Genomic DNA, 57,671 nt, shown 5'->3' with positions numbered 1-57,671 from the left:
TTTTACAATGCGTGGATCCTCAATACCATAAGCTTCATACTTTTTAAACGGTTGCTCCTTTGATGGTATCATAAAGGGATGCTTATCAACTATAAAGTTAAAGCCGTCATAACTCACTGCTTTACCCAATATGCTACGCCCATTAAATTTATGGGATCTGAAAATCATGATGTACTTATCCTCATGTTTGATCATGCCTGCATTATGCACTGTTGCAACAGGATAGGGCACATCATCTTTTTGTAGAATCGGATTACCGGAATATCTTTTTATTAACATTTCTAATGATTTAAAGGTAAGTAGGTGCATTTCGTCGTAATTGACATCACTTAAGGCTGTAAAAATCTTCATGTGCTTTTAACACCGTTAAGTGTGAGATAAGGTACGCCAGGGTGCTTTCTGCACCTTGGTTCCGATTGATTCCGTCGCGCTCTAAGCCATCGCAACATCCATGGGTTTCAAAATCATACAGTCGCATTCGCAAATCATTCTCACCTAAAAACCACATAAAAGAGGTGAATAATTTGCTCAGGTATTCTTTGTTTTTAGTAAGGTTATAAGCCTGATGAAACATCAGAATCATGGCCATGGCATCAACCGGTTGCTGGCTAAACATCGCTTTGCGACCGTTTTTGTTAAACCATCCATCATTACCTATTAAAGACAGGTAACCATCACTCAGAGTGTGTTGAATCAATAAGTCCATAGATGCGATACCAACATCCTTGATATGCTCATCATTAAGTACCTTAGCAACATGCAATAGCGCAAGAGGTAGCATGGCATTATCGTAGGTCAATACCTCTTCGAACCAATTCCAGTTTGCGGAGCTATTGTTATCATAATGATCAATCAGCTTTTTGGCTAATTTTCTTAATACAGCCACCATACTGTTGTTATCGGGCGAGTTATTTAAATAATGGCTTATTCCTATTATTGTATTGGCAATGCTGCGAATAGATTTCAGTTCTTCAAAAATGGGTGCTGCTTTAAAGAATATGGAATGACTAGCCTGATAATAAGAATCATTAGGTGCATTATCCATCAAATAGCCTAATGACCAAATGGTTCGGCCAAAGGAGTCTTCTGAACCCACATTGTCTATATAGTTCCTATTGAAACTTAAGAGATTTCTAAATGAGCCGTCCTCGTTTTGCATGTAATGGATATAACTCAGATATACATGACATAAATCCAGTGCCTTTTTACTTTTCTTTTGAGTATAGGTCATGAGTGCCATTAGAAGAGCTCTGGCATTATCATCGAGGCAATAGCCATGTTTCAAATTAGGTATGCCATATTTAGCATGCTGAATAATCCCGGTGTCATCCGTTAATCGTTTAATATGTTTAAGCGAAAAAGCTGGTATCATCAATAAGTCAAACGGCTGGTCATTATCGTCATCCTCTTTTATGCATTCCTGAATAGTGTGAACCAGCAATTCGCTGTACTTTATACCGGTTATTGGCCAGGTAATTTCCTTACCATAGTTACCTGCATTTTTTCTAAAGGTGCTCAGCTCCTCAGGATGCTCTAATAAATTAATCAAGATGTCGCCCAGTTGTTCGGAATTGCCAAAATCAAACAGAAGCCCCCGGTTATTGGCAAGCAATTCAACAGCATGCCAATAGGGTGTTGAAATAACACAAGAACCCACACCGACAGCATACGAAAGGGTTCCGCTGGTTATCTGCGCCTCGTTGTTGTAAGGTGTGATATAAATATCCGATGCATACAAGTACATAAATAGCTCATCTTGGCTCATATACTTATGCGGAATAATCACATGGCTTTCCAAACCCAAAGTTTTGACCAGTTGCCTCAGGTAGATGAGATACTCTTCTCCGGAATAGCGCAGCACATTGGGGTGGGTTTTGCCCAATACAAAGTAGAGGCTATTGGGATGCTTTTCAATTACCTTTGGCAAAGCTTTAATGGCCACATCAATACCTTTGTTTCGCCCCAAAAAGCCAAAAGTGAGTATCACATTTTTATTCTGAAGCTTTAAGGCGCTTTTTGCCTTCTGATGGTCTAGTTTATATTGTGGTACACCGTGTTCAATCAGTTCTATTTTATCTTTATGTACATCATAAATTTCATCCAGGAAATCAATAGCTTTTTGGGTCATTACAACTATTTTGCAAGCCTTTTTACATATCTCCTGAAGTATTAACTTTTCGCTGTAAGACGGAGTATTAAGTATGGTGTGAAGAGTTACAACAAGAGGTATTTTCAGGCGGTGTATCAATGGAAGGATGTAAACTCCATCTTTGCCACCAAAAATGCCAAACTCATGCTGTAAAATACAAATGTCGGTGCCACTGTGGTTTATAAATTTTGCGGCATCAATGTAATCACGCTGGTAATCCTGACGGATAACATGTTCCACTTCATTCGGATACGAAAGTAATTTATCTGAATTGTTTAAAGCAATAATGCTAACATGGTTATGGCGATCTGCCCCAATAATAGATTCATAAAGGTGTCGGGTGAATGTGCCAATGCCACATTCTCGGGGAGGGTACGTTCCTATTATTGCAGTTTTCATAATCTCATTTTTATCATTTATTAATCGTTAATCAATTTGTTGCAACAACTAATTCTATATGCATGAGGTTATGGAAATGCATTTCAAACCATAACAAGTTAGTGAAATAATAATGGAATAGATATAAATTTACATGTATTCTGAAATCTTATTACTGACCTATCTTCTTCTCTAGTCAGATAATTTCTTAGTATGTCACAAACTGCTTTATAAAAGTTTTGAAAATCCTTAACTTTATACTATTGCAACAATGCTTCAGTGCCTTGTTTGCATTTGCATTAGAAGGAAGAGGTGGTATGAAGTGACAACTGAAAAGCCTAATATAAACACATGAAAGTTTACATCAAAAATATGGTATGTATTCGCTGCCAGATGGTTGTTAAGAGTGAACTGGATAAGCTGGGATTGGAATATACTGATGTAAAAATTGGGGAGGCTTGTATCATCGGGCCCGTGCCTGATGAAACCTTGAAAAAATTAGATGCGGCATTAAGAAAAGCTGGACTACAGCTTATGAGCAATAAGAAAAGCATACTCGTTGAAAAAATAACCAATGCGATTATTGAATTGGGGCATTATACCGAAGAACAAATAAAAGTGAACCTATCGGATTACCTGAGTGAAAAACTTTGCTACGACTACACCTATCTGGCCAATTTGTTTTCGGAAGTAAAAGGCACCACCATCGAAAAGTTTTACCTGAAGCATAAAATAGAAAAAGTTAAAGAGCTCATTGTCTATGATGAACTAAACCTTTCTGAAATTGCTTATAAAATGCACTACAGCAGTGTTGCGCACCTATCCAACCAGTTTAAAAAGATGACGGGCCTGACACCTTCTCACTTTAAAAAGCTTAAAAACAAGAGACGCGATACACTCGAAAATGTGTGAATCTTGTAAAATTAAACAGGAAAAATGTAATACCTTTTCTGACTGACTCTTCGATATTTGCACCAATACACTTCTTGCAAACTGAATGGCTGCCCTGTTTCTGATAAACAAATCATTTGCAAGTAGTAAAGCTGTGAGGATAAAACTCATTGGCGGGGATGGGATTGGTTATGAGCAGGCTAAACTATATTGATTAAAGGTGATAATGAATATTTTACTCGTATATCCGCTATATCCCGACTCCTTCTGGAGTTTTAAGCATGCGCTTAAGTTTATATCCAAAAAAGCAGCGGTACCTCCACTTGGTCTCATCACTGTATCGGCCATGCTGCCCGGTGAATGGAATAAAAAACTGGTTGATTTAAACATTAGTGAACTGGAAGCTAAGGACATTCTTTGGGCCGATTACGTTTTTATTAGTGCCATGCACATTCAAAGGCAATCCGTCAGTAATATCATTTCGGAGTGCGTGAAACTGGGAACAAAAATAGTGGCAGGTGGTCCGCTTTTTACTCAGGAGCATCATAACTATCCACAGATTGACCATTTTGTCTTGAATGAATCAGAAATCACCTTGCCCTTGTTTCTGGCTGATTTGGCCAATGGCCATCCCGCCAAAGTATACAAAACAGACCAATTTGCCGATCTATCGCATACGCCAAGGCCTGATTATCACCTGTTGGAAATGAAAAAGTATTTCTTCATGAATATTCAGGTTTCCCGCGGGTGCCCATTTTCATGCGACTTTTGTGAAATCACCTCCCTTTTAGGGCATAAGGTGAGAATGAAAAAGCCGCACCAGATTATTCATGATTTGGAGGAATTATACCGCTTAGGCTGGCGTGGACCTGTTTCAATTGTGGATGATAATTTTATTGGCAACAAAAAAGAAATTAAATACCAATTACTTCCTCAGATGAGACAATGGATGCAACAGCACAATTATCCTTTTGTGTTTAATATCCAAAGTTCTATAAATGTTGCCGATGATCACGAGCTCATGTCATTGATGGTTGAAACTGGCATAACGTCAACTTTTATTGGCATAGAAACACCCGATGAAACATCGCTTCATACCTGCAATAAACTGCAAAACAAGGGTAGAAATTTGTTGCAATCCATTAAAACCATTCAAAAGACAGGATTGACCGTTTCGGGCGGCTTTATTGTGGGATTTGACAGCGATACGCCCAGTGTCTTTCAACGGCAAATTGACTTTATCCAAAAAAGTGGTATTGTTTCGGCCATGGTGGGCTTGTTAAATGCTCCCAGGCATACACAACTATATAAGCGCTTAGAGGCAGAGAAACGTTTAACTAAAGAAACCTCGGGGAACAATACTGATTTATCAATGAACTTTATCCCTAAAATGGATTACCATCAATTGTTGGATGGATATAAAAAGATAATCGCAGCCATATATACTACCAAACCATACTATAAGAGAGTTCGCCAGTTATTTCTAAATTATAATCACACCTACAAACAACACCAGCGAATCAACTTGTCTCTGATTGTTGCCTTTCTTAAGTCCATGTATATCATTGGCATTATTGATAAGGGGCGTATCGAATTCTGGAAATTATTAGCCTGGACCTTATTTAAAAAGCCTGCCTTGTTGACCGAAGCCATCACTTTTGCTGTTTATGGCTATCATTTTAGAACGGTATATGGGCTTAACCCGGGTTAGTAAAATGTGTGAATAATGTAAATGAAACCATCTAAAGTGTAACGAATTATGCTGTTTATAGAACTACCTTTGTTTTATAAGAAAAGTAGAATGTATGTCAAGCACTGAATTAGAAAAATCAAAGACTCATATTCTAATTGAGATTATTGAATATGTTCCCAACTCTGTGGTAAGTAAAACCATTATAAGAAAAACCACAGGTAATGTGAGTGTAGTGGCTATAGATACTGGCGAAGCACTTGCCGAAAAGATCTCTCCCTTTGACACCTTTATCCAGGTTATTGAGGGCCAGGCAGAAGTGATGATTGACAAGCACTCCAATAATCTTATAGTCGGCGAAGGCATAATCATACCGGCGCATACATCCCATAATGTAAAAGCCAACGAAAGGTTTAAAATGATTTCAACCCTCATAAAGAGTGGCTATGAGGATATAGCAATCTGAAAATTATTAAATAGTCAGGATGTCGGAAGTTTTGGCGACAAATCCGCTAATTAATCAATCCTATTTTTGTTTGTCGGAATTACAAATACTGGAATACTTGAACCAAGTAGCACCTTTTGAGTAACACTGCCAATAGTTGTGTTTTCAAACCATTTTCTGCTGTGCGAACCCATAACGATCATATATGCGTTTAACTGATTGGCAGCATCAATCAATGAATTGGCACATGAACCATTGGCTACCATAACTTCGATGTTCTTATCTGCAAGATGTAACATTGCCTTATTAAGAAATTCCTGCGAAATAGTATCAGGGTCAATTCGATCAGGTGCAATAGGTAAATCATCTTTTAAATGACCTGAAAACCCAATAACAACAACTTGACCAAGGGAACTGTAATAATCTGCATCAGCTTTTACATGCACTAAAGTAACCTTAGCTTTTAAAGCTTTAGCTAGGGCATAACCTTCCTCAGCTACCTTTTGAGCGCTGGGATCAAAGTCGAGTGCAATAATAACTCGTTTCATCAGATGATAGTTTAATAGTAAAATAAACCATGCTAACACTCATATTTGTATAGGCTTCGAAAGCGAGCCAGCCTAATAAAAGGTTCCTTTTAAGAAACCCCTCATTAATAACTTAAAAACCTATGACTTAGCATTGTTATCTAATTAGTTTGTTAATCGTCTGGTTAAAATAAACCTCATAAGTATCGCTAATCCAGCAAATGCTAACAACCAATGAACGGATCCTGAGGAATTGAATCCAAAAAAGATAATTCCCCATATAACTATTAATAGTCCTGCTATAACATACAATAAATTTTTCATGGTATTTTTTTTTAAATAAGTATGTCAACAAACCAAATCTGATTAATTCAGCACATGGTTCATTCGAAAGAAGATGTAGTATAATTGACTGGTTAACCGACTAATACTTCTACACTAAAATCAACATTATATCGTTCTTCGTGATTTAATGGTTCATTCAAAACATCATTATTGAAGCAATCATCTTAGCCTGATCCTTATCAGATTGTAACTTAGCCAATGTTAGCTTGTGGGTATTTTCTAATATCAACAAGTAACAAAGCAATTATTCTATAACGCCTTATCATTACCTAATTTCTATAGAAATACCTACTGGCATATACAAAGTTACGACCCAATTAATGGGGAGTCCTTACACAAATCCATAAATATGTTACATAATTCACACATTGGCACTTTTAAATTAACAGGAGAATATCGTGATGAAGCCTATTCAACAGCAGCATGCGTTATTCAAAACGCAATTATCATTGCACCGATTTGCGAAAAAGAAGAGATACAGTGGTCAATTATGAACTGAATCTCTGAATTTTAGTTTCGCATAAAACACCCATTAAAAGGGTCTTTTTAATTATTTTGTCAGATAATATTGCAAGTCATTTGATCGTGAAAATTTGGAAATGTATTGCTAAGTAATTGCATCAACTTGCTAGTTAGTATTATGAAACTCTACTGCCGCAATAGATTAGTTTTTAAATTAGCCATCCTGCTGCTTTCTACTTTTACTTGTTTCATATGGCCTAAATTCATCGAAAGGTATACAAATGGTTTGTACCAGTTGCCCACTAATCGCTTCAATACAGACGTTTTACTATAAAACTTCTTCCTGGCGTTTATTTTCCCCAGCTGCAGCTCAAGGGGTGTCATGTTTTTGGGCTTAAACACAACTGTATTGTGGTCATAATACTTCCAATCAGTTGTTATTAAGCGATCTTCATTTTTCAGTTTCTCATACACTTTGGTTCCGGGATAGGGCGTTAACACATTGAATGAAACTGTGCTCACTTTGTTTCGCACCAGGAATTGAACTGTTTCATCAAATATTTCCTTTGTGTCATCGTCAAAGCCAAAAACAATGGATGCATGGATAAGAATTCCCATCTTTTTTACTTTTTTAAAAGCGTGTTCCAGATGTTGAATTTCCTTTATCGATTTGCGCATGGATAGCAGCTGTTTTACCGATACACTTTCAATACCTAGAAAGAGTGATTGACAGCCACTTTCAGCAGCCAATTGAATTAACTCATCATCACCCACTAATAAGGAAATAGAAGCCTGTCCAACCCATTTAATTTTTAGCGGCTTGATAGCCCTAAAAAGCGCTTTCGCATATGCAGGGTTGCCAATGATATTATCATCCAGAAAAATAAAAACCTTGGCCTTCGATTCCTTGATATCACGAACCACATTCTCAACTGAAATATGTCGTATTGTTTGTCCGAATAAGTTAGTGACGCAACAAAAATCACAATTATAAGGGCAGCCACGGGTTGTTAATATTGGAATGATATTGAACAGTCTTTTAGATGCTATCTTTCCAAAATCTTTGCGAACATACTTTTCTAAATTAGGATTAGGGTTATGGTATTTTTGCTTCAAAGCATTGTTTTCAAAATCGCACAGAAGAGTCTCCCAAACACCTTCTGCTTCACCTATAACCACCGCATTTGAATGCAATAGTGCTTCATCTGGAAGTATGGTAGGGTGCACACCACCCAGTATAACAGTTTTCCCTCTTTTCTGAAAATCATCGCAAAGCTGATAGGCCCTGGGGGCATTGGCTGTCATGCAACTTATGGCAACCAAATCACATTTGTGTTCCAGGTTAACCGCCTGTGTTTCTTCCTCTATCACCTCTACATCAAATCGTTCAGGAGTTAATCCTTCAAGTATATAGAGAGCTAGCTGTGGAATCATAAGCCCTTTATTGGTTCTTTTTTCCGTATCGACAGTTGGTGAAATTAAGAGAATCTTCATGTGGCAGCCATTAGAATTTGTGTTACTATGTGTAATTCATCCATTCAGTATGTTTCTCGTGTAAAAATGTTTGCTAACCGCTCGAATTGTCACACAAATTACTTTTGTTTGCTGTTAATAAATCATGATCAAGTGTAATCTTTAATATAAGACATGCAATCAATTAGTGTGAAGCGGGGATACAGAGCATATTTCTATAGGTACGGAGTTTTAACCTTTAAGAAATTGCATAAATCCAGGATCGAAAATATTCTATTAAGTTACAAATCTTCCATTCATACTTCAAGGTTAAGTCCGTTATATGAGGTTAGAAATTTTACTTATTTAGGTTGTTGTTCCCAATTAGCTGAATGATTTAAGTACTTAAATTAACCATTAACAATCTTCGGTCTACATACTGAATATAGTTAGAGTTAACACTTTGAGTTTTTACAAAGATTTATGGATACTCACTCGAGTCTTGACTCATAATTCATTACCTTCACAACTCGTTCAAATTGTCAATAATAGAATTAGTAGGTTCGCATAAAACGGTTTTTGATGAATATTAATTTAGCAGTACTGATTGATGGGGATAACATTCCATCTGCCAATGTAAAGGAAATGATGGAGGAGATTGCAAAATATGGAAATCCTACCATTAAGAGAATATATGGCGATTGGACTAAACCCGAATTAAATAAATGGAAAAAGATTTTATTGGAGAACGCGATTACTCCTATTCAGCAATACGCCTATACTTCGGGAAAGAATGCCACGGATTCTGCTATGATAATTGATGCCATGGATATCCTTTATTCTGAAAAAGTTAATGGATTTTGCTTAGTGTCGAGCGATAGTGATTTTACCAAGTTAGCGACCAGGTTAAGAGAAGCAGGCATGCAAGTAATTGGCATTGGGGAGAAAAAGACGCCAACCCCATTTATAGTCGCATGTGATAAATTTATTTACATCGAAATTTTAAAAACCAGAGCTAAAGAAAAAGAGTTTGAAGACGATAAAGATTCAGAAAAGGAGCTGTTTGATAAAATTACCTCAAAGGAAATTAAACTAATTGCGGCAACAATTACAGATCTTTCTGATGATGACGGATGGGCTTTTTTGGGTGATGTTGGTAGTTTGTTGCAAAAAAAGAGGCCGAATTTTGATCCGCGGAATTATGGATTCCAGAAATTAACACCATTGATAGATTTCATTGGTAAGTTTGAAATAGAACAAAGGGATAGTCCCAATAGCAGGCATAAATTGATTTTCGTAAAGAATAAAAAAAAGTACTCTCAAAAAAAATAGCCTAATAAATGTTGAGATTTTATCGATATGGTTAATCCGGCTTGTTTCTGTTTCCCAGGAAGTTTCCTTTGTTAGGGCTTTTTGTCAAGGTTAAAAAATCCCAGATTTCATTTAATATTTGCTGTTCTTCAATTTTTGAGGGTTTAATACCATCAAGGTATTGTACTTCGGCAACGCTATTAAAAAACTTATTAAAATTAGTATAATAGCCCTCGGTACGCTTAAAACGGACAAAAACACTCGGAAAACTTAGTTTAATAACAAATTCATATTCAGGAAAGAATAGATTGTTAGTTCCCATGTAGTAATTTTTAAATTTTTCAGGAATCATAACGTGTAATTATTTAATGCTTTGATTAATAGTGATATTTTCTTTAAAGCAAGGCCATTAGTTAGCTATCTTTTTTGCAGATAAACATCAACTTACAGCCCCGGTCTACTCCGAATACGTTAGTTTTTAAACTTTCTTTAATTAGTGGTTATTTCTTAAAATAAAATTTACGAAAATACAATCTGACTGACAAGTTAGCTATTCTTGAGTTAATCACTCTGTTTGCTGTAATAATCTTTAATATGGGCTGGATGATAGGTTGTTAAGCGTGAAGTCTCAAGTGATATATGAGCACTTTAAAAGCAATGTTGAAATAATATTCAGTCTTAATACAACCTTGTGCCGAACTTTCAGCATTTTGGCTGTTCCTCAGTTCGCAATAACCCAAAAGAGGGGATTCAATATTGAATCCCCTCTTTACGATACAGTAATGAAAATACGTTATATAGTTATACTACTTTCACATTAACGGCATTTAAACCTTTTTTACCTTCTTGTAAATCAAATTCAACCTCGTCACCTTCGTTGATCTCATCAATTAATCCAGTAACGTGCACAAAATGTTCTTTACCATTATCTTCGGCGATAAACCCGAAACCTTTTGAGTCGTTGAAGAATTTTACTTTTCCTTTATTCATTTTAATTTTATTGAAGTTATAATTCAATAACAAACATACTCTAATTATTTGACATTCAATTATTTTTTAATGAAATAGTGCTTTTAAGTACAATTATTAACACACAAGGCTGGCTTGTAGCTACTTGTAATCCTTTGTTTTTAAAACTTAGGCGGCTTGTGGAAGGAGATTTGAGGAAACAGGGGTTAGTGAGACTACTTTTCTGTTACCACTAAGTATGACTAACTTATAAGTATCTCCCTATCGGTATGACATTATATATGTGGCATATACTGATGTTTAAAGTTATTCCTTTTACCTATTTCTATTGTTGTTCTTTTTAATACCTCTTTTTTGTGCTACATTTGAAAAGGGCGACAAAAAATGCTTCTTGGTTACTTCTGCATAATTTTAATCTTATCATATGACATCAAATCAATTTAACCTCAATGCATCGGGGGGTGTACTTGAGAAACTTTTAAAAAACATTCGGTCGGTGGGTCTGATGCTGCTTGTGGCCTTTTTAGCCTGGACAGCTTTTTTTACTATCGATCCGGAAGAAGTCGGCGTTATTGTGCGATTTGGAAAGTATGTTCGTACGGTTGAGCCTGGCTTAAACTATAAGATTCCGTTGGTGGAATCGGTTTATAAGGTTGCTGTAGAGCGTCAGCAAAAGATGGAGTTTGGCTTTCGGACAACCAGTGCAGGTGTTCGTTCGTCCTACAAACGTGGTAGTAGTGGTGTTGACGAAGCACTGATGCTGACTGGCGACTTAAACCTGGCCGACGTGGAGTGGGTGGTTCAGTATCGAATCGATAATCCTTATAATTACTTATTTAAAGTGCGTAATCCGGAGGTGACGCTTCGTGATATTTCAGAATCGGCCATGCGACAGATAGTTGGCGACCGAACGGTGAATGAGGTACTTACCGTTGGTCGTACTGAAATTAGTGCGCGACTGCAAGAGTTAATGCAGAAGGTGTGTCGCGAATATTCTGTTGGTGTTAAGATTGACCAGGTGGTGTTGCAGGATGTTAACCCGCCAGAGCCCGTTAAGGCTGCTTTTAATGCGGTGAATGAAGCTCAGCAGGAAAAAGAAACATTAATTAATCAGGCAAAAGCTGAATATAATAAGGTGATACCAAAAGCGGCAGGGCAGGCGAAAGAGACTATTCAGATGGCTGAAGGATATGCAACTGAACGTGTTAATAATGCCAAAGGTGATGTAGCGCGCTTTAATGCTTTATATAAAGAGTATGTGAAAGCTCCGGAAGTAACCCGTCGACGTATTTATTTGGAAACGATGGAAGAGGTAATGCCACGATTGGGGCAAAAAATCATTACTGACCAAAATGGTAATAATGTGTTGCCTTTATTGCAAATGCAGCTATCACAACAAAAAACGACTCAAAATGGACAATAAGAAATCAATTATATATATAGTATTGGGTGTTGTCGCCTTGTTTCTGTTTTCGCAAGGAACATTTATTGTTGATGAAACAGAGCAGGTGGTGATCACGCAGTTTGGTAAGCCGGTGGGTAATGCCATTACAACACCAGGTATGAAATTTAAAATACCTTTTATACAAACTACACACTTTTTCGATAAACGCTATCTGGAATGGGACGGTGACCCGGAGCAAGTGCCAACAAAAGGTAAGAAGTATGTCTTTGTAGATACTTATGCACGATGGCAAATAGTTGATCCGTTGCAGTTTTATAAACGCTTAACCAATGAGCGAAGTGCTTATACGCGTTTGGATGATATTATTGATAGTGAAACACGTAATTATATTGCCAAGCATTACATCGAAGAAGCGGTGCGTTCCTCTAATCGTAAGCCCGTATCGGCGGGATTGGCAGGAGAAACCGTTGGCGATAGTTTAACAGCAATTTCTGTAGGAAGAGATAAAATACAGGAGATGATACAGAAAGCGTCTGATGCCAGAACGAAAGAATTGGGTATTGCAATTTTAGATTTTCGTATTAAGCGCATCAACTACATTGAGGAAGTGCGGACACAGGTTTATGAGCGTATGAAAAGTGAGCGCTATCGCATTGCTGATAAGTTTAAGTCAGAAGGACAGGGGGAAGCCTCGCGCATTAATGGTGAAAAAGATCGAGAATTAAAGACGATTGTTTCTGAAGCCTATAAAACAGCAGAAGAGATTAAAGGTAGGGCTGATGCTGAGGCGGCTTCCATCTATGCTTCAGCATATGATAAAACACCGCAGGCACGACAATTATATAGCTTTTTAAAATCGATGGAAGCCTATGAAAAGACCTTTGATGGGCAAACGCATATTATTTTATCGACAGATAGTGAGTTTTATAAATACCTGAATGGAATGAAGTAAAACTTAGTGTAGAAATATTAGAGCCTGCTATAATTTAGTTTTTAGCAGGCTTTTTTATTAAAATTGAAATAATGACAGTGATGCCCATAAAAAAAGGATAGAACAGATTGCTCATAATGTCAAACGGAGATAAGGCTCCGGCTGCTAAACCAACAGCCGCCAATATTTGGGCACCATAAGGCAAAATTCCCTGAGTAAAACAAGAAGCGGTATCCATCAAGCTGGCCGAACGTTTGGGTTCTATGCTGAATTTATCGGCAATGTTTTTAACAATGGGGCCTGACATAAGAATGGCAATGGTATTATTGGCTGTAAAAATATTCACAATCCCAGTTAATGTTATAATGCTCAATTCAGCACCTTTTTTGCTTTTAGTTCGTTTGCCAATGTGGTTGATGATATACTCAATGCCGCCATTGATTTTGATAATTTCAACCATGCCGCCAACCAGTAGCGATACCATTACTATTTCGGCCATGCCTTGCATGCCGCTGCTTATTGATGATAGCAAGCTCCAGATTGAGAAATCGTGATTGATAATCCCAACCCCTCCGGCCAATAGGATGCCGATAAATAAGACTATAAAAACATTCATGCCCAGGGCTGCAGCAATAAGTACTATAATGTATGGTGCTACTTTCAGGTAGTCGATTAGTTCAATAGTAATATTTTGAGGTGTGGAAGATGATGGTATGCAAACATATAGTAAAATAGAAACTAAAGCTGCGGGAAAAACCAGTCGTATATTGGCTCTGAATTTATCCTTCATCTGGCAGTTTTGTGTACGGCTGGCAGCAATAGTTGTGTCAGATATCATTGAAAGATTATCGCCAAACATTGCGCCGCCAATGGTAGCTCCAATGGCAATAGCTGTATTAATGTCAGTCACATCAGACAGACCTATGGTCACAGGAGTAAGTGCTACAACTGTTCCAACGGAGGTGCCTACAGCTAATGAAATAAAACAGCCAATAATAAAAAGGCCGGCCAATAATATTTCTTGGGGCAGAAAATGCAGGCCGATATTAACGGTGGCTTCAACGGCTCCCATTTCTTTGGCGACGCTGGCAAAGGCACCTGCTAGCATAAAAATCAGGCACATCATCATAATGCCCGGATTTCCCATTCCTTTAGTAAAGGCACTCATTTTATCACCCATAACTTTACCAGGTGCCATAGCAATCGACACGCCTGCTGCCACAATAAAGGGTATAATGATTGGGATTTTATAAAAGTCGCCGCTTAGCCAACCCGGCATTAGGTAAACAAGCAAAAAGACGCCAATTGGAATCAGTGCTTTGTATCTGAGGTTTTTCATTGTGTGGTTTTTGTTTTGCGCTGCAATATTATAAAAAAGTATGCTAATGTAGAGTGGGAGGTTTTGTGTTTCTGCAGTGTGATATAACTCGCCGTAATGAACTTGATTGTTTGATTTGATGTTGGTTGTATGGTTGTAGGAGAGGGTGAAAAAGACGTTTGTGTTGATATATTACATCTTTGGTAACGGATAATATTTTAAAAAGTCAATAGTAAAAGAGGATTTTAATGTTAAAAATTGTGAATGGGTGAATATTAATTATATCTTAGTCAGCAAATTGTAATACCAAACCCATCCTGTTACCATTATTTATTAACTAAATCTGATTAAATGAAGAATGTTATTAAGTTTATTAATGCAGCATCAGAACGAACAGGAGATTGGGCTCTTTTAGCGATGCGATTGACCTTAGCTTTTGGTTTCTTCGACCCTGCTGTTAGAAAGTTTGATAATATTGTAGGAACGGCCGAATGGTTTGGTTCTTTAGGGTACCCACTTCCTAAACTGGGTGTATTATTGGCAGGTACATTTGAGTTTGCAGGTTTCTTTTTGTTGATGTTGGGATTGTTAACGCGCTATATCTCTATACCACTGATGTTGATAATGATTTTAGCGATTACAACTGTTCATTTAGGAAATGGATTTGCAGCGGCCAATAATGGGTACGAAATACCTTTTTATTATTTAGTTATGCTGTTTGTCGTGTTTAGTAAGGGGCCAGGAAAGTATAGTATTGATGAAGCGGTAGTTGCAAAGATTCAGAAATAGATCACATGAAACGAGGATATAAAATTTAATTATCCAATTTTACACACAGGTGGATGATTAAATTTTCTTCGGAGTTCCATATGGCAAATGAAATAAAAAAGAGGGTAGTCGTTATGATTACCCTCTTTTTTATTGAGCCAATGACGAGAATTGAACTCGTGACCTCTTCCTTACCAAGGAAGCGCTCTACCCCTGAGCTACATCGGCAAACCAAAATTGAACTGACCGCAAAATCGAATTCAATTTTAATTACTATTAAACCCTGAGCGAAAAACGGGACTCGAACCCGCGACCCCGACCTTGGCAAGGTCGTGCTCTACCAACTGAGCTATTTTCGCATGGCCTGTTCGTTTAACAGGTCACTGTTTTGTCAACAGCGGTGCAAAAGTAAAACTTTTTCTATTGTTGACAAATCTATCGTGTTTTTTTTTGCGGATTGATTTCTTAAAAAGATATAAGCTTTAACTGGGTTAGGTATTCATGTTCCATATTAACTTCAAACACTAAAGTAACGAGGTGTTCAGGAACATTTATTCACCTTTTAAGAACAACAGCAGGAGGTATATGCTTGGTTTGATTCGTAATTTTGTGCTCAAACATCGCATATATTAAAACATGAGTAAATACTTTCTATTCGCTTTATTACTATCCGCTTGTCAGTTTAATGATAAGGTTGAGTACGTACAAATGGAAGAGGCGACCTTTGAACCAATGCAATATATTTGCTACAGGGCTGCAGAACCGCTTACCATTGATGGAGATCTTAACGAAGAATCATGGAAAAGTGCTCCCTGGACTTCTGAGTTTGTCGATATTGAAGGGGATATAAAACCTCGACCAAAACATCCAACAAAAGCAAAAATGCTATGGGACGATAACTACCTGTATGTTGCTGCTTTTCTCAAAGAGCCGCATCTGTGGGCCACCATAACAGAACGCGATGCTGTAATATTCTATGACAATGATTTTGAAGTATTTATTGACCCTGACGGAGATACACATGGTTATTATGAGTATGAGGTCAATGCTTTGAATACCGTTTGGGATTTGTTATTGGCAAAGCCTTATCGCGAAGGGGGTCCAGCTATTAATAACTGGGATATTAATGGGTTAAAATCAGCCGTGTCAATCAATGGAACGATTAATAACCCGAATGATATTGATGAAGGGTGGTATGTGGAGATAGCTTTTCCCTTAGATGTGTTGCACGAATACGCCGGACTTGTCAGGGCTGAAGCGGGGAATCAATGGCGCATTAATTTTAGTCGGGTTCAATGGCAACTAGATATAGAGGATGGTCAATATAAAAAGCGCATCAACCCGGAAACCAACAAGCCATTTGCAGAGGATAACTGGGTGTGGTCGCCTCAGGGATATATAAATATGCATCGACCTGAAACATGGGGCTTCATGCAGTTTTCTGATTTGATAGCCGGACAAGGAGAGGAGGCTTTTGTTTTTAATGAAGATGCCTTGGTAAAGTGGGAGTTATATCGCCTGTATCATGCTCAAAGAGCTTATTACTCATCAACAGGGTATTATGCCAAAGGTTTATCTGAACTCGAAAAAGTCGGTTTAAGTAATTTGAAATATATTATTGATTTAGATGCTACAACATCCCTTTACGAAGGCATTGCGACACAAAAGAGCAGTAACTTCAAATGGCATATCAATAATGAAGGACGAACCTGGAAGAAGAGAAAATAACTTAAAATACTACAATGAAGAATCTGATTTTATTAGTCGTTGCCCTTTCTTTTATTTCATTGGTAAATGCACAGCCAATGAAAGAAGAAACTGAGAAGGAAAAAGCAAAACGTATGGAGTGGTTTAAAGATGCTAAACTGGGTATTTTTATCCACTATGGCATATACGCTGTAAATGGTATTGATGAATCATGGTCATTTTTTAATGGTTATATCAATTACGATGATTACATGAAGCAACTCGATGGTTTTACAGCCTCTAATTACAATGCATCAGAATGGGCTAAACTGATTAAGGAGAGTGGCGCTAAATATTCGGTATTAACCACTAAGCACCACGATGGAGTAGCACTGTGGAAAACAGACACTGAGCATTTCAATACAGTGGCGCATACACCAGCAAAGCAGGATATTGTAGCACCATTTGTGAAAGCGTTAAAAAAAGAGAAGCTTAAGGTTGGTTTATATTATTCCTTAATCGACTGGTCGTATCCCGATTATCCGGCACATTTGCGCAACGAAGTGCGTTACAAAGATGATGAGGAGCGCTGGAGCAAGTTCACTGATTTTTATTTTGCCCAAATGAAAGAACTATCTAAGCGCTTCAATCCAGATTTGTATTGGTTTGATGGCGACTGGGAGCATTCAGCTGAAGAGTGGAAATCAAAAGAGCTGCGTGAGATGATGCTGAAATACAATAAAAACATCATCCTCAACAGTCGCCTGCAAGGCTATGGCGATTACGACACGCCTGAACAAGGGGTACCTATTAAAAAGCCTAATAACCCGTATTGGGAATTGTGTATGACCATGAATGATTCGTGGGGTTATCAGCACAACGACCATAATTACAAAACACCGTATCAGCTCATTCGCATTTTTGTCGATTGTATTAGTCTGGGAGGTAACCTGTTGTTGGATATTGGACCGCAAGCCGACGGAACCATTCCACAGCCACAAGTTGATATTCTTAAGGAGTTTGGCCGCTGGACAGGAAAACATAGTGAGGCTATTTATAGTACGCATGCTGGTATCGAGCAAAAATATTACAATGGGCCAAGCGCCATCTCAAAAGATGGACAAACACTTTATCTTTACCTGGATAGAAAACCAAATTATAAAGTATTGGTTAACGGCCTGGATAGTGAAATTGAAAGCGTTCGAATTGTTGGAACAGAGCAAACTTTGCCTTTTAACTTTAAGGATAACCTTCTATCCATTGAAGTGGATAGCCGCTATTGCGATCCTACTATGACCGTTTTAGCAGTAGATTTAAAGCAAAGTATCCGCCTGGTAAATCCAGCAACTAACCTGCACGATCTTGAGTTAGCTGAGGTGATGAAAGATGACGCCTGGAGAGAAAAGCACAAAATAGGCTTAAAAGATATGGAGGAGCCTATCCCGTATGGGCATTATAATGGACCAACAGCTGTATCAAAAGATAAAAACATTCTTTACCTGATGGTGGATGGTGAAAACAACGGTCCGCTTGTATTGCGGGGACTGAAGAATAAAATCAATCGCATTTGGGTGGTTGGTAATGGCACCAAACTAAGTCACAAGGTAATTGGAAAGCAGTACTGGAGCGAAGTGCCAGGTATTACATACATTGATTTGCCAGCTAAAGTGCTGGATAAAAAGATGACCGTAATTGCTGTATTGCTCGATGGTGAAATTGATTTGTACCGCGGCAAAGGGCATGTGATAGAAAGTAACTAAAGAGCTTTTGCATATATCGATTCCAAAACCGTCTCCATCATTTATGATGAGAGGCGGTTTTTTTATTGTTAGTGCAACACAGGACGGATTTATTAACTATAAAAATAACAACAATTAGGATTGTTTTCTGATAGATTATTATTTTTGCTCATCATTTACCTACATATTACCAAATCATGAATAAAGGCAAAGAAATTATATTACTGAATATCTCAGGAGAAGATAAACCCGGTTTAACAGCCGTGTTAACTGGTATTTTATCGCACTATGGTGTTAATATCCTGGATATTGGTCAGGCTGTTATTCATGAAGATTTGGGTTTAGGTATTTTGTTTGAAGTACCCGAATCGGCAGAATCAGCACCGGTATTGAAGGAGCTCTTATTCAAATCCTATGAATTGGGTCTAAACCTCAAGTTTACGCCTGTTACAGAATCCAAGTATAAAGAATGGGTGGGGCAGCAGGGCAAAGAGCGCTTTATCATCACCTTGTTGTCGCGTAAATTAAGTGCAGAACAATTGTCGCAGGTAACTGGTATCATTTCTGGTCAGGGATTGAATATTGATTATATCTCGCGATTAAGTGGGCGTGTATTGCTCGACGACCATGAGGGTAATGATAAGTCGGTTGTTGAGTTTTCGGTGCGTGGAACACCTAAAAGCACCGAAGGAATGAAGCAACAGTTTATCGATATTTCTAAAAAAGCAGGGGTTGACATTGCTTTTCAGGCCGATAATATTTTTCGTCGTAACCGCCGTCTAGTGTGCTTCGATATGGATTCTACACTCATCCAAACCGAGGTGATTGACGAATTAGCAATAAAGGCAGGCATTGGGGATAAAGTGAAGGAGATTACTGAAGCGGCTATGCGGGGCGAGATTGATTTTAACGAAAGTTTTATTCAGCGCGTAGCTTTATTAAAAGGTCTCGATGAAAGTGTGATGAAAGAGATTGCCGAGAACCTGCCAGTTACAGAAGGGGCTGAGCGTTTGTTTAAGACCCTGAAAAAATATGGTTATAAAACAGCTATCTTATCTGGTGGTTTTACCTATTTTGGTAACTACCTAAAGAGCAAACTTGACATTGATTATGTGTTTGCCAATGAGTTGGAAATTGAAAACGGCATACTAACAGGTAAGCACAAAGGTGAGATTGTTAATGGCGAGAAAAAAGCTGAGTTATTGAAATTACTGGCTTTTAAAGAAGATATTCATTTGGAGCAGGTGATTGCAGTAGGTGATGGTTCCAATGATTTGCCGATGCTGAAATTGGCAGGATTGGGAATCGCCTTTCATGCCAAGCCAAAAGTAAAAGCATCGGCTAAACACCATATTTCAACCATTGGTCTGGATGCGATTCTTTATTTATTAGGCTTTAGGGATAGAGAGATCAATATCTAAGCGTAGCTTAAAAGAAGAGCATTTAATATCTTTTTCTAATTTTGCGGCTTAGTTGAATAAAATTGTATGGGAAAAGGGATATTTCATCGTTCAGAGTTGTTGTTGGGAAAAGAAGTGATGCAGGCATTGGCAACAAAAAAAGCCATTTTGTTTGGTATTGGCGGTGTTGGTAGCTGGTGTGCAGAGAGCTTGGTTCGAACCGGTATGCAGAATCTAACAATTGTTGATAGCGACCGGGTAGATATTACTAACATCAATCGTCAGCTGATGGCCACTTCAAAAACTGTTGGAGCAGTGAAAACCGAGGCCCTTAAAGAGCGTTTGTTGGAAATTAATCCTAATGCTAATGTTATTGATATTCAACAGATTTACAGCCGTGATACGGCTGAAGAATTCAACTTAGATGATTACGATATTATTATTGATGCCATTGATAGCCTGAGTAGTAAGGCGCACCTGATTCAGAATGCAGTGGATAAAAAAGCGATTTTTGTATCATCGATGGGGGCTGCTTTAAAGGTTGACCCAACGCGTGTACAGGTCGATTCTTTCTGGAAAGTAAAAGGTTGTCCACTGGCACGTAAAGTGCGTAAGATGTTGCGTAAATGGAAAGTGGAAGAACGCGATTTTCCTTGTGTTTATAGCGATGAGGTATTGGAGAATGAAGGTGCTTATTTGCTTGACGAATCCTCAACAACAGAAGAAACTTCAAACATAGCAGGCCCCGGAAATCCTGACTTGGTTAATCATAAATGGGATACTAAAAAGGCCTCCATCAATGGGAGCTTGTCTCATGTAACCGGTATTTTTGGCTTTACACTGGCCGGGATAATTGTGAAAGAAATAGTTGAAAATTGTGCCTCTTCCAATTAAAAAGGAGGAATAGTTTTAAGTTTTCTATTTAACTTATATTTTTAGGATTGAAATAATTCAATCCTATGAAAAAACTGTTATTATTTGTTTCGGTCCTGCTTTTATCGGTTGGTGTTAAAGCTCAATACGAAAAGATAAAGGAGTATTCGACTTTTGGTTTACGTTTGGATAATGCCATAAAAGTAAATGGTGAGAAAAATGGTGATAAAATAGCCTTCTTTGCTGAAAATCGTTCTAACTATCCTTATGTTGTAGAAATCTCTTTTACCAATCTTGAAAACATGGAGCCTTATACAACGTTTAAGCGTCAATTGGTTTTCCCGGGAAAGCATAAAATAGTTGAGTTTAAAAAGCGAAATGCCGATCAAGGTTTCAATTATCAGTACCAGACTAAATACTACATTGGCAGTAATAAAGAGGCAGACCGCTTGTTTCCATACCTGATACCATTAAAAGAAGGGACTGAAATTATTCCATATAAGCGAATGGCTAATTCAAACACCTATCTCGTTAATCATTTTACGATGCAGCCGGGCGATACTATATATTGTATGCGGAAAGGAAGGGTACTCGCAACGCCCAATATGTATCATAATGGGGATCGTATTTCACAAAAGCGGTCGATTGAAGTAATGCATGCGGATGGAACAATAATGGTGTATGAAAATATTGATTTGAACATTGAGCTGGTCAGACAGCAGGAGGTCGTTTACCCTGGTCAACCCATTGGCCTTGTTAATCAAGGTGGTTTTTTGCGAGTTGGTTTATACGAGTGCCTGGATGGAGGAATGATTAAAAGCATTCCATTTTTATATATTCGACACGATAGACAGGCTGTAAATTTCAATAATAGTTTTTTGGAAACCAGCGTTAAACATCCCATCGAAATAAAAACGAAGGAGTTGACCAGGAGGGAAAAGAAAAGGCTTAAAAGTGGAAAGTTGGTTTTGTAAATTATTGTCAAATAAATTTTAATCAAATAACATATTCTTTATTTTAGGACGATAAACCTTAAAATAAATATATATGATTAAAATGAACACAGTCATCGGTCTGATGGCTCTATTACTATGGTGTTCAACCATACACGCTCAGCAAAATGTTTACATCAATCAGGTGGGATATCAAACCGATCAAGTCAAGAAAGTACTGACTAATTATCAGGCTGAAAAATTTGAAGTTATTGATGTAAACTCAGGAACCGTAGCATATCAAGGGGTGTTTGAGCTTCGAACAACTGACGATGAGTGCAGTGGTATGACCATTTACGAAGGTGATTTTTCAGAATTAAAGGCAAGTGGAGAATATTTGATTCGTGTGCAATCGCCACTTAATTCAGGCATTACTTCCTATGTTTTTCCTATTAATAATAATGTGTATACCGATGTTCTGAATAAAGCGAATAAAGCTTTGTTTTTGCAACGCTGTGGGATGCCAATTGAAGAAAAATATGCAGGCCTGTATGCCCGTAAAACATGCCATACTGACGATTGTTATTATCACCCTAATTGTGAATTGGAAGGACAAAAGAACATGATTGGAGGTTGGCACGATGCTGGCGACTACGGAAAATATACCGCACCAGGCTCAGTGACAATTGGCCTCTTGTATACATCGTATGAGTTAAACAAAGCTCAATGGCAATCAGACAAATGGAATACACCGGAGAGTGGAAATGGTATACCCGATATATTGGATGAAATACGTTACGAGCTGGAGTGGCTCTTTAAAATGCAACGAGCCGATGGTGCGGTGTATGAAAAGGTTCATACCAAAGACTATGTCCAGTTTATTATGCCATCGGAAGGAGATGTGCCTCAGTTTATCTACGAAGTGTCGTCGACGGCCACAGCCGATTTTGCCGCTATAATGGCCCAATCTGCAAGAATTTATCAAGAAGTAGATGAAGCTTTTGCGCAGCGATGCAAAGCGGCAGCCATTAAGTCCTACAGCTATTTAGAAAAGCATCCGGAGGTATTCCCGGAAGGAGGGTTTAAGAATCCGGCTGATACCAAAGCAGGTGGTTATTCCGATGCCTACGACAAGGATGAACGCATATGGGCAGCTGCTGAACTTTACTTAGCCACAGGTAAAAAGAAATACCTGAAGGACTTTAATGAACTCAACAAAATTTTTAACAGCCAATTTTCAGAGGCTGGCTGGATTAACCCTTCGGCTTTGGGTTTTTATTCCTTGTTACTGGCCGATGATAAGCATTTAAACAACATCCAGGCTGAGTTGAAAGAAGGGCTGAAAAGTTATTTGGATCACCATTTAGAAATTGCTAAAAAGGATGGTTTTGGAATTGGCATGCAGGCCAACGACTACACCTGGGGCTCTAATGGAACCGTGTTGTTTAAAGCCATCAATTTTATTATGGCCGATTATGTGATGAATGATAAAGAGAGTGGCGTTTTAGCGTCGCGTCACCTGGATTATATTTTAGGCCAGAATCCAAATGATATATGCTATGTGACAGGTGTTGGAAGTAGGCGGATTCTGCACCTTCATCATGCACCATCGGTTGCTGATTTAGTGAGTGAACCCATTCCTGGCATTATGACGGGCGGGCCTAATAAGTATAGAAACGATGCGGCTTTAAAAGCTATTTTTTCTGAAGATACACCGCCAGCCAGAGTTTTTATTGATAATTTGGAAAGCTATTCGTCGAACGAGAATACTATTTATACCAATGCTGCTTTACAGTTGGTAGCTACCTATTTGAATGGTAGATAGGTTTTTTTACTTTTCATAATGACTTATGAAACTATTAAATGAATATTGTTCACTGAGTGGAATCGAAATGAATAATGCCGATTAGTTAATGACCTTAGCGTTAAAAAGACTAACATTTAACGCTGTCATTAATCTATCGGCATTATACCTAGTGCTAGTTTTATAGTTAAAACGGTATAAATGTCGAGAATGACTATTTTCTGAAAATCACTTCGATTCCGCTCAGAAAGCTGTGTTTAGTTTTTTGTTTACTCAAAAATCTCGTTTAATAAACCGCCGCTGCTTTCTTTTCCAGCATTGCGTCCTCGCGGAGCAATGGCTCTGATTAATTTATTAATCGGCATTGACTGCAACCATACTTTTCCTGTTCCACGGAGTGTTGCCAGAAATAGACCTTCACCACCAAATACCATTGACTTTAATCCGCCAGCCGATTCAATGCTAAAATCGATTCCCTCGGTAAAACCCACTACACAACCGGTATCCACACGCAGTGTTTCACCATTCAACTCTTTTTCAACCAGTGTGCCACCAGCATGAATAAAGGCTTTACCATCGCCTTCCAGTTTCTGAAGGATAAAACCTTCACCACCAAAGAAGCCTGCACCGATTTTTTTGTTAAAATGCATTGATAAACGAGTGCCCAAAGCGGCACATAAAAAGGCATCTTTCTGAACTATAACACGTCCGCCCAATTGGTTTAAGTCAAGCGGCACGATGGTGCCGGGGTAAGGAGCTGAAAAAGCCACACGTTTTTTACCATACCCTATGTGTGTAAAATGCGTGATGAAAAGCGATTCGCCCGTAATTAAGCGCGAAGCTCCGGCTGCCAGCTTACCTAAAAAACCTTGAGACGGGTTAGAACCATCACCCATTTTGGTTTCGAACTGAATGCCTTCTTCCATGTATAACATAGCGCCAGCTTCGGCAATTACCGTTTCATGTGGGTCAAGTTCAACTTCAACAAATTGAACATCGTGACCTTTAATTTCGTAATCTATTTCGTGTGAATTCATTGTTAAAGTCTTTTAAGTTTATTATCGTTTAGTTGTCGTTGATCGGTGCAGGAAGCATTTCTTTTTCAATCTTCTTTTTAGCTGTTTTATAGCCGATATTCACAATGTCTTCAAACCTATGAAAATCCCACATGGAAAAATCATTTAGCTTTTTGAACTCAAAATAATAGTCGCAATGCAGCTTACTACTGCGTTGATTATGGATAATGGATAAATTAAAAACGCGTTCGGCCACATCTTTAGGATTCATAGATACCTCCATTTTCTTGTCAATAATCACACTGGAGCCAATCACCGTGTCGCACGAATACATAATGGGTTCAACCGGAAGGTTCATAAATAGCCCTCCATCAACATAGGTATGACCGTCAATTGTGACAGGGGAAAAAGCAACCGGTACGCTACAGCTGGCCATTACCCAATCGAATAACTGTTGTCCCTGGTTGATGACTTTTAGCTTTCCAGTATTGAGGTTACTGGCTGTTACGCTGAAAGGCATGCTCAACTGCTCAAAACTGCTGTGCCCAATATGTTTCTCCAGAGCTTCCTTGGCGCCGTTCAAATTAACCAATCCGCCTTTGAGAATATCCAGCTTAAACCAGTTCCAAACTTTTTCTTCGCGCAGCAACTCTAATATTTCATCAGCCTTAAAACCTGCCGCATAGAGCACACCAACAATGGCACCCATACTTGTGCCAGCCAACTGATGAACAGGAACCTGGTAGTCTTCTAAAGCTTTTAAAACTCCAATGTGTGCAAACCCTTTAGCTCCACCACCTCCTAGTGCTAAACCAACTTTACCCAAATGCTTCATTTAAATGACTTCGATTAGTAATTGTTTAATACCTTCGATATTATCAATCTGGTATTCTTCCTCCAGTTTTTTCCAGTCGATGGTCATGCGGATAGTATTGTTTTGAAGCAATTTAACAACATCTTGTTCACTTAGTATAATACCAGCTTTATAATAAGAGACGTTCCATTTTTCAATAAATTTCTCTTCAATACCTTCAGTAAAGGTGCCTGTAATACTTGTTCCATCTGATAATTCAAGTGTCATGGTTCGATCTTTTGCTGAGTAACCAAAATAGCGGTTGGCATCGCCCAGCTGCATCATAAATTCAAAGTTGAGGCTGATGGTGCCTTTGTTATTACTGGCAGTAGCCGAACAGCGTACCCGACCTTTTTCTTCACCGAAGAAGCGCGATAGCTTTTTACTCACCGCATTGTAAATTTCCGTTTTTTCCGATGTGGCTTCCTTGGTTGCATTAATGCCGCTATGTGCTATTTCCGGCGTCGCAGTAGTAGCAACAGGAGCTGCAGCTGCCACTGCTCCATTTGTGGTAGGAGGTGTCGTTTGTTGAATATCTTTTTCGTATTTCCAGGTGCCATTTTCAAATAATACCACTGTTTCGCCATGTTGTGTAATGGCTTTTACGGTTTGGGCATTAGTGTTGATGGCGATGGCTAATAGCGCGAATAATATAATTGTATATCTCATGATGTATGTTGATTTTGCTTAAAGATAGAAAAAAGATAAGGCAACAAAAAAAGGGACTTCCGCCGAAGTCCCTTCACATTTTATAAATCCAATAAATAACCGCATCAGTTATTAAACATGTCTTAATTGTTTAATGACATCAACTGCTAATTTTTCAAATGCCTGGTGAAGCGTTTTGTCGTTAGAATGATAGATGCTTTTACCGGTGTCGCTCATTTCTTCTATGTCCATTACCAGTGGGATTTGAGCAATCAACGGCACAGCAAATTCATTGGCCAGCTGTTGACCACCTCCTTTGCCAAAAATAGTATAGCGTTCGTCGGGGTGGGCTGCTGGCGTAAACCAGGCCATGTTCTCAACAATACCAACAACGGGCATTGCAATGGTTGGGTGGTTAAACATAGTTAAGGCTTTACGTCCATCGGCTACGGCCAATTGTTGAGGTGTGATAACCACTAACGCCTGTGCCTGTTTAATATCCTGCGCCAGGGTGATGCAGATGTCACCTGTGCCGGGGGGCATGTCAATCACCAATACATCCAACTCGCCCCAAAGCGTATCATTAATAATTTGCTTCAGTGTTTTGGAGGCCATCGGGCCGCGCCATATCATGGCATCTTCTTTATTAGTTAGCAGGCCAATAGACATTAATTTGACACCATATTTCTCGATGGGCTCAATGTAATTTTTGCCATTGTGCTGTGTTAAGCTGGGCTTCATTTCATCAATGCCAAACTGAATGGGTGTTGATGGGCCGTATAAGTCAGCATCTAACAGTCCGGTTTTTAATCCTTCGCGCGATAAGCTGATAGCCAAATTGGCAGCAACTGTTGATTTACCAACGCCTCCTTTGCCCGAAGCAACCAGGATGACGTTTTTTACATCCTTTAGAAGCTTTTCTTCCTGGATGGGTTTTACCATTGAATATTCAGACATCTTATCTTGTATTTAGTTTGTTATTTGTGTTTTATTAGCTGCTAAGGTGTTCCACACCTTTTTAATTAGTTGACTTTCCTCTGAGTCAGGTGCATATTCAACAATGGTTTGCAGATTGAGCATCGCTTGCCTGAATACTTGACTGTAGGGTATTTTGGCTATTAATGGAATATCATGTGATATTAGTTGTTCTTCAATGTGTTGCTCCATTGCTTCATGTAGGCCTGCTTTATTGATAACGGCTGTTACTGGAATTTGAAATTGCCTGATTAGTTGTATCAGACGTTCGGCATCGTGCCAGCCACTTTGCGTTGGTTCAATGACCAGCAGCACCTGCTTGGTGCCGGATAAGGAGGCAATAACCGGACAGCCAATTCCGGGAGGTCCATCGTTTATGATATAGCCGGCATTGTTTTTTGCCGCTGTTTCTTTTGCTTGTTTACGAATGAAGCTCACCAGCTTACCCGAGTTTTCTTCTCCTGGCCCCATTTGGGCATGCACAAAAGTTCCAAAGCGTGTGTCGGACATAAACCACGTGTTGCCATCGTTTTTACTTGATGTGATGGCCGATTGTGGACAAAGTCTTTCACATAGCCGACAACCTTCGCAAGCGAATGGATCAATGTGGTAATAGCCTTTATCAGTTTGTTGAATGGCATCAAAGCGGCAGTTGCTTTGGCAGAGTCCGCATTGATTACAAGCCTCTGTATTGATGCTTGCCGTATTACCACTAATAAAAGGTTCTCTCTGTTGTATGTTGGGTTGCAGCAGTAGAAAAAGGTCGGCCGCATCCACATCGTTGTCACAAATGACCACAGACTCGGCAAGCGCTGCCAGAGCGCCTGTAATTGTTGTTTTACCGGTGCCACCTTTACCACTCAATACTGTTATTTCATGCATAGTAACAGACCTTAGTTTGCAGTTTTGATATTATTTCTTTGTAGGCTTCTTCAACATCCTTGGGTATATTTTCAAAGATTCGGCCTTGTGCATACCGTTTCGCATATTCGGTAGAGAAGGGTATACGCCCTAATACTTCAATGTTTTGCTCTTCGAAGTAGGCATCCATTTCCGGATAATGATTATCTGATTTATTAATGATTACTCCAAATGGCACATTGAGTTCATGCAATAAATCGACCATTAGCTTTAAATCGTGGAGGCCAAAAGGGCTTGGTTCGGTGACTAATATGCAGTAGTCGACATTATTGACGGTAGCTACCACCGGGCAACTCGTTCCGGGAGGTGAATCCAACAATTGAATATCAGCATTGACGGTTGGGCTTTTAATGACTTCTTTAATCAGCATAGTTTGCATAGCTGAACCTATATTGAGACGTCCTTCAATAAAGTTTAGCTCCCCATTCTCGGTATAGTTCTGTATCTGACCGATTGGATGGGCCTGCTCAACAATGGCATTGGGCGTGTTGCAGGCATGAAGACAAGCGCCGCACGAATGGCACAGAGCCGGATTTACTTCGGCAAACTGAGCAGGAGGAATGACCACGATGGCATTGAACTCACAATATTCTACGCATTGGCGACAAAACGTACAATTGTTAGTGTCAATTTGCGGTATCAGCTGATTGACCGTTTGTATTTTTTGAGCTTGATGATCATTTAAAAAGAGTTTATCGTTCGGTTCTTCCACATCACAATCGATTAATTGAACTGATGTATCAAGAACCTGCCTGAAATAATGGAATAGGTTCAACGAAACTGTTGTTTTTCCTGTTCCACCCTTACCACTTGCTATTGCAATTTTTACAGCCATTGATTTCGTTTAATTGAGCTTGCGTTTGTAACCACTAAGTCGCCTTTAGTAACATCCATAATACTGGCGATGTAATGGCATTTGGCAGTTAGTAAAAAGTATAATCGCGGGTCATCGTTATGCAGTAAACCTTCCAGATTACCTTGTCCTTTGGAGATGATTATATCAGCCGAATCAAATGCTTCCTTGAATTCCAAACTGCAGTATTCCAATAGGGTAGAAGGAGCGTCAAAACCATTGGAGATAACTTTTGCCACTTTATTCATGCCTACCATATCTGCCTCTCGTTGGGTTACATCGTTAATAACCGGTAAACCCCTCACAGCAAAGGTGACATTGGAGTGATTGATGGTTTCGAGAAAGAGTTTGTCAAAAACAATTTCACCACAGTTATCGCCCAGGTACAATACTTTTTTCGCATTTGTTATTTCATTAAATAACTTATTTGATTCATCGAGAGAAATGGAGCATGACAACTTTTCGTTGATATATTGCTCTATATCATCGGGGACAGAGTGAGCGCCGTAATCGATAATATTACCGATGATGGCCAGCTTCAAGGCTGTGTAATAAGGAATCGAACTTTGTTTTACTATGTTTTCCCAATGTTGATAATTGTTGAGCAAAAGCTTGTTGGCTTTGTCTTTTTCGTTCAGGTAAAAATCATCGGATTGGAGAAGGTTACGTGCTTCACGATGAACCAGGGTGGAGACGAGTACATTACTTTCGTCACCATGTTTGTGCAGTAAGTTGGTTAAATGGCCTATTTGTTCTGCTTTGACTTGTACATCAATCGTGTGTTTATCAACTAGCTTAATAATATTGCGATGATGACATTTATAGCAATCGATATTCATTGAATGATTACTGTTTTTGGTGGTAATTACTTATAATATCTTCTATTTCAGACATGGTAAAGCCATACTGTTTTTTCAGGCGCCCTAATCTTTCGTTGGCGTTAGCACTTTCTAACTTCAGTTGCGTTTTAATAATGTTGATTGGTACATCGTATTTGCGGCTAACCTCGGCTAAAGTCATTTGTCCATTTATTTCATAGCGATGTTGGTGTTCCGCCTGATTTGATTCTTCAGAAATACTATGGTTACTAGATTTGTTTTGTACGGGTAGATTTTCCCTATGTTCAATTTCAGTCTTTATGCTTGTTAGATGTTTTGTATGTTGCAGGTGTTGCCCTCCCTCAACTTGTGTAGGGGTGATAAAAAAAGGAAAGGCGATTAAAATAATTGCAATAAAACCAAACACTGTACCTGTCAATAGTTTTATAGGTGAGTGATTTACGAGGCGCCTAAATACGGTAGAGACAAATTGCCAATGAAGAACAATGTGCAGAATCAGCAGCATTATCATAACAATGCTGACTGCAAAATGAATGTCGCCCCATTGGTGTCGATCCATATTTAAAAACAAAAACTCATGATTGTTTCCATATATGGCCCATCTATCCTGACCCGATGGTAAGGTGTATTTAATTAGTAAACCTATGCCTATTATAGCGCACAAGCTGAAAAACAGGAGTGCATCAATAAAAAAATTAAGGGTTGACTTCTTCATGACAGGTTGTTTGAAATAAAAAAACAGGCGACGCCTTACGTCGCCTGTAACCACTCTATTAATACCTGAATTTACCGCAGAATTTTAAACAAATTCAGGTTCGAAAGTATCTGAAACGATTAATCGTTTCCGGATCTGAATTTAAATCCAAAGCCGCCTTTACGGCCTTTTCTTCGTCCCAATCCTCGTCCGCTATTGGCCGAGGAAGTGTTTTGATTTCCAGAGGTGCGGCATTTGCCTTTTCCTCTTCCGGTACCGGGACCTTGTCCCGATGGTCCGCTACCGTCTAATTGTGGCATAATAATTTAATTAAGATATTTTATTGATGATTGCCTCAATGGTGCTGTTGCCATCATCTAACATCACCATCTGAACTTTAAATTTATCCAATAGCTCTTTGGCTTTAGGCCCAAAATCACCTGAAATAACACGTTTGACATCTAATTCAATGATTTTCTCAGCCGATTTGGTGCCGGCACCGCCTTGCGCTTCTGCATTCTCATTTTCAATAAATTTTGTCGATTGGTCGTGTGTATTGTATACGCAGAAGTAGGCAGCACGACCAAAGCGTAAATCAAATTTTGAGTCTGTTGTATTACCCGTTGAAGTGATAACTATATTCATATTTGAATGTTTTAATCATTATTAATAATGGGTTCAATGTTATTTGTTTTACAAATAGGGCAAGCGTTAGTATTGCTTTCAGGTTGGTTGAAACGGGCATGACAGCTGGTGCATAAAAACCAATCGTTATCGAGATGAGCATTACCGAATACTGTTTTTATCTCACTTGATTCAACCAATGCTTTGGCAATTTTGCGTCGGGCACTTTCATAAATTCGGGCAAAAGTAGCGCGAGAAATACCCATTAGTTTGCTGGCTTCTTCATGGTTCAGGATGTCATAATCTGCTAGCTTAATGGCTTCGTATTCTTCGTAGTTCAACTCCACCATTCTGTTATTTTCTTTGTGACCATAGGGTTTATACCCTTTGAATCCAGGAGGTGCTACTACTTTTCTTAATCGTCGTCGTCTTGGCATAATTTCAAATTAACCCTACAAATATAGTGAGAATATTCTCATAAAATCAAATTATCATGAGAATATTCTCATAAATGATAGTGGAGCTATCTTTCTTTCTACTGTCAAATGTCGTAGAATTGTATAAATCGCAAACGTTTGTTAAGATGCTAATCATAACTAAACTCTAAAGATACTAGGCGTGTCTAATACAAGGTATGTAATTGTAATTGTCAGAAAGATAGGCTTATGGCTGTCGGTGTGATGTTGTCGTGTGCACTAAAGTAGCGTTGATGAGTACTTTGGTGTATGCAATTGGATTGAAATCTCATTATCTTTGGCATTCACCTCTGCCGCAATTTATAATCTACTTGAAATAGGCATATCAATGTGTTATGCACAAGTTAAACTGTATTTATAGTTTTGAAAATTCATTTAGTATGAAGAAGTTATTACTAATTCAACTTTTGTTGATGATGGGCATTAGCCTGTGGGCCGATGAAATTAAATCGCCTAACAGCCAATTAAGCTTAAGTTTTGAACTTAAAGATGGCATTCCAACTTACCAATTAACGTATAAGGGTAAGGATGTGGTCAAAGAAAGTCGCCTTGGCTTTGAATTAAAAGATGCTGATGATTTAATGGATGGTTTTGAGTTAACCTCTGTTGAACAAAGCTCATTTGATGAAAGCTGGCAACCTGTTTGGGGAGAGTGGAAAGAGATTCGTAACCATTATAATGAGCTGTTTGTGTCATTAACACAGGCTAAAACTAAACGTATTGTTAATGTACGTTTTCGTTTGTTCGATGATGGTTTAGGTTTTCGTTATGAGTTTCCGGAGCAGGCCAATATGACCTATTTTGTTATTAAAGAAGAGAACACCGAATTTGCCATGGCAGGTGATCATAAAGCATTTTGGATTGCTGCTGACTACGATACGCAGGAATATGATTACACTGAATCAAAGCTAAGTGAAATTCGGGGTTTGATGAATAAGGCAGTTACAGGTAATGCATCGCAAACGCCATTTACAGAACCTGGTGTGCAGACCGCTTTAATGATGAAAAGTGATGAAGGTTTATATATCAACCTTCACGAAGCGGCTTTATACGAGTATTCGTGTATGCACCTGGAGTTAGATGATAAAAATATGGTGTTTAAATCGCACCTGACACCTGATGCACGAGGTGATAAAGGCTATATGCAGGCGGCTTGTACTTCGCCGTGGCGTACGATTATTGTGAGTGATAATGCCGCTGATATTTTGATGTCGAACATTACATTAAACCTGAATGAGCCTTGTGCTTATGAAGATGTAAGCTGGATTGAACCAGTGAAATACATTGGTGTTTGGTGGGAGATGATTACGGGCAAAGGCTCATGGTCATATACCGACTTGCCAAGTGTGAAATTAGGTGAGACAGATTACTCAAAAACAGTGCCTAATGACACACATTCGGCCAATAACGACAAAGTGAAGCGTTACATCGATTTTGCATCAGAGCATGGCTTCGACGCTGTTTTAGTTGAAGGCTGGAACGAAGGTTGGGAAGACTGGTTTGGTAAGTCGAAAGACTTTGTTTTTGATTTTGTCACTCCTTACCCAGATTTTGATGTGGAGATGTTGCGCGACTATGCAAAAAGCAAAGGTGTTCGCATAATGATGCATCACGAAACATCAGGTTCGGTACGTAACTATGAGCGCCATATGGATAAAGCGTACCAGTTTATGGCCGACAATAACTATAACTCGGTGAAAAGTGGTTATGTGGGGGATATTCTTCCACGTGGGGAGCACCACTATGGACAGTGGATGGTAAACCATTATCAATATGCCATTGAGAAAGCAGCCGAATATAAAGTGATGGTGAATGCACACGAAGCCGTTCGCCCCACTGGTTTGTGCCGTACTTATCCCAACCTGATTGGTAACGAGAGTGCGCGCGGAACAGAATATGAAGCCTTTGGGGGTAACAATGTGAACCATACTACTGTGTTGCCTTTTACACGTCTGATAGGTGGCCCAATGGATTATACACCCGGTATTTTTGAACCGGATGTTAGTCAGTATAACCCCAACAATGGTTCAAAGGTACGTACGACTATTGCTCGTCAGTTGGCATTGTATGTAACCATGTACAGTCCACTTCAAATGGCTGCTGATTTACCTGAAACGTATGCCAAGCACCTGGACGCCTTCCAGTTTATTAAAGATGTGGCTATTGATTGGGATGATACCAAAGTGTTAGAAGCTGAGCCAGGCGATTACATTACATATGCCCGTAAAGAAAAAGGAAGTTCGAACTGGTTTGTGGGGCGTACTAACGATGAGCAAGCACGCACATCAAAAATTAAGTTTGATTTCCTTCAGCCAGGTAAAAAGTATGTTGCCACCATCTATTCCGATGCCAAGGATGCGCATTGGGAAACTAATCCTAAAGCTTATCAGATTAAAAAGTATGTAGTTACTAATAAATCTAAGCTATCACAATACTGTGCTCCTGGCGGTGGATATGCTATAAGTGTTGTAGAAGTGAAAGAAAAAAGTGATATTAGAGGTATTAAACGCCTGTAATGGGGTTTAATTTTGGTTAAACGATAAAAGCTCCCTTTGAAAAGTCATTGGGAGCTTTTTTGTTTTCCCCCATTGGCTTGCAGCTAAAACTTAAAATAGCATACTATGTACATTCTCCCCTTGGGTGGTCATCGAGCTGCTCCCTGAGCGGAGTCGAAGGGAATGTTGAGATGGAGATACCCGAAGGGAGAGGGGGTTGGTGTCTGTTCCCCCCATCGCCTCCGGCACTTCCCCTGGGGGAAGATTGATTAACAGCTTGGTTATTGGTGTTATGGGCATCAATGCTCCACTTGGGGAGCTGGCCGAAGAACTGTTAGGGATAATCAGATTCTATCAGAAACGTATCTGAGCATTCATTAGTGTAAATTATTCAACCTTTTGTAAAATAGTTTAGAGCTATTGCTGGTTATGTAGTTTTAATAAGATAAGTTTAGGGAGGAAAAAAATACTTAAATCTTAAAACTTAATTCAAACAGAAAATGACAACATTTTTAGGTTTTCTTGTTTTAGTAGCTGGTGTAGCTGCTATTGTTATTTCTACTCTCGATAAGCAATCGAGTAAACTTCCCGGGCTACTTAAAGGCATTAAGAAACTTCATGGAAATATTCTTATCGTTATTGGCGTAATTTTGATGTTGCTTAACTCATTGTTTTTCTTCGCCGACCGTGGTTTCAACTACCTACTTGTATCACCAACGGGTCATATGAGTGCCGTAATGGAACAAGGTATCAAATGGCGTGGATTTGCTAAAATTGATAAATGGCAAAAGTACATTGATGTTAAGGTAGTAAGTAAATCAACTGAATCGGATTTGGATGAGTTGGAAGGAGTGATGCATCCTATCCCAGTCCGTTTTATCGACCAGGTAACTGCACAAGGGCATGTTTCATTGCGTTTTCAATTGCCCGAAGACAGTGAGTCGTTTATTAAGTTGGCTGTTAAATACCGTACCATGAGTAACCTGGTGAATAACACTATTATTCCAACTGTGCGCGAGCAATTGATTAACACCGGTTATATGTTTGCAGCGCAAAACTATATTTCGGGTGAAGCACAGTCTTTCCGTCAAACTTTTGAGGAGCAGTTAAAAGAAGGAACCTACGCTGTTAATAAACTGGAAGTAAAGGATACTATTTATGATGCGATTGATATGACTTCTAAGCAACGTACAATTAAGGAGATTCAAACGAGCTATCGTGTTGAAAAGATTCTTGAAAATGGTATTCCAAAGCGTATTCCTCACGAGCTGTCGGAGAACAATATTATTGTATCGCAAGTGATTGTGGATAAAATTGACCTTGAAGCCACCTTTAAACAACGCTTGGAAGCGCAGCGCGACGAATCGGCTAAGCGACAATTGGAGCAACAAATGATTGAGACAGCCAAGGCTGAGCAGCAGCGTATTGTGGCGCAGGGTGAGCGTGATAAGGCCGAAGAGCGTGTAAACCAGGAGAAGGAGCAGGTGAAAGCCCTTATTGCTATCGAAACAAAACTTAAGCAAGAAGAGACCAACAAGAAATTGGCTGCTATTGCTCTTGAGACAGAACGCCTCAATGCTCAAAAGAAAAAGGTAACCGCAGATGCTGAAGCCTATGAAATTGCCAAAAAAGTAAACGCTGGTATTACACCTGAAGTAAAACTGGCAATGGAATTAGACCGCGATGTGAAGGTGGCGGCCGAAATTGCAAAGATTAAATTCCCCGAAACCATGATTATAGGTGGTGACGAAAAGGGAGGAACACCACTGGAAAGCTTGATTGGAGCCGCTATGGCAAAGCAGTTGCAGACCAGTAAAGGTAACTAATAAACGACTTTTAATAATTGAGCCACTTCGTTTTAGGAGTGGCTTTTTTATTTTCCCCCATCGCCTCCGGCACTTCCCCAAGTGGGAAGATTGATTGGCGGCTTGGTTATTTGCGTTATGGGCATCAATGCTCCACTTGGGGAGCTGTCTGTAGGACTGTGGGGGAGCTGTTGTGTTTCAATAATTTTTTCTATCTTAAAACAAACTTAAAAACGATAAGCTATGACAGACGATAACACCAAATTAGTTCCCGTATTTAATGGTACACCCATGGAGGTTGAGATGCTTTGCCAGGTGCTAAAAGACAATGGAATTGAAGCCAGTATGAAAAATCAGATTATTGGCATGGTAGCGCCGCATCATACCTTGGATGGTGCCGATGTGCTGGTGATGGAAAAGGATAAAGAAGCCGCTCTTAAATGGGTAGAGGAGTTTAAAAAGGCTGAATAAGCTAGTAAAAACATAAGCAGAAAACCCGTCTGACACAATCAGGCGGGTTTTTTATGCTGTGAACCTTTCGTGGTTAAAGTTTAGTATTAATCGTGAAGCTCTTCTGTCGCTTCTTTTGTCGCTACTGTGGAGCTGATTAAACCATTGTATTTGGCTACCAATTTGTTCATATGAATTTGAGCCACTACACTATTAGAATTAACGAAAGGTTCTGTATAAAGATAGAAATAATATTGTTTAATCAAAATGAGAAAGCTCAGTTCGTCAGTGACTTAAATACTCCTGCCATATCGAGAAGGTTTTCGCACCTGCGGAAGTTCTCCTGCCCACGGCAGCATCGTTTCCGCATGCGCGGAAATGTTCCCGCTCACGGCAGTACTGTTTCCGCACGCGCGGAAATGCCCCTGCTATGGGCAGTGCTCTTTCCGCAGGTGCGGAAGTAGTGCCGCTGACGGCAGGATTTTTTCGGGTGATTTTTTTGTTAATTTAGGGAAGTTTTATCCTCTACTAACGGTTGTTGGAGCAGTGTAATGTTTTGAAATAGTATGGATCGGTAGGAAATGGATGGGTATGTGATATGGGAATAGAGAAGAGTTACCGCCAATGGTAAAAATAGCTTGGTTAGAATTAGACTAATAAAGAATTTGTAGCTTTCCATGAAAAGTACAAGTGAGTAATCAATTGAAAAGATTAAATAATGAAGATTTACAGATATCTATTCCATAAATATTACATTCTATTCTCTGCATTTACCGATTCTGCAGGTTTTTATGTAAATATATTATTGTGTTGGTTATTAATGTTTAATAGTTTTACACTTGTTGACTACTTCCTTTCGGATATAATAGCACCAGAACTTGTAGATAAGACAACAATAATAATCTATATACTACTTATTTTGGCCATACATTTTTCATATTTTAACTCGGATAGGATTGATAAGATTGTTAATGAAGAATTTAATAATGAAAATATAAAAGTTGGACGTCTAGGTATTTTAGGTGCAATAGGATTTGTACTTATTACCGTTTGGTTCTTTTTTAATTACACTGTTCCATTTGTTGGACATAAATAAAAGAATGTGTAAATAGGACAGTACACAATTAAATTACTCCTCCCTCGCTCACGAGCGAATCCTTTCGCGTGGAAATTCTATTATCTCACGACGATGGAAGTTCAGCAGCAAAGAGATGTTTATTTAAGGCATTAAAACACTTCAAACCAACAAATAACCAGCATATAAAAAGAATAAAACCATGCATATGTTTAAGTTAAAAATCTCACTTGTTACGCTATTGGCCCTTGTTTTTATTTCATCGTGTTCGCTACTAAAAACGAAAAAGACTCAACCCAATATCATTGTTTTTCTGGTTGACGACATGGGCTTAATGGATACTTCCGTTCCTTTTGTTGCAGATTCAAGCGGCACGCCGGTTAAATATCCGCTGAACGAGTTTTACCGCACTCCCAACATGGAAATGCTGGCCGGGCAGGGCATCCGCTTTACTAATTTTTATGCCCATTCGGTTTGTTCACCCTCACGTACATCCATCATGACCGGTCAGAACTCAGCCCGCCATGGCGTAACCAACTGGATAAATGCAGAAAGTAATAACCGCACTAAATTCGGTCCTAAGGATTGGAACTGGAAAGGATTAAGCAAAGCATCAGTCACACTGCCGCGTTTGCTCCAACAGGCCGGTTATAAAACCATTCATGTGGGGAAAGCCCATTTTGGACCTATCAACAGCGAGGGTGAAAATCCGCTTAATATTGGTTTTGATGTTAACATTGCCGGTAGCTCCATCGGGCATCCGGGCAGTTATTATGGGCAGGATGGCTACGGCCATTTAAAAGGACAGAAATCGCGCGCCGTTCCGGGCCTGGAAAAATACCACGGTACCGAAACTTTTTTAACAGAGGCTTTAACGCTGGAGGCTAAAGATGCCATCGCCAAAGCTAAGGAGGAAGAAAAGCCTTTTTTCCTCTACCTGTCGCATTATGCGGTGCATGCTCCTTTTCATGCCGATGCCCGTTTTATGGCGCATTATAAAAATTCGGACATGCCGGAATATGAAAAAAACTTTGCCACTTTGGTTGAGGGGGTCGATAAATCGCTGGGTGACATAGTGAGTTATTTAAAAGCCAATGGGCTTGATGAGAATACGCTGATACTATTTTTAGGAGATAATGGTTCGGATGCTCCGCTGCCCATGGTGGATGGCTATGGCAGTTCATCGCCCTTGCGCGGTAAAAAAGGAATGCACTGGGAAGGAGGTCTGCGTGTGCCTTTTATCGCTTCGTGGGTAACGCCCAACGACAAGAGCCGTTTACAAAAACAATTACCAATAGCCCAGCAGGCTGTGCAAAACGAGATGGGCACTATTTTGGATCTGTTTCCAACCATATGTGAATTGACCGGAGCTGTTTATCCTGCCGACCATCAAACCGATGGCTATAGTTTAAAAACCATGCTGAGTGGAGCGCCCAGTGATAATCAGGCCGCATCATTCCTGAATCACTTTCCACATGGCCAGCATAATACCAATTACTTTTCAAGCCTGGTTAAAGGTCATTGGAAAGTCATCTATCACTATCCTGTAGAAGATTCGGTTCAATATGAGTTCTACAATTTACACACCGATCCGTTTGAGAGTAATGATGTATCATCGGAAAACCCGGAGCAATTGAAACGAATGATGGAAGCTTTGGCTGATGAATTGGAAAGTAAACAGGCCCTTTATCCCGAAAAGGATGGCACTCAATTGGAATTGATAATGCCATAAATTATCAAGCGAAGTCGTGAATTTTGTTTAGTGGGGGTGATGTTTTTGTTAGTTTAGTATTGCCTTAGGAGGCGATGAGTAATTTTAAATCACGAATACTATCAAGAGAAGTTGCAGACATCGCATAGTAAGCGACTAAAATTTGCGTTAAAGCGATAATAATATGCAAAGAAAAATTCATGAAATATACGGTAGTCTTGGAGCTAATGAGCGAGCAATTGTCGATAGTATAAGTATTGGCTTTATTCGTAGCATTGTGATTCGGTTCATTGACTTCAAACTAAAACTGCAATGGACAGGTTGGTTACAATATCTTATTCTTGTACCAATCAATTTACTTATTTTATTATTGGCATTGACTTTTCAATTATTAGGTCTTCAATATATTGCTTATGCTGTTTATGCTGTGGGTTCATTGTTTTTTTTACGAATTGTTTTTGATGTCATTGCTGTAAAATATAAAGTGCGATTACCTGAAAAACGTCCAAAGAGAAAAGAAAATTTCAATGTTTTTGATACAATGATTGGCCGTAGCTCGTGTCGTTCATTTCAAACAAAAAAGCTTGCCAACGCCGACCTTAAGGAATTAATAAACTCGGTTAATAAACATTTGAAAGAACCGAAATTCAGTAAAAGCAAAGTCCGGATTGAATATATTTCAGCGCAAATTCGCGTATGGCCTGTTGTAAACGCCAGAGAATTTTTTGTTGCCATCACTCCAAAGGAATATGATCGTCTGGCAATATTGGATGTAGGTAAAACGTTGCAAAAGGTTGTGATTGATGCCACCAGAATGGGGCTTGGAACTTGCTGGATAGGGCCGGGAGCTGACCATAACAGCATTATATCTGTGTTGGGCAACCAGTTCAATGCCGACACAGAAAATATTATCTGTATCTGTGCCATCGGTTACAAATCGAAATACAATCCCTTGTTTATTAGTTTATTCAGTAAGAAAATGCGAAGTCGTATGCCTATAGAGTCATTATTTTTCGACAGTTATGAGATGACTAAGCCTATAAGTCCAGGCAGAGAACCATATAATCTTTTTGGCAAAACTTATGAGTCTTGCCGTTGGGCTCCATCATCTTATAATGGACAGACTACGCGCGGGATAATCACCTTGAAAAACGGTAAGTTTAAAAGAATAGACTTTATTGCGTCAACAACATCAAAATATTACGCAGCTATTGCAAGCGGTATATGGTGTGCCAATTGGGAATTAGGATGCAATGCACTGAATATTAAAGGAAATTTTAAGAAACTTGAATTGGAAACAACAGACTTAAAAGAGAATTGTGTATATGATATTTCTTGGGAAGTAGTTTAATGCTTCTCTCATTATCGCACGAAACAACGTTCGACTAAATCAATTTCTTTAAGTGGTAAATTAATTGATTAAGAGGGATTTTAGATAGGTTTAAAATATGAAGACTGTTTAAAAATATAAAGCTCGGTTGAATATGTTTGTTTACCATAACGCGATAATAATAATGGTATTTAACGCAACCCAATTCATTTATTTCTGTCTATCTGGAAAATCAAATTATGAAAAACATTGTAATTGTATTGTTCTTGGTAAGCTTTATAACTGCTTGCGATACTGATAATGGAAAAATCGAGGGGGAATTTGAATTCGTTAAAATGTATTCTGCTGAAATAACAGTGGGGGGTGTAGTTGGCACTATAGAACGAAAATTTGAAGTAGGCGAGGTATATGACGGAACAGACGAAGGCATTGCAACTATTACAATAAAAATAGCTGAACACTCTGAATTAAACGAAAATTGCCCTAATAATTTGTGCTATCAGGAATTTTTAAGAGTACCCAGAGGATACTTGAAATTAGTTGAATAGTCCTTCGCTCGTATTTCTCAACTACCCCTCGCTACCGCGTAAATCATTTCGCCATGGAAATTGTAGCACCGCACAAAAGGACTCGTTAAGCAGCAAATAAAGTAGAAACAGATCATATAACCAAACTTAAAATACGATGAAAACTCTAAGCTTACTGCTACTATTGCTGCCTTTGGTTTTGGCTTCTGGTTGTCAATCTAAAAAGACAAACGATAAAGCCCAGGCTTCTGTTAAAATAGCCGAGGTTAATGATACGACTATTGTTGGCAGATGGAAGCGCATTTCGCCCATCGGTGCCCTAATTGTTCACTTTAAAGAAGATGGTACCATTGAAACCGATTTTGGTGCTGATGCCACTGTTGACCTAATTTCGACTTATACGCTTTTATCCGACACTATTGTTATTAACGACCAGGAAGGCAAGGCTTGTCCTGATGCAGGTATTTATAAAATCAATAATCAGGGCTATACTTTATCATTCGACCTTCAGGATGACCTTTGTAATAACCGCATAAAAGCGATGAGTGGCTATTGGGTTAGGCTCAATTATTTGGAACAGATAAAGGCCTTAAGTTCACATATCGATAAAACAAAAAAACTAAACGACATATTGCACCGGGGTAGAATGTACTTAGCGCTGGGCGAAGCCAAATTGGCTCGAAACGACTTTGATACCTACTTAAAAAGGGATTCGAGCCTGGCCAAAGTGTTTGTTAACCGCGCTTCAACCCGATTTCCACATGGCTTACATGCTGTAGTGGTGGACTGTAGCAAAGCCATCGCTTTGGATGCTACCGATAAATATGCTTTTTTCCTTCGTGGTCTGGCCTATTATGGCTTGGGTGAGAAGCAAAAAGGGTGCGATGATTTCAGAACCGCCATCGATTTGGGCTTCGAGATATTAGAAGAAGCGGAGGCGTATAAATGTAAAGGTTATTGGTGATTGTTAAGCCTCAACAGTTTATCACGCTATTGCGGGAGCTTGAGTTGAAAAAGGTATTCTTATATGCAATGGTACTGCTGTCAACCTACCTGCAAGTTAATTACTACCTTGCAACCATTAGTAAATTGATTAAATTCCGCAGATATGCTACGCCACTTATTTTCAATTGTGTTGTTAATAGTATGTACGAGCCTGAGCGCCCAACATACTACTAAGATAATGGATGCGACTTTAGTTGAGGAAGGATTTATTTTTAGCAACCCACCTTTTAAACAGTGCCATGCCTCAACAGTGGTTCAACTGAGCGATGGTAACCTGATGGCCGCATGGTTTGGCGGTACCTATGAGCGTCATCCGGATGTGTGCATTTGGGGAGCAATAAAAAGTACCGATGGCTGGAGCCAACCCGTCCTGTTGGCCGACGGGATTATGAATGATACACTTCGCTACCCAACCTGGAATCCTGTTCTTTTTAAAACTCAAAGCCAGGAATTATACCTCTATTACAAAGTGGGGCCCTCACCAAATGACTGGTGGGGGATGTATAAAAAGTCAACCGATAATGGGCAAACCTGGTCAAGTGCTGCAAGGTTTCCTGACGGGCTACTGGGGCCCATAAAAAACAAACCTATTTATTTGGGCAATGGTCGGATTATAAGCCCTTCGAGTGTTGAAAATGGCGATGAATGGCATGCGCACATGGAGGTTTCAGATGATGATGGACAATCGTGGACAAAAGTACCAATAGATACCAGCAAGGGCTTTAAATTGATTCAACCCACACTGTTAACCCTATCCGATGGAACTATTCTGGCACTTATGCGAAGTAATCAGAATTGTATTGTGGAGAGTCGTTCAACCGATAATGGCAACAACTGGACTGTGCCGCAACGTACCAGGTTGCTCAATCCCAATTCAGGCATTGATGCCGTTACATTGAGTTCTGGATTACATGTACTGGTTAATAACCCTGCACCCAGTGGAAAAGATTGGTCGGATGGACGCAACAAATTATATGTAATGATTTCTGCCGATGGTGAAAACTGGCAGGAGGTTTATAAGCTTGAAGATAACACATTGGGTGAATACAGCTATCCGGCCATTATTGAAACAGCCGATGGCCTGGTTCATATTACTTATACCAGTAATCGTAGCAATATTCGGCATGTTGTATTGAAGTTTTAGTCCCCAATCGGTATTATTGACAATTGATTCGCTAAGCAGGACAACGTCTTATTTCTTGAGTAGTTGAATAAGCTGGTTTAGATCGTCTTTTAATCGTTTTAAGGTGTCAATATCAATGTCTCCGCCAGCCATTTTACTTACCAATGACTCAGGAATGATAGCTGCTTGCTCTTGCAGTTTATGACCCTTAGCTGTGAGTTGGATAATCACTTTACGCGAGTCTTCAGTTGATCTTGTTCTTGTAATAAAGCCTTGCTTCTCCATTCGCTTAAGCAGTGGAGTAACTGTATTGGTATTGAGGATGAGTTTTTGCGTAATCTCATTTACACTGCGTCCGTCTTGCTCCCATAACAGCATAAAAACCAGATACTGTGGGTAAGTAATACCTAGTCGATCCAAATGCGGTTGATATTCACGAGTTATTAGTCGTGATGCGGCATAAACAGGGAAACAAAGCTGGTTTTCAAGTTTTAATTGTTCGTAGGCCATTGTATCGCGATTAGTTTATGAGCTTGTTCAATAAGTGTTAATGTTTCTCGCAAAGAACACAAAGCTAAAAAATAGCAAAGAATGCAAAGTTTTTAAGAATAACATCCTATAATTTGCGGTCTTTACGATATCCTTTCCGTCTTAGCGAGAAATTTTGTTTTTAGACAAGCTCATTAGGTGATAAAACTACACCAAAATTTTAGATAGATAAGTATCAATTTTTTCTGGCTTAGTAATAGGCGCAAAACGTTTTATTGGTTGCCCATTGGCATCAATCACAAATTTGGTAAAGTTCCATTTGATTTTACTGCCCAACAATCCGCCCAATTCACTTTTTAGGAATTTAAACAAAGGGTGGGCCTGCTCACCATTTACGTCTACTTTGGCAAACATTGGGAAACTCACTCCATAGTTAATCAGGCAACCTTCTGAAATTGATTTTGCATCGCCCGGTTCCTGGTTAGCAAATTGATTGCATGGGAATCCAAGTATAACCAAACCTTTATCTTTGTATTTTTGGTATAAAGCTTCAAGGCCTTCGTACTGAGGTGTTAAGCCACACTTGCTGGCTGTGTTGACTACTAAAACGGTTTTGTCCTTAAAATCACTCATTTTAATGGTTTTACCTTGCAGGCTTTTAGCTTCGAATTCGTAAAAATTGTTAGTCATGCGTTCGTCTTTTATGTAATTATCATCTATAAATATCGCGTGCGATACAAATATAGAATAAGACGTGTAAATAAATATCGCATGCGATATAAACTTAAAGAAATTGGCGCATGAAACGACAATAAGTTGTTATGAAACGACAAGCAGGAGGAGGGGGAAGGGACCATCAATCATGGTGGCCGATCAACTTAAATCGCTATGCAGATAGCATTCTGGTTTTAAAAAAAAGCGCGAGTTAAACTCACGCCGAAATCATATATAATTTGTTGGTTTGGTGCTTAAACTGTAGGTTTTGCAATAGTTGTTTGTATTGTTGAGGGTAGTTTGCTTCTAACCATTCACATAGTTTATCCTGTTCTAAATCGCTTAACCATAAGCGCGATTTGTATATTTCTTTTTCAAATCTAACGGGGTTGTCAATCACGTTCTTGATAATCACTTTCTGATGTTCATAAAATGAGCCGTCCATGGTTACAATTAGTTTTTATCTTTTTCTGGTACTCTTTCCTCTTTTAAAGCCAAACAGCACGCATTCTTTTTTGTTCGACAAATGCAGCTATTTATATCGTGCAAGTAAGAAATAATGGCGCTTTGGTAAATTAAGTGTGGATTAAGTGTAGGTTATTACTTACGGATGGCATCTTTATAAAAGCTTGTCAATAAAGATGCCATCCGTTTCAATTAAAACTTCATGCCTAATCGTACCATTACATTAGTGCCAGCCTGCGGGAAGTAGCCATCCAGCACATCGTGCTCACCTGCATAGTAATAGCGGTATACCCATGCATTCGATTCATACTCTTCATCCAATATATTATTGACTTTAAAGCCCAGGTTGAAATCGCCTACCGAAGGAATGGTAAAATCATAGTTCACTAAAATGTCGTTTACCAACCAGGCGTTCAGCTTACGATCTTCGTTCGATGTATTATCGATATATTGGTCGCTTACATACTTGCTTAATAGCGATAGTGTTAAGCCATCTGCCGGCTTAAAGCTAAACTGACTGGCCGCCGTTACCGAAGGAGAGAAGGCAATATCTGTTTCCCCCAATTCGGTCACATACTGGTAAGGTTCATTATCAGGGTCGCTCCAGTAGCTCCAGTTATCCACATACTCGGTGTAATTTTTAATTTTATTGGCAGATAAAGCAATGTTACCTGTCCAGTTAAAGTTAGGCGTAATCATTACACCACTTTCAATTTCAACACCAGCACGGTAGCTATCAGGCACATTCACCATAATGGCCGCACCTACATCGTTTATCTCGCCTGTTTGCACCAGTTGGTCTTTATACAACATGTAAAAAGCATTTACATTCACAAACGCTTTGTGTGCGTTGTATTCATAACCAAGCTCCCAGTCGTAAAGTGTTTCAGGCTCTGGCTTGCGGTCGGCTGGCGCATCTCTAAAGTCGCTGCGCGTTGGTTCGCGTTGTGCCACGGCAAAAGAGGCAAACACACGTTGATTTTGATTCAGCTCGAAGTTGATACCCATTTTAGGATTGACAAAATCGAAGCTGTACGATTGTGTTAGGTCGGCATTGTCATCATGTTCGCCTGACATCGAAAAGTTAACGTTACGGTATTGAATGTCGCCATACAGCCACAAGTTATCTACTAAAGCATAAGTGGCTTTAACATAGCTGTTAAAGTCCTTCTTTTTGCCAGTGTTAAAATACCACTGGTGATTGTGTGGAATACCCATGTTGTATTCGCTCCAGATAACCTTACCAAAATGGTCGCCATCGTACTGGTTATATGCACCACCAACTATTAACTCCAGTTTGTCAGAGGTGTAGATACCAGAAAAAGTAGCACCGTAAAAATCATTATCTAACCACTTGCGCTGAATCAAATCGGTTTTTTCAATGGTTTCGCCATCAATAATGATCGACTCGAAACCTACATTGTAGTCTTTGAATTTACGGTCGTTTTTATACGATTCGTAATAACCTTCGCCTTTAGTGTAATGCAGTGCTGCTGTCAGGTTCAGCTTTTCGCTGGCCTGGTGTGTGAAATGCAGTTGATAATGGTCTTGCTGGTAGTTGTCAGTCTGGTTATCGTACAGGTATTTGTTAAAAGTCCGCGCATCCGAATTATAAAGATTTTGGGCCTCGGCATCGGTCCATCCATCCATCATCACCAGCTTTTCCATGCCTGCCTGGTCATTTTCCAGTTTTACTTTAGGCACACCATTCCAGGCCTGATATGTTTTTTCCTCACCCGAGAAAGTGATAAACTTGATGGTTGATTTCTCGCCATAATAGCCTCCTGAAAAATAATAAGATTTCAAATCAGAAGTGGCACGGTCGATAAAACCATCGGAGTTAATGCGCGATAAACGCACGTCGAATGCCATGTTGTTTCTCAATAGGCCTGTTGAAACAGCCACCGAGTTTTTCATGGTGTTATAAGAACCATAGCTATTGTCAATAAAAGCCATCGTTTCGGCTGCCGAATTTAAAGTGTTGAGGTTGACCGAAGCACCAAATGATGCCGCACCATTGGTCGATGTACCCACACCACGTTGCACCTGCATTTTATCAACCGAAGCAGCAAAGTCGGGCATGTTTACCCAAAAGACGCCTTGCGACTCGGCATCGTTCATTGGTATGCCGTTAACCGTTACATTAATACGAGTAATGTCGGCACCCCGAATACGCAAACCGGTGTAGCCAACACCCGCTCCGGCATCGGAGTTGGTCACCACACTTGGCATTTGGTTTAGCAAAAATGGCAGATCCTGACCAAAATTTTGTTGCTGAATTTCTTCCGAATTCATTTCAGATGCGGCCACTGGAGTATGTTTGCTGGCGCGGATGGCTGATACAACTATTTCATTGGTCATCACAGCCGATTCTTCAAGCTGAATGCTCATGTTGGTGGAAGCAGCAGCTTCCTGTGACTTATAACCAACATATGAGAAAACAAGTGTTGGGTTATCATTTTTACTGTTAATCGTAAATCGACCTTCTGCGTTTGTAATGGTGCCGTTGTACGAGTTTTTAACAATGACATTAACGCCAATCAGCGCATCACCGTTTTCATCATTTACCTGTCCGGTGTAGGTGTTTTGTGCAAAGGCGCTAAAGGTTAGCATAGCTGCCAATACAATAGAATAAATTTGCTTCATTTTAAAATTTGCAGTTTAAGTTGTTAACAAATACCGCAATGAGGAATATATAGGAGATAACTCTGTTCCCTTGTCGGCATTACCCGGCCAGGTTCGAAGGGTATAATCTCAGCCTGTAACAGGCACCCCATTGGAATCGGGCGCAAATGTAGGCACCCGAATGTTATTATCAAAGAAAATAGAGACCTTTTTGTCTGAATTGATTTAAATCATATAGTAAGGTATTTAATTATACGGTGAATAGCAATGTTTTCGCATAAAGCTAGTAGTCATTAGTCTGTAGCTTTAACCTGAACTCCAATGGTATCTTGTGCAAATTAGAGGCTAGCCTCTAACCTCTAGCTTACCCCATACAATCATCCCAGTCTTTCCACACCGGTTCATAGCCACCTTCTTTTATCATTTGGCAGATAACTTCGGGGCTGCGGTCATCGTTTACCGAGAATTGCTCCAGTGCCTGATTATACACCGCATAACCACCGGGTTCTGTTTTAGAGCCGGCACTCATGGCAGTCACGCCCAATTGCAGCATGTGATTTCTGAATTTCTTACTCTCGCGGGTTGATAAGGATAGGTCGACATCCGGATTAAAGATGCGATAAGCCATTATTAACTGTGCCAGCTGTTTGTCATTGACATCAAAATTAGGTTGAAACGAACCAACATGTGGTCGTAGGCGAGGGAAGGAGATGCTGTACTTGGTTCGCCAGTAGGTTTTCTCAAGGTAATCAAGATGAAGAGCTGTAAAAAATGAATCAGTGCGCCAATCTTCCAAACCAAGAAGGCAGCCGATACCCACTTTGTGGATGCCTGCTTTACCCAATCTTTCAGGTGTTTCTAAACGATAGGAGAAGTTGGACTTTTTACCACGAGGATGATACGTTTTGTAATTTTCCTTGCGATAGGTTTCCTGATACACATAAACGGTGTGAAGCCCCAGTTGAATCAAACCTTCGTACTCATTCTGTTTCATGGGTTGCACCTCAATGGAAACAGATGGGAAGTGTGGTTTTACCAACTCCACCATTTCCTTCAGATAGTCGTATCCACAATCTTTCGGATGCTCACCGGTCACCAGTAGCAAGTGTTGAAAGCCCATGTTTTTGATGACTTCAATCTCCTGAAGTACCTGCTCTTTATTAAGCGTTATGCGGGTAATGTCATTTTCATGATTGAAACCACAATAGGTGCATGAATTAGCACAGGCATTTGAAAGGTATAGAGGGATATACAGCTGGATGGTTTTTCCAAATCGACGCTGTGTAATAGCGCGACTCTTTACAGCCATCTGCTCCAGATATGCTTCTGCAGCTGGCGAAATTAATGCCTTAAAATCCTCCAGAGTCAGCTTGTTTGATTGTAAAGCCAACTCTACATCGGCCGCTGTTTTATTGTATATTGATTGTGTGGTTGCTTCCCAGTTATGAGATGCATGTACCTCTTCAAATGTTTTCATCTATAGTCAGTAGTGAGTAGACAGTAGTCTGATTATTACATCATGTAAATAGCTAGTGGCTATCAGCTACCACGATAGTTATCGTGGGCTATTAGCTTTTTTTTACAATTCATCTAAAAAAGCCGTCAATGGACTTGAGGCTTCAGCGCCCATCGATTTTGTTGCCAGTCTGGCCTCGTAAGCCATTCGGCCAGCTTCAACAGCCAGTTTAAAGGCTTTACCCATCTCCACCGGATTTGGAGAAACGGCGATGGCTGTATTGACCAACACAGCATCGGCACCCATTTCCATGGCATCGGCAGCATGTGATGGTGCACCAATACCTGCATCAACCACCACGGGAATCTGACTTTGTTCAATAATGATGCGCAACATCTCTTTGGTCTGCAATCCCTGGTTTGAACCTATTGGCGCTCCCAATGGCATGACGGCTGCCGTACCTACTTCTTCCAATCGCTTACAAAGTACGGGATCGGCTTGTACATACGGCAGAACGATAAAGCCCAGCTTGACCAATTCTTCAGCTGCTTTGAGTGTTTCAATCGGGTCGGGTAATAAGTATTTGGGGTCGGGATGAATTTCTAGCTTCAGCCAATTGGTGTCTAAGGCCTCGCGCGCCAGTTGTGCCGCAAAAACGGCTTCTTTAGCTGTGCGTACACCCGACGTGTTGGGCAACAGATTAATACGTTTATGCTTTAGGTGCTGCAATATATCATCTTGCTGGTTGTTCATCTCAACGCGACGCAGGGCCACTGTTACCAATTCTGATTCGCTTATTTCAATCGCCTCCTGCATCAATTGATTGGAGGCGAACTTGCCAGTGCCGGTAAATAATCGTGATTGAAAAGTTTTGTCGCCTAATCTTAGTGGGGTCATATTATTTAGCTTATAGCTATTGGTCGTTGGCCGCTAGCTAGTTTAAAGTTGTTGAGTTCATTCGTTTTTCTGTCCTCGGTCTTTTATTCTCCGTCTTCTGTCTGTAATTCTCAATGAAACCGGGTCCAGTTGGCTGAGCTGTATTGACCAATTTTCTGCAACAAGTCAAGTGTTACGGCTCCGGGTTGTTCGTTTTTAGTAATGTATGATGAGATGGCAACGCCGTGAATACCTGTTTGGAACAGTTTTTCCAAATCATCAGGAACCAATCCGCCAATAGCAATAATGGGGATGTGGATGCCTTCTGCTTTACATTGATCGATAATATTTTGGTACCCTTCAATGCCTAATACCGGACTGAGGTTTTTCTTTGTTTCTGTAAAACGAAACGGACCGAGACCAATGTAATCGACGCCTAAACTTACCAAATGCTTGATATCTTCAAAAGTATTGGCTGTACCACCTATTATGGCTTGAGGACCCAATATGTCGCGCGCTTTATCTGGCGACATGTCGTTTTTACCCAGGTGTACACCTTCTGCACCAATTCTGGCAGCAATTTCCACATGGTCATTCATAATGAAGGTAACGCCATTATCGAGACAATAACTCATGGCTTCGATGGCCGTCTTTTCAATTACTTCAAATGGTTCTTCCTTCATTCGAAGCTGAACCCAGTTGGCGCCACCCATCACCACCGATTTTATTTGCTCCATATAGCTTTGCTTCGACGGAGAGGTGATGAAATGAAGGCGTGATATAGATTTTTTATTCATAGCCAATGTTTTATTCTGATATGGTATGGTGGTAAGCCAATAATGAGTTATTACTGGCAATTACTTTTTTGACGTAGAAATGTGCTTTAGAACAAGCTGATGGCACGGTGCTTCCTTTGGCAATTTCGGCAGCAATGGCCGATGAAAGGATACATCCGGTGCCATGTTTTTGCCAATCGCCTTTTACCCGTTGCGATTTTACTGTGAAGCAGGCATCAGATTCCGGGGTATATAGTTCATCGCAAACGTCGTTACCAGTTTGATGACCGCCTTTAATGAGAATGGCACTTTGAAGATGATTAACGACGTCACCTGGAATCTGTTGACCAAATAATTGTTGGTATTCCGGAAGGTTGGGAGTGAGTAAGTCAACCTGGCTCACTAGTTTTTCGATGGCATGCTGAAGGTGGGTGTGGAAAGGAAAGCCGGCGGAGGCTTTTAATATGGGATCCCATACGATAAAAGACTCCGGCCAGTATTTTTTTATCCAAACCAGGATTTGTGTCAGAAGGTTTTCTGATTCTACTAATCCAATTTTAATGGCTTTGGGCGTGTATTTATCTGCTAATAAAATAAGCTGCTGTTCAATATCTTCAAACGCTACCCATTTCACACCTTTAAAACTTGATTCGTTTTGAAAAGTAATGGCAGTTACGACGCTTAAGCCGTAGACCTCATGTTGTTCAAACGTTTTTATGTCACTTGTAACACCTGCACCACTACTTGGATCAAACCCGGCAATGCTCAGGACATAAGGTCTTTCATTCATTTTTTTAGGTCCATTTTTCGGTGACCTCTTTAAAACGTTCAACAACGCCGTTGATATCACCATCTGTTTCAAATTGTGCCCACAGGTGACCGTGTAAAGCCACGCCGTCGAAGCCCAACTCTTTGGCCACATCCACATTTTTGTGGTCGATGCCTCCGAGAGCCAGAACAGGCACTTCATGATTTTTCTCTAAATAATGCTTCAACACCGACTGGTCGATAGCCGGGCCATAGCCTTCCTTCGAAATACTTTCAAACACCGGGCTTAACAAAGCGTAGTTAAATGATTCGCTTAGGTTAATCAATTCGCTCATAGAGTGAACTGAAATACTCTTTGGTAATGCTTTATCACTGTAATCGTCGATTAAATGGCGATTGTATGATGTGAAATGCACACCGCGCAAACCTTTTAATTCAACTAAATGCAGGTTGCTGTGAAGAGCAACCTTATCGTGATATTTTGCATCTATTGAATCAATAAAAGCAATCATATCCGCTTCGCTGTAAGCTGGTTTACGTACATGCAGCACTTCTAAACCAGCTTCAAACAAGGCGTTAATGGCTTCAACTTCTTTGTCAAGTTGCGTTGGATAACAAATTACAATTGGCTTCATAAAGTTTAGTTTTAATCTAGCACAAAAATAAGTGTTATTCGTTACATATATAACTCTCCGCCCGATTCTTTGAATAATTCTTTCTTTTCTTCCATCTTTTTGGCTAAGTCCCTCACTTCCATTGTGCTTCTCATGGAGCAAAACTTCTCGCCACACATCGAGCAGAAGTGAGACGACTTGTATCCTTCATCAGGTAATGTTTTATCGTGGTATTGCATCGCTGTTTCCGGGTCAAGAGCCAGTGAAAACTGGTCTTTCCAGCGGAACTCAAAGCGTGCTTTGCTCATGGCATAATCACGAAACTGGGCACCCGGAAATCCTTTGGCGACATCGGCTGCATGAGCTGCTAATTTATAAGTGATAACACCTACTTTAACATCGTGCTTATCAGGTAAGCCCAAATGCTCTTTCGGAGTGACATAACACAGCATGGCTGTTCCCTGCCAGGCAATCATGGAGCCACCAATGGCTGAGGTAATATGGTCATAACCTGGAGCAATATCTGTTGTTAGCGGTCCTAAAGTATAAAATGGCGCTTCTTTACAGTGTTTCAACTGTAAGTCCATGTTCTCTTTAATGCCTTGCATCGGCACATGGCCCGGTCCTTCAATAAGGACCTGAGCATATTTATCACGGGCAATTTGCGTTAATTCTCCCAAAGCTTCCAACTCGCCAAATTGAGCCCGATCGTTGGCATCGGCAATTGAACCCGGACGAAGCCCGTCGCCCAAAGAAACACCTACGTCATAGGCTGCCAATATGTCGCAAATCTCATCAAAGTGGGTGTACAAGAAGTTTTCTTTATGATGATAAAGCATCCATTTAGCCATAATAGAACCACCACGCGAAACAATGCCTGTAACGCGGTGGATGGTTGAAGGGATGTGTTTCCACAATAAACCGGCATGAATGGTAAAGTAACTGACGCCCTGTTCGGCTTGCTCAATTAATGTGTCACGATAAATCTCCCAGGAAAGCTTTTCAACATCTCCACCTACTTTTTCCAGGGCCTGGTATAAAGGCACGGTTCCAACCGGAACAGGTGAGTTGCGCACGATCCATTCGCGTGTTTCGTGAATATTGTCACCAGTCGATAAATCCATAATGGTGTCGGCGCCCCAGCGTACAGCCCATACTGCTTTTTCTACTTCTTCTTCAATAGACGAAGTGGTTGGTGAGTTACCTATGTTAGCATTAATCTTCACCAAAAAGTTACGACCGATGATCATTGGTTCGGCTTCGGGGTGGTTAATGTTACAAGGTATGATGGCTCTGCCGGCTGCTATTTCATCACGTACAAATTCAGGCGTCACTTCTTTCTCTGGAATTTGAGCCCCAAAGCATTCGCCCCTGTGTTGACGATACTTTTCTTTTACCTGTTGTAATTGCTGGTTTTCGCGAATAGCCACATATTCCATTTCAGGCGTGATAATACCCTGACTGGCATAAAAATATTGCGTCACGCATTTACCATCTTTTGCTTTTAAAGGCTTAGCGCTCACATGATCGAAACGCAGATGATCCAGCTTTTCATCTTCCAGACGCATTTGGCCATATTCAGAACTTAACTGTTGCAACTGTTCAACATCGCCCCGTTCTAAAATCCATTGTTCACGGATTTTTGGCAGCCCTTTCTCTAAATCAACCTGGTAGTTGGGGTCGGTGTATGGGCCACTTGTATCATACACTGTGATGGCTGGGTTTTTGATGAGTGTGCCTTCACTTGTTTTGGTGTCGCTTAATTCGATACTACGGTGAGGAACTTCAATATTATGAATGGAACCTTTCTCGTAAATCTTTTTGGAGTTGGGGAAAGGACCTGTGGTCAGGCCTTCCTGTGATATTTTACTTTTGTTCATAAGTTGTGTGGATATAAGTTAGCCGCCCTGGCTGGCTTTAATAATCAGAACTTTGTCGCCGTCGCTAATTTGCGAATCGCTCCATTGGCTTTTAGGAACGACCATGTCGTTAATTGCCACGGCTATACCACCAGTATGGTGTTGTTCAATGTGCTGCAACACACTGGTGATTGTAGAATTGTCGGGCATGTCAGTAGCTTGCCCATTTATTAAGATGTTCATTGTCTTATAAATTGTACGGGAAGCCGATGGAGAGTCATTCATATCCCTGCGACAGCATTACCTGCATCAGGTTCAATGGGTGTAATCTCAGCCTGTATATTAAGGCACCCCGAATAATTAATGGCTCAAAGGTAAACGAAAATAAACCTTTTAAACAAAGAAAAGCCGAAGAAATGTTCTTCGGCTTTCAAATCATAATCTAATCTCAAGTGTTACTTCTCGACTTGTAATATTTCGGTAATCATTGTTTCTAAATCATTTTTCGAGCGATAGCCCATCGCCGCTTGTGGTTCACCATTCAAAGGAACAAAAACAATGGTTGGCAGACTTCGGATGCCAAATGTGGCTGCTAATTCTTTCTGCTTGTCGGTATTGATTTTATAAATCTGCACCTTACCATCGTATTCTTTCTGAATTTTATCTAACACAGGTGATAGCATTTTACACGGTCCACACCAGTCGGCATAGAAATCTAAAATAGCCGGCACTTCACCTTCGTATTTCCATTCCTTATTGGTCTCGTAGTTGAATACTTTTTCTTTAAAACTGGCTGCGTCAAGATAAATAACAGAGTTTTCACCTTCACTATGTTTGGCGTCATCAGTCGCTGAATTGTAAAGTTGAAAACCACTTCCAATTAACAGGACTAAGCCACCCAATACAAATAATATCTTCTTCATATCTCTAATCATTACTTTGTTTCAATTAAACTCTGTTTTTAGCTCAATAGTTTACTTCTTTAAACGATTTAACACGGCTTTAACAGTTTAAAGCTGAATTTTAGTGAAGTTCAAACGAAGCGTTTACTTTTCAACCTTCAATACATCTTTAAAGGCACGGATAAACGTATCTTTTGGTAAAGCACCTTGTGCCATCTGAGGCTGACCATCTTGCGGAATGAAAAGGATTGACGGAATGCTTTGAATACCAAATGCTCCCGCTAGCTCACGTTCTGCTTCAGTGTCGACTTTATAGATGTCGATTTTACCATCAAACTCTGTTGCTAATTCTTCTAATATTGGGGCCACCATTTTACAAGGACCACACCAGTCAGCGTAAAAATCAATAATGGCTGGCTTATTGCCTTCAAATTTCCATTCCTTACTATCAGCGTAATTAAAAACTTTTTCTTTAAATGTTTCGTTGGTTAAATGTTGTACCATGATTTCTATTTTTTTATTGTGAATACTGCAAATGTAATAAAATATTTCCAAATATCTAGAAATGTATATGTGTCGATATTTCAACAACTGTGCCAAAAGCTATATATGCCAAAAATGGTCAAAATGCCATAATATTATTGTAATTTTGTCAGCAATATGATACAAGAAGCACAACAGAGGGTGGAAAAAAGTCTGAAGCACCCTGTTTTTCATACAATTCGAGATATATGTGATGAGATGAACAAGCCAGCATTTGTCATTGGTGGTTTTGTTCGTGATTTGTACCTGAATCGTCCATCGAAGGATATTGATGTGGTGGTGTTGGGTAGTGGCATTGAGTTAGCAGAGCAGGTAGCTAAACGATTAGGTGGCTTGCGATTAAATGTGTTTAAAAACTTTGGAACTGCCATGTTGCGTTACCGCGATTTGGAAGTTGAGTTTGTAGGCGCACGTAAAGAATCGTATCAGCGTAATTCGCGCAAACCTATTGTGGAAGACGGGACGCTGGAAGATGACCAAAACAGAAGGGATTTCACGATTAATGCCTTGGCTTTAAGTTTGAGTAAAGACAACTATGGTGAGTTGGTCGATCCGTTTAATGGCATGGAGGATATGGAAAAAGGAATTATTCGTACTCCCTTGGAGCCAGGCATCACTTTCTCCGATGACCCCTTGCGCATGATGCGTGCTATCCGTTTTGCCACGCAATTGAATTTCCGCATAGAAGAAAAGACGTTTGAGGGCATTAAGGCTCAAAAAGACCGTATCGAAATTGTATCGGGCGAGCGCATTGCCGATGAACTCAATAAAATTGTGATGGCAGAGCGTCCTTCTATTGGTTTTAAGCTGTTGGAGTTGACCGGTTTGTTGCAAATCATTTTTCCGGAGTTTCAGGCCATGAAAGGCGTGGAGAAGGTGGATGGGAGAGCGCATAAAGATAATTTCTATCATACACTGGAAGTGTTGGATCGCATCGTACCTAATACTGATAACCTGTGGTTACGCTGGTCGGCTATTTTGCACGATATTGCCAAACCACGCACCAAACGTTACGATAAAAAGCTGGGATGGACCTTTCACAACCATAATTTCATTGGTCAGAAGATGATACCAAAGATTTTTGGGCGAATGAAATTACCTCTCAACGAAAAGATGAAATACGTTCAGAAGATGGTTGGCCTGCACATGCGACCCATTGTATTAAGCGAAGATGTGGTGAGTGATTCGGCTGTGCGCCGTTTATTGTTCGAAGCAGGCGATGACATTGATGATTTGATGACTTTGTGCGAAGCGGATATCACCTCGAAGAATGAAGCCAAGGTGAAACGTTACATGCGCAATTTTAAGGTGGTTCGTCAAAAGTTGAAAGAAATAGAGGAGAAGGATCATATTCGTAATTTTCAACCTCCTGTAACCGGCGAGGTGATTATGAAGACTTTCAATCTTCAGCCATGTAAGGAAATAGGCGACCTCAAAGCTATTATTAAAGAAGCGATTCTGGAGGGAGAAATTGGTAATAATTACGACGAGGCCTTTGAGTTGATGTTGAAAAAAGGTGAGGAGATGGGCTTAAAACGTGCTAAATAAATGCCGGAAACACATTCAAAATACTTTTTTAACGAAGCCAATAAAAGCCGCTCGCAGGAAGGAAGTGATGTTATTATCATCACTGATAACTTTTCAACGCCTGAAAATATTGGTAGTATTATTCGACTTGCAGCCAACGTTAATGCCTCGAAAGTAATTGTGTTGGGCAGTGAAGCTTGTCGAGAAAGCAAAGTAAAGAAAACAGCCGGTGCGGCTATTGGTCATGTGAAGGTGGAGTGGCAATCAGCTGATTCATTTACCATACCAGAAGGTTTTCAATTGGTGGCTTTAGAAACAGTCGAAGGCGCTAAAGGTATTTATGAATGTGTGTTGCCTCATAAACTGGCTATTGTTTTAGGCAATGAGAAATATGGTGTGTCACAGGAGGTACTTGGTAAATGTGACGCAGCTGTTTATATTCCCATGCCGGGCGCCATTAAATCAATGAATGTGTCGCATGCTGCCGCCGTTTGTCTATTTGAATGGTTCAGACAGAATAAGGTTACTAAATAAAACAAATTCGACTGATTATATTTCAAACAAATACTTATATTTGTCTTAATAATAAGGGGAAAAATTATTATACAATATTTAAAGCAAACAAGTTGGTTTACCACTTGTTTTTAGGGTTAGTTTTTTAAGGGTTAAAAGGGGAACATTGGTTCCCCTTCCTTTTTATAGTTCGCCTTCTAACCATGTTTTAAAGCTTTTAACCCGCTCACGACTCACAATTATTTCATCGTTATTATCCATACCGTTCAGCTTAAGCTTCAGGCGTGAATTACTGTAGCTTATCATGTCTGTGATGGCCGATAGTTTGATAATATACTTGCGGCTGATACGGTAAAAATCGGCAGGATTCACCTGTATTTCGTAGTGTTCCAGGCTTTGGTCCAATGCATAACTGCTGCCGCTCGTGGTTCTGATAAAGGTTGATTTATCTTCACTGTAGAAAAAGCTGATATCTGTGGTTTCAATCATCCGCAGATGTTCGCCCACCTTTATTAAAAAGCGATTCTTATAATTTTGTTGTTGCAGCAATTCTTTGGCTTGCTCAATGGCTTTGTTAATGCTCGATAAATCGGCTTGCTGCTGATTGATGAACTTATCAACCGCTCGTTTAAGTTCTTGCTCATCGATG

The 57,671-nt window shown here is 39.7% G+C and carries 57 protein-coding genes, 2 tRNA genes and 1 riboswitch (2 of these 60 cut by a window edge); of the genes, 25 read left to right on the top strand and 34 right to left on the bottom strand.

Annotated features, from left to right (window positions below; all coding sequences use genetic code 11):
• Positions 1-351, bottom strand: partial view of a glycoside hydrolase family 130 protein gene (locus tag J1N10_RS12655; RefSeq protein WP_262327078.1) — the start only. Its footprint begins 648 nt before the window's first position; only the first 351 of its 999 coding nucleotides appear in the window; the start codon lies at positions 349-351; the stop codon falls past the left edge of the window.
• Positions 326-2,548, bottom strand: coding sequence for a glycosyltransferase family 4 protein (locus tag J1N10_RS12650; protein ID WP_262327077.1), 2,223 nt, complete (start codon positions 2,546-2,548; stop codon positions 326-328). The genes J1N10_RS12655 and J1N10_RS12650 overlap by 26 nt, the downstream gene beginning before the upstream one ends.
• Before the next feature lie 330 nt (positions 2,549-2,878).
• On the opposite strand from J1N10_RS12650, the gene J1N10_RS12645 reads away from it, so the two are divergent.
• From J1N10_RS12645 to J1N10_RS12635, 3 genes are all read left to right on the top strand, one after another.
• On the top strand, positions 2,879-3,439 hold the full coding sequence (locus J1N10_RS12645; RefSeq protein WP_262327076.1) for a helix-turn-helix domain-containing protein: 561 nt from the start codon (positions 2,879-2,881) through the stop codon (positions 3,437-3,439).
• Between the two features lie 205 nt (positions 3,440-3,644).
• Positions 3,645-5,129: a B12-binding domain-containing radical SAM protein gene (locus tag J1N10_RS12640; RefSeq protein WP_262327075.1), complete on the top strand. Its 1,485-nt coding sequence runs from the start codon at positions 3,645-3,647 to the stop codon at positions 5,127-5,129.
• 94 nt (positions 5,130-5,223) lie between these two features.
• A complete protein-coding gene (locus J1N10_RS12635) occupies positions 5,224-5,574 on the top strand; it encodes a cupin domain-containing protein (RefSeq protein WP_262327074.1) in 351 nt (116 codons plus the stop codon).
• A 50-nt stretch (positions 5,575-5,624) separates the two neighbouring features.
• On the opposite strand, the gene J1N10_RS12630 is transcribed toward J1N10_RS12635, so the two are convergent.
• Entirely contained in the window at positions 5,625-6,101 is a 477-nt protein-coding gene (locus tag J1N10_RS12630; RefSeq protein WP_262327073.1) for a universal stress protein, read from the bottom strand.
• Between the two features lie 673 nt (positions 6,102-6,774).
• On the opposite strand from J1N10_RS12630, the gene J1N10_RS12625 reads away from it, so the two are divergent.
• The gene (locus J1N10_RS12625; protein ID WP_262327072.1) at positions 6,775-6,924 is read left to right on the top strand and encodes a hypothetical protein; all 150 of its coding nucleotides are present in this window, start codon (positions 6,775-6,777) and stop codon (positions 6,922-6,924) included.
• A 149-nt stretch (positions 6,925-7,073) separates the two neighbouring features.
• Here the strand turns inward: J1N10_RS12625 and J1N10_RS12620 are convergent, their stop codons facing one another.
• Positions 7,074-8,381 (bottom strand): B12-binding domain-containing radical SAM protein, encoded by a 1,308-nt coding sequence (locus J1N10_RS12620; RefSeq protein WP_262327071.1) that lies wholly within the window; start codon positions 8,379-8,381, stop codon positions 7,074-7,076.
• A 540-nt stretch (positions 8,382-8,921) separates the two neighbouring features.
• Between J1N10_RS12620 and J1N10_RS12615 the strand changes: the two genes are divergently transcribed.
• Entirely contained in the window at positions 8,922-9,671 is a 750-nt protein-coding gene (locus J1N10_RS12615) for an NYN domain-containing protein (RefSeq protein ID WP_262327070.1), read from the top strand.
• Positions 9,672-9,702: 31 nt separating this feature from the next.
• Here J1N10_RS12615 and J1N10_RS12610 read toward each other — a convergent pair whose 3' ends face one another.
• Together J1N10_RS12610 and J1N10_RS12605 are read right to left on the bottom strand one after the other, a co-directional pair.
• Positions 9,703-9,972: a hypothetical protein gene (locus tag J1N10_RS12610; protein ID WP_262327069.1), complete on the bottom strand. Its 270-nt coding sequence runs from the start codon at positions 9,970-9,972 to the stop codon at positions 9,703-9,705.
• A 479-nt stretch (positions 9,973-10,451) separates the two neighbouring features.
• The gene (locus J1N10_RS12605) at positions 10,452-10,640 is read right to left on the bottom strand and encodes a cold-shock protein (protein ID WP_262327068.1); all 189 of its coding nucleotides are present in this window, start codon (positions 10,638-10,640) and stop codon (positions 10,452-10,454) included.
• Positions 10,641-11,043: 403 nt separating this feature from the next.
• Between J1N10_RS12605 and hflK the strand changes: the two genes are divergently transcribed.
• Together hflK and hflC are read left to right on the top strand one after the other, a co-directional pair.
• On the top strand, positions 11,044-12,042 hold the full coding sequence (gene hflK / locus J1N10_RS12600) for an FtsH protease activity modulator HflK (RefSeq protein WP_262327067.1): 999 nt from the start codon (positions 11,044-11,046) through the stop codon (positions 12,040-12,042).
• On the top strand, positions 12,032-12,976 hold the full coding sequence (hflC, locus tag J1N10_RS12595) for a protease modulator HflC (protein ID WP_262327066.1): 945 nt from the start codon (positions 12,032-12,034) through the stop codon (positions 12,974-12,976). The genes hflK and hflC overlap by 11 nt, the downstream gene beginning before the upstream one ends.
• Positions 12,977-13,010: 34 nt before the next feature.
• Here hflC and J1N10_RS12590 read toward each other — a convergent pair whose 3' ends face one another.
• Entirely contained in the window at positions 13,011-14,294 is a 1,284-nt protein-coding gene (locus tag J1N10_RS12590; protein WP_262327065.1) for a Na+/H+ antiporter NhaC family protein, read from the bottom strand.
• A 330-nt stretch (positions 14,295-14,624) separates the two neighbouring features.
• Between J1N10_RS12590 and J1N10_RS12585 the strand changes: the two genes are divergently transcribed.
• Positions 14,625-15,062 (top strand): HvfX family Cu-binding RiPP maturation protein, encoded by a 438-nt coding sequence (locus J1N10_RS12585; protein WP_262327064.1) that lies wholly within the window; start codon positions 14,625-14,627, stop codon positions 15,060-15,062.
• Between the two features lie 135 nt (positions 15,063-15,197).
• Here the strand turns inward: J1N10_RS12585 and J1N10_RS12580 are convergent.
• Positions 15,198-15,269: transfer RNA gene (locus tag J1N10_RS12580), tRNA-Thr, on the bottom strand.
• 58 nt (positions 15,270-15,327) lie between these two features.
• Positions 15,328-15,400: transfer RNA gene (locus tag J1N10_RS12575), tRNA-Gly, on the bottom strand.
• A gap of 277 nt (positions 15,401-15,677) precedes the next feature.
• Here J1N10_RS12575 and J1N10_RS12570 point away from each other — a divergent pair.
• The 6 genes from J1N10_RS12570 (at position 15,678) to J1N10_RS12545 (ending at position 23,496) form a co-directional block, all read left to right on the top strand.
• Positions 15,678-16,769 (top strand): carbohydrate-binding family 9-like protein, encoded by a 1,092-nt coding sequence (locus J1N10_RS12570; protein ID WP_262327063.1) that lies wholly within the window; start codon positions 15,678-15,680, stop codon positions 16,767-16,769.
• A 14-nt stretch (positions 16,770-16,783) separates the two neighbouring features.
• Positions 16,784-18,487 (top strand): alpha-L-fucosidase, encoded by a 1,704-nt coding sequence (locus J1N10_RS12565; protein ID WP_262327062.1) that lies wholly within the window; start codon positions 16,784-16,786, stop codon positions 18,485-18,487.
• Positions 18,488-18,663: 176 nt separating this feature from the next.
• Complete coding sequence (serB, locus tag J1N10_RS12560; RefSeq protein ID WP_262327061.1) at positions 18,664-19,887, top strand: phosphoserine phosphatase SerB; 1,224 nt, start codon at positions 18,664-18,666, stop codon at positions 19,885-19,887.
• Between the two features lie 66 nt (positions 19,888-19,953).
• Positions 19,954-20,760 (top strand): tRNA threonylcarbamoyladenosine dehydratase, encoded by an 807-nt coding sequence (locus J1N10_RS12555; RefSeq protein ID WP_262327060.1) that lies wholly within the window; start codon positions 19,954-19,956, stop codon positions 20,758-20,760.
• A 65-nt stretch (positions 20,761-20,825) separates the two neighbouring features.
• Entirely contained in the window at positions 20,826-21,713 is an 888-nt protein-coding gene (locus J1N10_RS12550; protein ID WP_262327059.1) for a hypothetical protein, read from the top strand.
• Between the two features lie 73 nt (positions 21,714-21,786).
• Entirely contained in the window at positions 21,787-23,496 is a 1,710-nt protein-coding gene (locus J1N10_RS12545; RefSeq protein WP_262327058.1) for a glycoside hydrolase family 9 protein, read from the top strand.
• 248 nt (positions 23,497-23,744) lie between these two features.
• Here the strand turns inward: J1N10_RS12545 and J1N10_RS12540 are convergent, their stop codons facing one another.
• The 11 genes from J1N10_RS12540 to J1N10_RS12490 all read right to left on the bottom strand — a co-directional run bounded on the left by J1N10_RS12540 (position 23,745) and on the right by J1N10_RS12490 (position 31,335).
• Positions 23,745-24,512 (bottom strand): TIGR00266 family protein, encoded by a 768-nt coding sequence (locus tag J1N10_RS12540; protein ID WP_262327057.1) that lies wholly within the window; start codon positions 24,510-24,512, stop codon positions 23,745-23,747.
• Between the two features lie 28 nt (positions 24,513-24,540).
• A complete protein-coding gene (locus J1N10_RS12535) occupies positions 24,541-25,326 on the bottom strand; it encodes a patatin-like phospholipase family protein (protein WP_262327056.1) in 786 nt (261 codons plus the stop codon).
• Complete coding sequence (locus J1N10_RS12530) at positions 25,327-26,013, bottom strand: DUF3157 family protein (RefSeq protein ID WP_262327055.1); 687 nt, start codon at positions 26,011-26,013, stop codon at positions 25,327-25,329.
• A 111-nt stretch (positions 26,014-26,124) separates the two neighbouring features.
• A complete protein-coding gene (locus J1N10_RS12525) occupies positions 26,125-26,949 on the bottom strand; it encodes an Mrp/NBP35 family ATP-binding protein (RefSeq protein ID WP_262327054.1) in 825 nt (274 codons plus the stop codon).
• 12 nt (positions 26,950-26,961) lie between these two features.
• Positions 26,962-27,849, bottom strand: a complete 888-nt coding sequence (locus tag J1N10_RS12520) for a nucleotide-binding protein (protein WP_262327053.1) — start codon at positions 27,847-27,849, stop codon at positions 26,962-26,964.
• Positions 27,842-28,723, bottom strand: coding sequence for an ATP-binding protein (locus J1N10_RS12515; RefSeq protein WP_262327052.1), 882 nt, complete (start codon positions 28,721-28,723; stop codon positions 27,842-27,844). The genes J1N10_RS12520 and J1N10_RS12515 overlap by 8 nt, the downstream gene beginning before the upstream one ends.
• Positions 28,714-29,580: a damage-control phosphatase ARMT1 family protein gene (locus J1N10_RS12510; RefSeq protein ID WP_262327051.1), complete on the bottom strand. Its 867-nt coding sequence runs from the start codon at positions 29,578-29,580 to the stop codon at positions 28,714-28,716. Before J1N10_RS12510 ends, J1N10_RS12515 begins: the two co-directional genes overlap by 10 nt.
• Positions 29,581-29,587: 7 nt before the next feature.
• A complete protein-coding gene (locus J1N10_RS12505; protein WP_262327050.1) occupies positions 29,588-30,295 on the bottom strand; it encodes a DUF4405 domain-containing protein in 708 nt (235 codons plus the stop codon).
• Between the two features lie 119 nt (positions 30,296-30,414).
• Positions 30,415-30,594 (bottom strand): DUF5320 family protein, encoded by a 180-nt coding sequence (locus J1N10_RS12500; protein WP_262327049.1) that lies wholly within the window; start codon positions 30,592-30,594, stop codon positions 30,415-30,417.
• A 10-nt stretch (positions 30,595-30,604) separates the two neighbouring features.
• Positions 30,605-30,919 (bottom strand): NifB/NifX family molybdenum-iron cluster-binding protein, encoded by a 315-nt coding sequence (locus J1N10_RS12495; protein ID WP_262327048.1) that lies wholly within the window; start codon positions 30,917-30,919, stop codon positions 30,605-30,607.
• Between the two features lie 11 nt (positions 30,920-30,930).
• A complete protein-coding gene (locus J1N10_RS12490; RefSeq protein ID WP_262327047.1) occupies positions 30,931-31,335 on the bottom strand; it encodes a DUF134 domain-containing protein in 405 nt (134 codons plus the stop codon).
• Between the two features lie 419 nt (positions 31,336-31,754).
• Between J1N10_RS12490 and J1N10_RS12485 the strand changes: the two genes are divergently transcribed.
• From J1N10_RS12485 to J1N10_RS12445, 9 genes are all read left to right on the top strand, one after another.
• Positions 31,755-33,890 carry a glycoside hydrolase family 97 protein gene (locus tag J1N10_RS12485; RefSeq protein WP_262327046.1) on the top strand — a complete coding sequence of 712 codons (2,136 nt, stop codon included), beginning with the start codon at positions 31,755-31,757 and terminating at the stop codon, positions 33,888-33,890.
• Positions 33,891-34,369: 479 nt separating this feature from the next.
• Entirely contained in the window at positions 34,370-35,695 is a 1,326-nt protein-coding gene (locus J1N10_RS12480) for an SPFH domain-containing protein (RefSeq protein WP_262327045.1), read from the top strand.
• A gap of 222 nt (positions 35,696-35,917) precedes the next feature.
• Positions 35,918-36,145 (top strand): DUF2007 domain-containing protein, encoded by a 228-nt coding sequence (locus tag J1N10_RS12475; RefSeq protein WP_262327044.1) that lies wholly within the window; start codon positions 35,918-35,920, stop codon positions 36,143-36,145.
• Positions 36,146-36,842: 697 nt separating this feature from the next.
• Positions 36,843-37,220 (top strand): hypothetical protein, encoded by a 378-nt coding sequence (locus J1N10_RS12470; RefSeq protein WP_262327043.1) that lies wholly within the window; start codon positions 36,843-36,845, stop codon positions 37,218-37,220.
• A gap of 187 nt (positions 37,221-37,407) precedes the next feature.
• Positions 37,408-38,931, top strand: a complete 1,524-nt coding sequence (locus tag J1N10_RS12465) for a sulfatase (protein WP_262327042.1) — start codon at positions 37,408-37,410, stop codon at positions 38,929-38,931.
• Between the two features lie 163 nt (positions 38,932-39,094).
• Positions 39,095-40,261, top strand: coding sequence for a nitroreductase family protein (locus tag J1N10_RS12460; RefSeq protein WP_262327041.1), 1,167 nt, complete (start codon positions 39,095-39,097; stop codon positions 40,259-40,261).
• 218 nt (positions 40,262-40,479) lie between these two features.
• Positions 40,480-40,788 (top strand): hypothetical protein, encoded by a 309-nt coding sequence (locus tag J1N10_RS12455; RefSeq protein ID WP_262327040.1) that lies wholly within the window; start codon positions 40,480-40,482, stop codon positions 40,786-40,788.
• A gap of 136 nt (positions 40,789-40,924) precedes the next feature.
• Complete coding sequence (locus J1N10_RS12450; protein WP_262327039.1) at positions 40,925-41,731, top strand: tetratricopeptide repeat protein; 807 nt, start codon at positions 40,925-40,927, stop codon at positions 41,729-41,731.
• Between the two features lie 144 nt (positions 41,732-41,875).
• Positions 41,876-42,916, top strand: a complete 1,041-nt coding sequence (locus J1N10_RS12445) for a sialidase family protein (protein ID WP_262327038.1) — start codon at positions 41,876-41,878, stop codon at positions 42,914-42,916.
• A gap of 48 nt (positions 42,917-42,964) precedes the next feature.
• On the opposite strand, the gene J1N10_RS12440 is transcribed toward J1N10_RS12445, so the two are convergent.
• From J1N10_RS12440 to trxA (J1N10_RS12380), 13 genes are all read right to left on the bottom strand, one after another.
• Positions 42,965-43,405, bottom strand: a complete 441-nt coding sequence (locus J1N10_RS12440) for a MarR family winged helix-turn-helix transcriptional regulator (RefSeq protein ID WP_262327037.1) — start codon at positions 43,403-43,405, stop codon at positions 42,965-42,967.
• 186 nt (positions 43,406-43,591) lie between these two features.
• Entirely contained in the window at positions 43,592-44,074 is a 483-nt protein-coding gene (locus J1N10_RS12435; RefSeq protein WP_262327036.1) for a glutathione peroxidase, read from the bottom strand.
• Between the two features lie 241 nt (positions 44,075-44,315).
• Complete coding sequence (locus J1N10_RS12430) at positions 44,316-44,543, bottom strand: hypothetical protein (protein ID WP_262327035.1); 228 nt, start codon at positions 44,541-44,543, stop codon at positions 44,316-44,318.
• Between the two features lie 212 nt (positions 44,544-44,755).
• Complete coding sequence (locus J1N10_RS12425) at positions 44,756-47,209, bottom strand: TonB-dependent receptor (protein WP_262327034.1); 2,454 nt, start codon at positions 47,207-47,209, stop codon at positions 44,756-44,758.
• Positions 47,210-47,552: 343 nt separating this feature from the next.
• Positions 47,553-48,665, bottom strand: coding sequence for a 2-iminoacetate synthase ThiH (gene thiH / locus J1N10_RS12420; RefSeq protein WP_262327033.1), 1,113 nt, complete (start codon positions 48,663-48,665; stop codon positions 47,553-47,555).
• A 102-nt stretch (positions 48,666-48,767) separates the two neighbouring features.
• On the bottom strand, positions 48,768-49,541 hold the full coding sequence (locus tag J1N10_RS12415) for a thiazole synthase (protein WP_262327032.1): 774 nt from the start codon (positions 49,539-49,541) through the stop codon (positions 48,768-48,770).
• A gap of 110 nt (positions 49,542-49,651) precedes the next feature.
• Complete coding sequence (locus J1N10_RS12410; RefSeq protein WP_262327031.1) at positions 49,652-50,317, bottom strand: thiamine phosphate synthase; 666 nt, start codon at positions 50,315-50,317, stop codon at positions 49,652-49,654.
• Between the two features lie 10 nt (positions 50,318-50,327).
• The gene (locus J1N10_RS12405) at positions 50,328-51,086 is read right to left on the bottom strand and encodes a hydroxymethylpyrimidine/phosphomethylpyrimidine kinase (protein WP_262327030.1); all 759 of its coding nucleotides are present in this window, start codon (positions 51,084-51,086) and stop codon (positions 50,328-50,330) included.
• A gap of 4 nt (positions 51,087-51,090) precedes the next feature.
• Entirely contained in the window at positions 51,091-51,699 is a 609-nt protein-coding gene (locus J1N10_RS12400; protein ID WP_262327029.1) for a thiamine phosphate synthase, read from the bottom strand.
• Positions 51,700-51,740: 41 nt separating this feature from the next.
• Positions 51,741-53,558, bottom strand: coding sequence for a phosphomethylpyrimidine synthase ThiC (gene thiC / locus J1N10_RS12395; protein ID WP_262327028.1), 1,818 nt, complete (start codon positions 53,556-53,558; stop codon positions 51,741-51,743).
• Between the two features lie 18 nt (positions 53,559-53,576).
• The gene (gene thiS / locus J1N10_RS12390; RefSeq protein WP_262327027.1) at positions 53,577-53,780 is read right to left on the bottom strand and encodes a sulfur carrier protein ThiS; all 204 of its coding nucleotides are present in this window, start codon (positions 53,778-53,780) and stop codon (positions 53,577-53,579) included.
• Positions 53,781-53,806: 26 nt separating this feature from the next.
• Positions 53,807-53,902, bottom strand: a riboswitch (TPP riboswitch).
• Positions 53,903-53,992: 90 nt separating this feature from the next.
• Entirely contained in the window at positions 53,993-54,460 is a 468-nt protein-coding gene (trxA, locus tag J1N10_RS12385) for a thioredoxin (RefSeq protein WP_262327026.1), read from the bottom strand.
• 123 nt (positions 54,461-54,583) lie between these two features.
• The gene (gene trxA, locus J1N10_RS12380) at positions 54,584-54,943 is read right to left on the bottom strand and encodes a thioredoxin (protein ID WP_262327025.1); all 360 of its coding nucleotides are present in this window, start codon (positions 54,941-54,943) and stop codon (positions 54,584-54,586) included.
• A gap of 156 nt (positions 54,944-55,099) precedes the next feature.
• Here trxA (J1N10_RS12380) and J1N10_RS12375 point away from each other — a divergent pair, with 156 nt between their 5' ends.
• Both J1N10_RS12375 and J1N10_RS12370 read left to right on the top strand, forming a co-directional pair.
• Complete coding sequence (locus J1N10_RS12375; RefSeq protein ID WP_262327024.1) at positions 55,100-56,530, top strand: CCA tRNA nucleotidyltransferase; 1,431 nt, start codon at positions 55,100-55,102, stop codon at positions 56,528-56,530.
• The gene (locus tag J1N10_RS12370; protein WP_262327023.1) at positions 56,531-57,043 is read left to right on the top strand and encodes a TrmH family RNA methyltransferase; all 513 of its coding nucleotides are present in this window, start codon (positions 56,531-56,533) and stop codon (positions 57,041-57,043) included.
• 162 nt (positions 57,044-57,205) lie between these two features.
• On the opposite strand, the gene J1N10_RS12365 is transcribed toward J1N10_RS12370, so the two are convergent.
• On the bottom strand, positions 57,206-57,671 hold the 3' portion of the coding sequence (locus J1N10_RS12365) for a LytR/AlgR family response regulator transcription factor (protein WP_262327022.1). Its footprint extends 302 nt past the window's final position; only the last 466 of its 768 coding nucleotides appear in the window; its start codon lies beyond the right edge, outside the window — the gene reads right to left on this strand; the stop codon is at positions 57,206-57,208.

Origin of the sequence: Carboxylicivirga litoralis, assembly GCF_025499605.1 — a bacterium.
In the GTDB taxonomy this organism is placed as follows: Bacteria; Bacteroidota; Bacteroidia; order Bacteroidales; family Marinilabiliaceae; genus Carboxylicivirga; species Carboxylicivirga litoralis.
Note: the sequence above shows the minus strand (reverse complement) of the source record. Positions and strands in the feature narration are given on the sequence as shown.

Coding starts and splice junctions, on each gene's coding strand:
- thiH (WP_262327033.1), bottom strand. CDS start 48,665: ATGAAAACATTTGAAGAGGTACATGCATCTCATAACTGGGAAGCAACC.
- J1N10_RS12640 (WP_262327075.1), top strand. CDS start 3,645: ATGAATATTTTACTCGTATATCCGCTATATCCCGACTCCTTCTGGAGT.
- J1N10_RS12400 (WP_262327029.1), bottom strand. CDS start 51,699: ATGAAGCCAATTGTAATTTGTTATCCAACGCAACTTGACAAAGAAGTT.
- J1N10_RS12485 (WP_262327046.1), top strand. CDS start 31,755: ATGAAGAAGTTATTACTAATTCAACTTTTGTTGATGATGGGCATTAGC.
- J1N10_RS12470 (WP_262327043.1), top strand. CDS start 36,843: ATGAAGATTTACAGATATCTATTCCATAAATATTACATTCTATTCTCT.
- serB (WP_262327061.1), top strand. CDS start 18,664: ATGAATAAAGGCAAAGAAATTATATTACTGAATATCTCAGGAGAAGAT.
- J1N10_RS12460 (WP_262327041.1), top strand. CDS start 39,095: ATGCAAAGAAAAATTCATGAAATATACGGTAGTCTTGGAGCTAATGAG.
- J1N10_RS12450 (WP_262327039.1), top strand. CDS start 40,925: ATGAAAACTCTAAGCTTACTGCTACTATTGCTGCCTTTGGTTTTGGCT.
- J1N10_RS12475 (WP_262327044.1), top strand. CDS start 35,918: ATGACAGACGATAACACCAAATTAGTTCCCGTATTTAATGGTACACCC.
- J1N10_RS12410 (WP_262327031.1), bottom strand. CDS start 50,317: ATGAATAAAAAATCTATATCACGCCTTCATTTCATCACCTCTCCGTCG.
- J1N10_RS12465 (WP_262327042.1), top strand. CDS start 37,408: ATGTTTAAGTTAAAAATCTCACTTGTTACGCTATTGGCCCTTGTTTTT.
- J1N10_RS12455 (WP_262327040.1), top strand. CDS start 40,480: ATGAAAAACATTGTAATTGTATTGTTCTTGGTAAGCTTTATAACTGCT.
- J1N10_RS12550 (WP_262327059.1), top strand. CDS start 20,826: ATGAAAAAACTGTTATTATTTGTTTCGGTCCTGCTTTTATCGGTTGGT.
- J1N10_RS12370 (WP_262327023.1), top strand. CDS start 56,531: ATGCCGGAAACACATTCAAAATACTTTTTTAACGAAGCCAATAAAAGC.
- J1N10_RS12610 (WP_262327069.1), bottom strand. CDS start 9,972: ATGGGAACTAACAATCTATTCTTTCCTGAATATGAATTTGTTATTAAA.
- thiC (WP_262327028.1), bottom strand. CDS start 53,558: ATGAACAAAAGTAAAATATCACAGGAAGGCCTGACCACAGGTCCTTTC.
- J1N10_RS12500 (WP_262327049.1), bottom strand. CDS start 30,594: ATGCCACAATTAGACGGTAGCGGACCATCGGGACAAGGTCCCGGTACC.
- J1N10_RS12505 (WP_262327050.1), bottom strand. CDS start 30,295: ATGAAGAAGTCAACCCTTAATTTTTTTATTGATGCACTCCTGTTTTTC.
- J1N10_RS12645 (WP_262327076.1), top strand. CDS start 2,879: ATGAAAGTTTACATCAAAAATATGGTATGTATTCGCTGCCAGATGGTT.
- J1N10_RS12480 (WP_262327045.1), top strand. CDS start 34,370: ATGACAACATTTTTAGGTTTTCTTGTTTTAGTAGCTGGTGTAGCTGCT.
- J1N10_RS12570 (WP_262327063.1), top strand. CDS start 15,678: ATGAGTAAATACTTTCTATTCGCTTTATTACTATCCGCTTGTCAGTTT.
- J1N10_RS12535 (WP_262327056.1), bottom strand. CDS start 25,326: ATGAAGCATTTGGGTAAAGTTGGTTTAGCACTAGGAGGTGGTGGAGCT.
- hflK (WP_262327067.1), top strand. CDS start 11,044: ATGACATCAAATCAATTTAACCTCAATGCATCGGGGGGTGTACTTGAG.
- J1N10_RS12515 (WP_262327052.1), bottom strand. CDS start 28,723: ATGGCTGTAAAAATTGCAATAGCAAGTGGTAAGGGTGGAACAGGAAAA.
- J1N10_RS12405 (WP_262327030.1), bottom strand. CDS start 51,086: ATGAATGAAAGACCTTATGTCCTGAGCATTGCCGGGTTTGATCCAAGT.
- J1N10_RS12520 (WP_262327053.1), bottom strand. CDS start 27,849: ATGCATGAAATAACAGTATTGAGTGGTAAAGGTGGCACCGGTAAAACA.
- J1N10_RS12635 (WP_262327074.1), top strand. CDS start 5,224: ATGTCAAGCACTGAATTAGAAAAATCAAAGACTCATATTCTAATTGAG.
- J1N10_RS12435 (WP_262327036.1), bottom strand. CDS start 44,074: ATGACTAACAATTTTTACGAATTCGAAGCTAAAAGCCTGCAAGGTAAA.
- J1N10_RS12620 (WP_262327071.1), bottom strand. CDS start 8,381: ATGAAGATTCTCTTAATTTCACCAACTGTCGATACGGAAAAAAGAACC.
- J1N10_RS12440 (WP_262327037.1), bottom strand. CDS start 43,405: ATGGCCTACGAACAATTAAAACTTGAAAACCAGCTTTGTTTCCCTGTT.
- J1N10_RS12585 (WP_262327064.1), top strand. CDS start 14,625: ATGAAGAATGTTATTAAGTTTATTAATGCAGCATCAGAACGAACAGGA.
- trxA (WP_262327026.1), bottom strand. CDS start 54,460: ATGAAGAAGATATTATTTGTATTGGGTGGCTTAGTCCTGTTAATTGGA.
- J1N10_RS12445 (WP_262327038.1), top strand. CDS start 41,876: ATGCTACGCCACTTATTTTCAATTGTGTTGTTAATAGTATGTACGAGC.
- J1N10_RS12545 (WP_262327058.1), top strand. CDS start 21,787: ATGATTAAAATGAACACAGTCATCGGTCTGATGGCTCTATTACTATGG.
- J1N10_RS12425 (WP_262327034.1), bottom strand. CDS start 47,209: ATGAAGCAAATTTATTCTATTGTATTGGCAGCTATGCTAACCTTTAGC.
- J1N10_RS12625 (WP_262327072.1), top strand. CDS start 6,775: ATGTTACATAATTCACACATTGGCACTTTTAAATTAACAGGAGAATAT.
- thiS (WP_262327027.1), bottom strand. CDS start 53,780: ATGAACATCTTAATAAATGGGCAAGCTACTGACATGCCCGACAATTCT.
- J1N10_RS12565 (WP_262327062.1), top strand. CDS start 16,784: ATGAAGAATCTGATTTTATTAGTCGTTGCCCTTTCTTTTATTTCATTG.
- J1N10_RS12510 (WP_262327051.1), bottom strand. CDS start 29,580: ATGAATATCGATTGCTATAAATGTCATCATCGCAATATTATTAAGCTA.
- trxA (WP_262327025.1), bottom strand. CDS start 54,943: ATGGTACAACATTTAACCAACGAAACATTTAAAGAAAAAGTTTTTAAT.
- J1N10_RS12495 (WP_262327048.1), bottom strand. CDS start 30,919: ATGAATATAGTTATCACTTCAACGGGTAATACAACAGACTCAAAATTT.
- J1N10_RS12615 (WP_262327070.1), top strand. CDS start 8,922: ATGAATATTAATTTAGCAGTACTGATTGATGGGGATAACATTCCATCT.
- J1N10_RS12525 (WP_262327054.1), bottom strand. CDS start 26,949: ATGTCTGAATATTCAATGGTAAAACCCATCCAGGAAGAAAAGCTTCTA.
- J1N10_RS12415 (WP_262327032.1), bottom strand. CDS start 49,541: ATGACCCCACTAAGATTAGGCGACAAAACTTTTCAATCACGATTATTT.
- J1N10_RS12375 (WP_262327024.1), top strand. CDS start 55,100: ATGATACAAGAAGCACAACAGAGGGTGGAAAAAAGTCTGAAGCACCCT.
- J1N10_RS12555 (WP_262327060.1), top strand. CDS start 19,954: ATGGGAAAAGGGATATTTCATCGTTCAGAGTTGTTGTTGGGAAAAGAA.
- J1N10_RS12430 (WP_262327035.1), bottom strand. CDS start 44,543: ATGGACGGCTCATTTTATGAACATCAGAAAGTGATTATCAAGAACGTG.
- J1N10_RS12650 (WP_262327077.1), bottom strand. CDS start 2,548: ATGAAAACTGCAATAATAGGAACGTACCCTCCCCGAGAATGTGGCATT.
- J1N10_RS12630 (WP_262327073.1), bottom strand. CDS start 6,101: ATGAAACGAGTTATTATTGCACTCGACTTTGATCCCAGCGCTCAAAAG.
- J1N10_RS12540 (WP_262327057.1), bottom strand. CDS start 24,512: ATGAATTCACACGAAATAGATTACGAAATTAAAGGTCACGATGTTCAA.
- J1N10_RS12605 (WP_262327068.1), bottom strand. CDS start 10,640: ATGAATAAAGGAAAAGTAAAATTCTTCAACGACTCAAAAGGTTTCGGG.
- J1N10_RS12530 (WP_262327055.1), bottom strand. CDS start 26,013: ATGAGATATACAATTATATTATTCGCGCTATTAGCCATCGCCATCAAC.
- J1N10_RS12490 (WP_262327047.1), bottom strand. CDS start 31,335: ATGCCAAGACGACGACGATTAAGAAAAGTAGTAGCACCTCCTGGATTC.
- hflC (WP_262327066.1), top strand. CDS start 12,032: ATGGACAATAAGAAATCAATTATATATATAGTATTGGGTGTTGTCGCC.
- J1N10_RS12590 (WP_262327065.1), bottom strand. CDS start 14,294: ATGAAAAACCTCAGATACAAAGCACTGATTCCAATTGGCGTCTTTTTG.